Below are 56182 nucleotides of genomic sequence, written 5' to 3'. Positions count from 1 at the left end.
CGCTCCTGCGCACGGACGTGTCGCGCACCGTCGACGCCCATGGCGACGTGGATCGGCAGTACGAATTGGCCTCGGTCACTAAGCTTCTCGTCGCCTACGGCGTTCTGGTCGCGATCGAGGAGGGGGCGATCGAACTGCGGCAGCCGGCCGGTCCGGAGGGGAGTACCGTCGAGCATCTGTTGGCGCACGCGTCGGGCGTCGCCTTCGACTCGGCGGAGATCATTGCGCCGCCCGGTGCGCAGCGCATCTATAGTTCGTACGGATACGAAATTCTCGCGGATCTCGTCCAGAAGGAATCGGGAATCGCCTTTCCCGACTACCTCGTCGAGGGGATTTTCGACCCGCTCGGGATGCGGAACACCGCACTGACGGGGCCGGCCGGGCACGGCGCCCGGTCGACGGTGTCCGATCTGGCCCGGTTCGCCGCGGAGGTCTCCTCGCCGACGCTCCTCGACCCGCACACCGTCGACACTGCGCGCGCGGTCCACTTTCCGGGCCTCCCGGGCTTCGTGCCCGGCTACGGGAAGTTCGCGGACAACACCTGGGGGCTCGGCCTCGAGGTGAAGGGTGGCAAGCGGATGCACTGGACGGGCACGCGGAATTCGCCGCGTACCGTCGGGCACTTCGGACAGGCGGGGACGTTCCTGTGGATCGACCCCGATCTGCAGCTTGCGGCGGTCGTCCTCACCGACCGGCCGTTCGGTGCTTGGGCCAAGCCGTTGTGGTCCGATTTCAACGATCGGCTGATTTCTCAGGAACTTCAAGGCGAGTAACTGGCGCAACACGCGCATCATGGTGCACAATGGCTTCATAACTACATCGATGTGATAAAGCGCAGCTGGTAGCCGGCGCGTTTCGACAGGTGGCTTGGGGAAGACGTCCTCGTCGAAACGAAGAAGGTGGCAACCATGCAGCAGCTGAGTCAGTTTGCAGAGGTGACGACGGGAGTCGTCTGGATCCACGCCGCACCTGCTGCACTGTGCCCGCACGTGGAGTGGGCGCTGTCGAGGACCCTCGACGCCCGGGCCACTCTCAAGTGGTCCGCGCAGGAGGCTGTCCCCGGCATGCAGCGTGCCGTCGTCGACTGGGTTGGCCCGGTCGGCAGCGGTGCGCGGATGGCGAACACCCTGAGGGAGTGGAACTCCCTCAGGTTCGAGGTCACCGAGGACCCCTCCGAGGGGGTTGACGGTGAGCGGTTCTGCTATGCCCCGGGGCTGGGGCTGTGGCGCGGCACCATGAGCGCGTCCGGCGACACCTTGCTCGGCGAGGCGCAGCTGCGCTCGATGATGCTCGACCAGGGGCCCGAGGGCCTGCAGACGTCCCTCGACTCGCTCCTGGGCACCGCCTGGGACGACGCCCTCGAGCCCTTCCGCATGTGCGGCCAGGGCGTCGAGGTCACCTGGCTGTCCCAGGCCGTCGGCTGAGACCTGCCTGAAACCCGGCCCTGGCGGGCGAGCGCGGCGCTTCGGCGACGGCGCCCCGCCGGGACCGGGACACGGGCGAGGAATCTCGCGCGATTCCTCGAGCGCAGAAAGTTGTCGGCCCGATCTGCCACCATCGGGACATGGCACTCTCCACGTCCGAGAAGCAGGAATTCTTCGCCCAACCCCATGTCGCGGCGTTCTCCGTCGCCGAGCCCGGTCGCGGCCCACTCACCGTTCCCGTCTGGTACGCCTACGAGCCGGGCGGAAAGCCCTGGATCACCATCGGTCCCGGGTCCCGCAAGGCGACCGCGCTCGCGGCGGCCGGCCGGTTCTCGCTGATGGTCGACACCGTCGAGCCGCGCACGATGTATGTGAGCGTCGAGGGCACCGTCGCCGAATCGCGCCCTTCGACCGATGACGAGGTTCGCTCGATGGCGGCCCGCTACCTCTCCGGCGCCGCGCTCGACGGTTACCTCGAGTTCGCCTTCGGCCAGCTGGGGGAGCACCTCACCGTGGTTCTCGAGCCAGAGCACTGGCTGGGCGCCGACCTCACGATGTGATCGCCCGACGGTGCCGGAGCCGCCGGCACCGTCGGGGCGTTCAGTACTTGACCCGGCGAGCCGTCGTGGGTGCGTTGGTGCACGTGCCACGCACCCCGCACCACGTCCCGGTGGGTTGGGCGCCGGGCATGATCACCTCGCGAACCGCCTTGTCGGGCAGGGGGAACGGGATGTTGACGGTGTCGAACTGCCAGCCGGACGGCCCGCGAGTGGTATGTATGCCGGATCAGAATGGCTGCGCCCCAGGCCGGTTGACACGCGTAGCGGACGCCACGACGGATTGTGCTGACCTGCGCACCGGCACCGTCGGGACATGCGAAACCGGTCGCCGAAGAGATCCTCGACGACCGGCTTCTGGAGAAAAGCTCAGTACTTGCCGAACGCCAGCGCCACGTTGTGACCGCCGAATCCGAAGGAGTTGTTCAGCGCGTAGGAGATGTCGCCCGTGCGGGCGGCGCCGTGAACCACGTCCAGCTCGATCTCCGGATCCTGATTCTCCAGGTTCAGGGTGGGCGGGATGATCCCGTCGCGGATCGAGAGTACGGTCAGGGCGGCTTCCAGGGCGCCCACGGCGCCGATCGAGTGACCCAGCGCGCCCTTGGGCGCGTAGACCGCGGCCTCCGTGCCGACGACCGCGTTGATGGCTTTCGCCTCCGCGGTGTCGCCGATCGGCGTGGCCGTGGCGTGAGCGTTGATGAAGTCGATGTCGGAGCGGCTCAGGCCTGCGGTCTCCATCGCCCGCTTCATCGCGCGAGCGGCGCCGCCGCCCTCCACGTCCGGGGAGACCATGTGGTAGCCGTCGGAGGTGATGCCGGCGCCGAGCAGCCGGGCGATCGGCTTCGCGCCGCGCGCCAGGGCGTGCTCCTCGGTCTCGATGATCATGAGGGCCTGCGCCTCGCCGAAGACGAAGCCGTCGCGGTCCTTATCGAACGGACGTGAGGCGGCCTGCGGGTCGTCGTTGCGGGTCGACAGCGCGCGCATCATCGCGAAGGAGGCGATGGGCGGCGAGTCGATCCGGCCCTCCACGCCACCGCAGACCGCGATGTCGGCATCACCGAGCACGATCTGGCGCCAGGCATGGGCGATGGCCTCGTTGCCCGTCGAGCAGGCCGAGACCGGCGCGATGGCACCCGCACGGGCACCGATCTCCAACGCCGAGACGGCGCAGGCGCCGTTCGGCATGGACATCTGTACGGCGAACGGCGAGACCTTGCGGACGCCGTGATCGCGCAGCGCGTCCACGGCCTCCACCATCGTCTCGCCGCCGCCGAGGCCCGTGCCCACGACGGCCGCGAGGCGTGTCGGGTCGACATCGGGCCGACCGGCCTTGTCCCACAGCCGCTTGGTCATCACGTGGGAGACCTGCTCGACGTAGGACATGCGCCGCTTCGACACATGTTGTTTGCTGATGTCCCCGGCGTACTGGCGGTCGGGCCGCTCCGGTACGTCGTCCGACGGGTCCGACAGCAGCTGGCCGCCGAACCGGACCGGAAGGTCGGGGATCTGCACGCCGATGAAATCTCCCTCGAGCGGACGGATGCCACTCTTACCATCGAGCAAACCCCGCCAGGTGGCGTCGGTATCGACGCCGATCGACGTGGTCAGCTCGATGGCGGTGACGACGACACTCGGGAAGTCGCCACCGCGCGTCGAGAAATTCCTCAGCGAAGGCAAGGGCTTACTTGCCCTTCTCGGCCTCGTACTTGCCCTTGAGCTCGGCAGCGAGATCAGCGTTCTCGGCCTCGAGCTTCTGGATGTACGAGACGGCGTCGCCGACGGTCTTCAGGCCCGCGAGGTCCTCGTCCGGCACCTTGACGCCGTACTTGTCCTCGAGCTGCACGGCGATCTCGACCATCGACAGCGAGTCGATGTCCAGGTCGTCGATGAACGCCTTGTCCAGGGTGACCTCGGAGGGCTCGATGCCGGTGACCTCTTCGATGATCTCGGCGATGGCGGCGACGATTTCGTCCTGGCTGGTGGCCACAGTGGGTCCCTTTCCTTGTGTGACCCGACCCGCGATTTCGCGGAGACGGGAGTCTATCCGTGCGACGACGGGCGTCGCGGGGTCCGACGGTGCCGGGCGGCCCGTCGAGTGGTCTGAATCGCTACTGCGCGGGGGTGAACAGCTCGGTGAGGTCGGCCGGGGTCTTGACGGCGACCTGCGGCACACCCTTGAGCTCGCGCTTGGCGATGCCCACGAGGGCGCCGGCCGGGGGCAGCTCCACGACCATCGAGACCTCGGCCTCGCGCATCGTGGCGGTGCACAGGTCCCAGCGGACCGGGCGGGTGACCTGCGCGACGATCTGCGACAGTGCGGCCTCGCCGGAGGTGACCGGCTTGCCGTCGCGGTTCGACAGCAGCGTCAGCTGCGGGTCGCGCGGGGTGATGGCCTGCGCGGCGGCCGCGACGGCCTCCTGCGCGGGGGCCATGAACTCGGTGTGGAAGGCGCCGGCCACGGCGAGCGGGCGCAGGCGCGCCTTGTCGGGGGCGTTGTCGGCGAGCTTCTGCAGGTTCTCGACGGTGCCGGCGGCCACGATCTGCCCGGAGGCATTCATGTTGGCAGGGACCAGGTCGAAGGACTCGAGCGTGGCGAGCACGTCCGCCTCGTTGCCGCCGAGAACGGCGGTCATCGACGTGGGAACCAGGGCGCACGCGGCGGCCATGGCGCGACCACGGATGGCGGCCAGGCGCACGGCGTCGTCGGCGGAGATGACACCGGCGACGGCGGCGGCGGCCAGCTCCCCGACGGAGTGGCCGGCGACGACCGTGTCCGACGGCTGCGTGCCCATCTGCTCGAAAGCGAGCAGCGCGGCGGCCACTACGAGCGGCTGAGTCACGGCAGTGTCCGTGATCTCGTCGGCCTCGGCGATGGTGCCGAGGCGGACCAGGTCGAGATCGGCGATCTCGGACCAAGCGCGCAGGCGCTCCACGGCAGAAGGCTGATCGAGCCATGCGGTCAGCATGCCGGGCTTCTGGGAACCCTGTCCGGGTGCGAGCAGTGCAATCACGTGTACCAGGAAACACCCCGGGAACCTGAAAAGAAGGTGTTGGAGCCTGAGAACCTGACTCATTGAATTTGTGGGGTTTCCACAAAAGTGCTGCTCAGCGAGTCCTGCCTGTTACCAGAGTGTTATGTGTGACTGGATTAGCTCAGCGAGATGTCTGTGATCCGCGTCATAGCGGCGGGGGTGAACCGGTCAGGATTCGCCGCTGCAAGACGCCCGATCGTCGCTGCCACACGCAGCACGAAGGCGTCGCGCGGGTCCTGCGGGTCCCGCCCGGTGATCTCGGCGATCTTCTTCAGGCGGTACCGCACCGTGTTGGGGTGGACGAACAACTCGCGCGCGCACGACTCGACCGCGCCGCCTGAGTCCAGATAGGCGTCCAGCGTGTCCGACAGGGCGGAACCCGCTTCTTCGAGTGGCTTCACCAGGAGTTCGTAGAGAGTGCGGCCGGCGTGCGTGTCGCCGATCAGCGCGCGCTCCGGCAGAAGCTCCCAGCTGTGCACCGGGCGCGGTGCGCCGGGCCAGCCCGCGACGGCATTGACGCCCGCGATGGCCTCGACGGCCGAGGCGTGGGCGTCTTCCAGCGTCGGCGTCGTGTGCCCGATCACGACGGGTCCGTCGGCGAAGTGGCGCATGAGTGCGTCGGCGAAGGCGTCTCCGGTCGTCACAGCGCCGCTGACGATGACCACCAATTTGGTGCCTTGGACAACGGCGAGCGCCGACCGGCCATGCGACCGGGCGGTGTCGTGCACCGATCCGGCGACGGAGACGTTCTGGTCCGGTGGAGGATTGCCGACGATGACGGTGGCCGACGCCACCGGGTCCCAGTTCAGCGCCGCGGCCCGGGAGAGCAGGTTGGCGCCGGTGTCGCCGCGGACTACCGCGTCGACCACCAGCGCCTCCATCCGTGAGTCCCACGCGCCCCGAGCCTCGGCTGCCGAAGCGTAGATCGATGCGGCGCCGAAGCCGATCTCGCGGCCGTACCGCAGCACCGCCTCGGTGAGCGAGATGAGCTGGTCCTCGTTGCGGGCCAACAGCGGCAGCCAGCGTTCGAAGAACTCCATCGCCACGCGGACCATCTCCACGGTCTGCAGGAGAGAGACCCTGCGGGCCAGGTCCTGCGGCACCGTCTGGAACGAGGCGACCGTGTACTCGACGTTGCTCGGGTTCTCGATCCACTCGGCGAAGTTGACGACCGCCGTCTGCACGACCAGCTGGATCGACGCCCGCTGGCTGGCCTCCAGGTCCGCGAAGTACGGGAGCTGCTCCTCCATGGAGCGCACCGCCTCCGTCGCGACGCGGCCCGAGTACTGGCGGATCCTGGCGAGGATCGCCTCGGGCAGCACGTCGCGAGGCTCGGGGCGCTTCCGGTTGAAGCTCCCCTTCCCCGGCTTCCCGGGGAGGGGGAACGAGCCCGTATCAGCGGTCATGGAGTCCTAGGCTACGCCGGGGTCCGACGTCTGCTTCGGGGCGGCGAGCACGTCGTCGATCCGGTACCGCTTCGCGGCGTCCGCGGCGACCGAGAAATCGAGTGCGCCGTCGCGCGCGAGCCCCAGGAGAACGCCCACGACGATCGACTCGGCGTCCACGTTGAAGTACCGCCGGGCCGCCGGGCGGGTGTCCGAGAAGCCGAAGCCGTCGGTGCCCAGGGTGACGTAGGTGCCGGGCACCCACTGCCGGATGAGGTCCTGCGTGCCACGCATGAAGTCGGACGCCGCGATCGTCGGGCCCTCGGTGCCGCCGAGGACCTGGGTGACGTGCGGCGTGCGGAACTCGGCGCCCGGGTCGCGCAGCGCCGCCTTCTCCGACTCGATGCCGTCACGCGACAGCTCGACCCAGCTGGTCACCGAGAACACCGACGCGGAGACGCCCCACTCGTCGGCTAGCATCTGCTGCGCCTTGAGCGCGTCGGGCATCGTGACGCCCGACGCAAGGATGTTCGCCTTCTTCTCGTGCGCGGTGTCGGCCGGCTTGAACAAGTACAGGCCCTTGAGCAGGCCGTCGACATCCAGGTTCTCCGGCTCCGCCGGCTGGTGGATCGGCTCGTTGTAGACGGTGATGTAGTAGTAGATGTTCTCTGGGTTCTCCCCGTACATCCGTCGCAGGCCGTCGATCACGATGTGCGCGAGCTCGTACGCGAACGCGGGGTCGTACGCGACGACCGCCGGGTTGGTCGACGCGAGCACGTGGCTGTGGCCGTCGGCGTGCTGCAGGCCCTCGCCGGTCAGCGTGGTGCGGCCGGCGGTAGCGCCGAGCACGAAGCCGCGGGCCATCTGGTCCGCAGCGGCCCACAGGCCGTCGCCGGTGCGCTGGAAGCCGAACATCGAGTAGAAGATGTACAGCGGGATCATCGGCACGTCGTGCGTGGCATAGGAGGTACCCACCGCGGTGAACGACGCCGTCGAGCCGGCCTCGTTGATGCCCTCGTGCAGGATCACGCCCTGCGGGTTCTCCTTGTACGCGAGCATCAGCTGCGCGTCGACCGCGGTGTACGTCTGGCCGAGGCGGTTGTAGATCTTCAGCGTGGGGAACCAGCTGTCCATGCCGAAGGTGCGCGCCTCATCGGGAATGATCGGCACGATGCGGGGCCCGACCTCCGGGTCGCGCAGCAGCTCCTTGAAGATGCGCACCACGGCCTGCGTGGTCGCCACCTCCTGCTTGCCCGAGCCCTTGAGCATCACCTTCACCGCGTCGATGCCGGGGGTCTGGAGCACCTGGGCCTTCGTGCGCCGCGTCGGCAGGAAGCCGCCGAGCTGCTTGCGGCGATCCAGCATGTACTGGATCTCCTTCGACTCCGGTCCCGGGTTGTAGTACGGCGGGAGGTAGGGGTCCTTCTCGAGCTCGGCGTCCGAGATCGGGATCCGCAGGTGATCGCGGAAGCCCTTGAGGTCGTCGAGGGTGAGCTTCTTCATCTGGTGCGTGGCGTTGCGGCCCTCGAAGTTGTGGCCGAGGCCGAAGCCCTTGACGGTGTGCGCCAGGATCACCGTCGGTTGGCCCTTGTGCTCCATCGCCGACTTGTACGCCGCGTACAGCTTGCGGTAGTCGTGGCCCCCGCGGCGCAGCCCCCAGATCTGCTCGTCGGTCATGTCCTGGACCAGTTCCTTGGTCCGCGGGTCGCGGCCGAAGAAGTGCTCACGCACGAACGCGCCGTCGTTCGCCTTGAAGGTCTGGTAGTCGCCGTCGGGCGTGTTGTTCATGATGTTGACGAGCGCGCCGTCGCGGTCCTTGTGCAGCAGCTCGTCCCACTCGCGGCCCCAGATCACCTTGATCACGTTCCAGCCGGCGCCGCGGAAGAAGGACTCCAGCTCCTGGATGATCTTGCCGTTGCCGCGGACGGGACCGTCGAGGCGCTGCAGGTTGCAGTTCACGACGAAGGTGAGGTTGTCGAGGCCCTCGGTCGCGGCGATCTGGATCTGGCCGCGCGATTCGGGCTCGTCCATCTCGCCGTCGCCGAGGAAGGCCCAGACGTGCTGATCGGAGGTGTCCTTGATGCCGCGGTCGTGCAGGTAGTGATTGAACCGCGCCTGCTGGATGGCGTTCATCGGGCCGAGGCCCATCGACACCGTCGGGAACTCCCAGAAGTTCGACAGCAGCCGGGGGTGCGGGTAGGAGGGGAGGCCCTTGCCCTTGTCCTCGTGCGACTTCTCCTGGCGGAAGCCGTCCAGGCGCTCGGCGGGGATGCGGCCCTCGAGGAAGGCGCGGGCGTAGATGCCGGGGGAGGCGTGGCCCTGGATGAAGACCTGGTCGCCGCCGCCGGGGTGCTCCTTGCCGCGGAAGAAGTGGTTGAAGCCCACCTCGTACAGCGACGCCGCGCCGGCGTACGTCGAGATGTGGCCGCCGACGCCGACGCCGGGGCGCTGCGCGCGGTGCACCATGATCGCGGCGTTCCACCGGATGTAGGCGCGGTAGCGGCGCTCGATCTCCTCATCGCCCGGGAACCAGGGCTCGAGATCGGTGGGGATGGTGTTGACGTAGTCGGTCGACGTGAGCGACGGAATCGACACGCGCTGCTCGCTGGCGCGCTCGAGCAGGCGCAGCATCAGGTAGCGGGCACGGGCGGGGCCGTGGGTCGCGATCAGGTCGTCGAAGGACTCGATCCACTCGCCGGTCTCGTCCGGATCGATGTCCGGGAGGTACGACGCCACCCCCTCGCGAATCACGCGGACGCGGTCCGGGCGAACGTCGTTCGACGGTGCGGATCCTTGTCCTGGGGCGGGTGCCGGGGTGGTGGCGGTCGAGTCTGTCACTGGTGCTCCTCACGGGTCGCGAAGGCGGTGCGTAGGTCTGCGGTGTGTCGCAGATCCCATCCTGCCGCATTGGAAAGTTACTCGACAGTCGTATTCCGCGTGGTGGAATTAGCCAGGGTCTGCCGCGCGAGTTCGGCGTACCCCGCTTGCGCGCACGCGTAGGTGCCGTAAGTTGACACCGAACAGCTGTATGCGGGTGGCAACGGGCCGGCCGCGCTGATGCGAGGAGGCTCCCACCGGTGTCCACGAATGGGTCATTCGCCCAGAAGATGGGCCTGCAGCCCGGCAACATCGTGCAGGAGATCGGTTGGGACGACGACACCGACGATGACCTGCGCCTTGCCATCGAGGAGCTCACCGGCGCGGAGATGCTCGACGAGGACACCGATGAGGTGATCGACGTGGTCGTGCTGTGGTGGCGCGATGACGACGGGGACCTCGTCGACACCCTCATGGACGTGATCACCCCGCTCTCCGACGACGGCTACGTCTGGGTGCTCAGCCCGAAGACCGGCCAGCCGGGCCACGTGCAGCCCAGCGAGATCGCCGAGGCCGCGCCGACGGCCGGCCTCACGCAGACCTCGTCGACCAACCTCGGCTCCTGGATCGGCTCGCGGCTCGTGCAGCCGAAGTCCGGCCGCGTGGCGAAGCGTTGAGCTCAGCCGTTCCCGCCGGACCGCTGCTAGTGGGCGCCGACGCCCCCTCGTTCACCCTGCGCGACCAGAACAACCGCCCCGTCTCGCTCGAGACCTACCGCGGGCGTAAGAACGTGCTGCTCGTCTTCTTCCCGCTGGCCTTCACGGGCACCTGCGAGAGCGAGTTGGGCGGGATCCGCGACTCGCTGCCGTCGTTCGAGAACGACGATGCCGCCGTGCTCGCCGTGTCCGTGGGTCCGCCGCCCACACACAAGGTGTGGTCCGGCTCGCAGGGGTATCTCTTCCCGATCCTCTCGGATTTCTGGCCGCACGGCGAGGTCGCGAGCGCGTACGGCGTGCTCAACGGCAAGAACGGCTACCCGAACCGCGGTACCTTCGTCATCGACCGCGAGGGCGTGATCCGGTTCGCCGAGATGAACGAGCCCGGCGTCCCGCGTGATCAGTCGCTTTGGGAAGACGCCCTCTCTGCGCTATCTTCGACCGGCAAGCGCGTGTAGCTCAGTTGGTTAGAGTCCTGGTCTTACACACCAGTTGTCGGGGGTTCGAGTCCCTCCGCGCGCACCACGGCCTCACCGGTCCCGGTAGGCCTCCAGGAGGCGCAACCACACCTCGCTGATCGTGGGGTAGGCGGGCACCGCGTGCCACAGCCGCGCGATCGGCACCTCTCCCACCACGGCGATCGTCGCCGCGTGCAGGAGTTCCGCCACCGCGGGGCCCACGAGCGTCATCCCGATCACCACACCGCGGCCCTCGTCGACGACCATCCGTGCCCGGCCCGCGTAGCCGTCGGCGTACAGGCTCGCGCCGGCGACCCAGCCGAGGTCGTAGTCGACGACCGCGACGTCCGTGCCGGCCTTCCGAGCCTGCGCCTCCGTGACGCCGATGGCCGCGACCTCGGGCTCGGTGAAGATCACCTGCGGCACCGCGGTGTGGTCCGCCGTCGCGACGTGCGCGCCCCAGGGCGCGTCGTCGTCCGCCGCCCCGCGCGCCCGGGCGGCGATCGCGTCGCCGACCGCCCGCGCCTGGTACTTGCCCTGGTGCGTGAGCAGCGCCCGGTGGTTCACATCGCCCGCCGCGTACAGCCAGTCGAAGCCCTCGACCCGCAGTGTGTCGTCCACGGCGAGCCACGAACCCGGCTCCAGCCCGACGGTCTCCAGCCCCAGGTCGACGGTCCGCGGCGTACGCCCGGTGGCCGCGAGCACCTCGTCGGCGACGACGGTCCGCCCGGCCGAGGTCTCGATCGTCACCTCGCCGTCCGCGCGCGTGACCCGGGTCGGGGACTCGCCGGACACCACCTCCACGCCGAGCACGCGGAGGCCGTCGCCGACCGCCTCGCCCGCGAAGGGCTCCAGGCCGGTGAGCAGACCGCTCCGCGCGAGCAGCGTCACCTGCGAGCCGAGAGACGCATAGGCCGTGGCCATTTCGGCGGCGACCACGCCGCCGCCGATCACCGCGAGCCGCCGGGGCGCGGCCTTCGCGCTGGTGGCCTCACGGCTGGTCCACGGGCGCGCGGCCCGCAGGCCGGGGATGTCCGGGACGGCCGCGTCGGTGCCGGGCGCGAGCACGACGGCGTGCTTCGCGGACAGGGTGGTCTCGGCACCGTCGGGCCCGGTGACGGTGACCCGGCGCTGCCCGGCGAGTCGCCCCTGACCGCGGATCGTGGTGATGCCCGCGCCCTGCGCCCATCGCACCTGCCCGGCGTCGTCCCAGTGCCCGACCACGGCGTCCCGTCGGGCGAAGACCTCCGACGGGTCGAGCGCGGCCTCGCCGGCGAGCGCGCCGCGGACGTGCTGCGCCTCGCGCAGCGCCTGCCCGGGCCGGAGCAGCGCCTTGGACGGCATGCACGCCCAGTACGAGCATTCGCCGCCGAACTTCTCGCTCTCCACCAGCGCGGCGGTGAGCCCGCCCCGCACCGCGCGGTCGGCCACGTTCTCGCCCACCGGCCCGCCGCCGATCACAACCACGTCGAATTCGTCCATGGCGCACCTCCTTCGACCACCGTACGTCCGCCTGTGGTGGGCTCGCGAAAAAGAGGATGCGGACGGTCTGGGCCCGGGGATACGCTGTGCGCAACCGTGACAGGACCTGAGGAGGTGAGACCCGTGAACGTTTCACGCATGTGGGTGCTCCCTCCGTTCTCACGGTCGACCTAGGTGTCGCCACCAGGAGCGCCGCACGCAGGCATTCCGGAAGGCATCACCATGAACGATTCCCCTCTCACTCTCGTGCGCGCCGACGACGGCGACTGGCTCGCGATCGACGCCGAGGACCGCGTCATCGGCCGCGCCGGACCGTCACGTCGGGCTGGTTTCATCAGCGTCGACGCCTGGACCGCAGCGGCTTTCGACCTGCTCGCCGCAGCGCTCCTCGCGGAGCTGCCGCCGCCGATTTTCACCCTCGTGGCGGACGGCGACGATGACCTGCTGGCCGCGTGGCGCCGACACGGCTTCGCCCCGCACCGGCGGGAGACGCTGTACCGGATCCCGCTCGACCCGCCGCCCGCCGTCATCCCGCCCGGGGCGTGGCGGGTCCGATCCACGCCCGGTGTCGAGCCCTTCCTGGCGGTGCAGGCCGATCCCGCCGACGGTGCCGCCGTGGCCGTGATCGAGCAGGCCGGCGGCATCGCAGTCGAGACCACCGTCGAGCTGGTGCGGTCATGACGAAAACCTCGCGCGGCATCGAGGCCGCAGGCACCGTCATCGAAGGGCTTCGCGCGGCCACGTTCCGGGTGGAGCTCGACAACGGGCACGTCGTCCTGGCGCACATCAGCGGGAAGATCCGGAAGAACTACATCAAGATCGTCCCGCTCGACCGCGTGCTCGTGGAGATCAGTCCCTACGATCTCAGCCGAGGACGGATCGTCTTCCGCTACCGGAACTGACGGCGGGCCGGATCGGTCAGGAATCGACGCCACGCCCGGCGCGGTCAAGCTCGCGCTCTACGGCCGCAAGGCCGCCGCCAAGGACGCCGGTGTCGCGGCCGAGGGGAGCGGCTCGCATCGCCTCGGCATCGACGGCGCGCTCGGATCCCTCACCGACCCCGACGGCTTCGTCTGGCGGTAGCTTGCGCGGGCCGGCGGCCGGGTAGGCTCATCCTTGGCGGCGACTCGGCCGCCCGGCATCGACCGCGCCACGTCACGGCGCCGCGAATGACTCACTTCCAGAAGAACGGGGCGATCGCCCCTCAACCTTGAACCCGCACCGGCCGCGGAAGCCGCGGCCCGAGGTTCCCGCTGTCGCTCTGCTCAAGGAGTGGCGTGAGCACGTCGAGCGGACGGAACGCCGTGTCCGCGACGGTGACTACGGCTACCTCACGGGTTGCGAGTGCTGCGACGGCATCGTGCTGACCGATGCCCGAGATCGGCTCGAAAGCATCATGCGCAACGGCGGTCGCCGGGCGCACCGACTGCGGATCGCCGTCGAGGCACTAGACCACCGGTTCCTTCTCGTCACCACTGAGGACCCGTACTCGTGGCGGTCCCAGTCATGGTGGCGGCGGCGCGTTCCGCACGGCTGAGCCGGTACTGTCGACGTCCGTGAACCGCACCACCGAGCTCGCACTCGGCGTCCTCACCGATGAGGTCTTCGGCGACCCGCGCCGGTACCACCCGGTGGCGGGATTCGGCACCGTCGCGCAAGCGCTGGAGGCGCGGATGTACGCGCCGTCGAAGCTGCGGGGCGCCACCTACACCGCGATCCTCGTCGGGGGCGCCACCGCGCTCGGATACGCGCTGCGGAATGTCCCGGGCGCCACCGCTGTCGGCACCTGGGCGGTGGTCGGGGGCGCGGGCCTACGGAAAGTCGGCTCCACGCTGGGCGCCGACCTGGAGCGCGGCGACCTCGACGGCGCACGCACCCTGCTGCCCAGCCTGTGCGGCCGAGACCCGTCGGTCCTCGACACCGCGGGACTCGCCCGCGCGGCCACCGAATCCGTCGCCGAGAACACCTCCGACGCGGCGGTCGCGCCCCTGTTCTGGGGCGCCGTCGCCGGCCTGCCCGGCCTGCTCGCATACCGCGCCGCCAACACCCTCGACGCGATGGTCGGCTACCGCAACAACCGCTACGGCGACTTCGGCTGGGCCTCGGCGCGCCTCGACGATGCGCTCAATTACGTCCCCGCCCGGCTCGCGGGAGCGGTCACCGTCGCCCTCGCGCCGGCCGTGGGCGGGGCACCGTCGGACGCGGCGCGGGCGTGGCGCCGGGATGCGGCGAAGCATCCCAGCCCCAACGCCGGGGTCGCGGAGGCGACCGCAGCCGGCGCGCTGGGCCTGCAGCTGGGCGGGCGCACGCAGTACGCGCACGGCGTGGAACTGCGCCCCACGCTCGGTGACGGCCGGGCCCCCGAGCCGCGCGACCTTGCGCGGGCGGCCCGCCTGTCGCTGGCCGTCGAACTGGGCGCCCTGGCGGCTACTGGCCTTTGCGTCCGTACCGGTCGGCGAGCCGTGCGGCACGCGCGGCCTCGGGCGTGATCTCCGGCGACGTGTCGTCGTCCGCCGACTCCTCGGGATCCGCCGTCCCCGCGTCGAAGACCGCCTTGTCCTCGCGCCGGCGGCGCACCTCCGACCACACGAAATAGCCGATCGCGAGCGGCGCCATGATGCCGAAGGCGAGCCACTGCAGGCCGTACGAGAGGTACGGGCCCGCGTCCAGCATCGGCAGCGGGATCGGGTCGAGGCCACCGGGCTGGCCCTCGTCGAGGTTGAGGTACCCGGGCGCGAAGGCGATGCCCTGCGCCGGCCCGATCGCCCCCGGGTCGATGGCGAAGACCTGCAGGTAGCCGCCCTCCGTGCGCGGGCCGCGGGCAGGGTCGGTCTTCTCCGGGGCGCGGACGCGCGCCTGGACCGTCACCGTGCCCGACGGTGGCGGCGCGAACTCGGGCACCACACCGCCGGTCGGAGTCTGCACGAATCCGCGGTCGATGAGATAGGTCGCGCCGTCGTTCGCCGCGAAGGGCACCAGCACCTCGTACGCGGGCTTGCCGTCCTGGTTCCGCAACCGGGCGAGCGACTGCTTATCGGCGAGGTACTGCCCGGTGAGCACGACGCGCCGCCATTCGGCGTCCCTCGGGACCTCCGTTCGGCCGCCGAGCACCTGCGCCGCCGGCACGGGCGAGGCGTTGACGGAGTAGGCGATCTGCTGGTTGCGGTGGCTGGTGGAGGAGTTCTTGCCCAACTGCCACGGCGCGAGCACCGACCAGCACAGCGCGGTGAAGGCGATCGCCGCGACGGCGAGGGCGATCCACCGCGGCTGGAAGATCACCTTGATCCAGCTAGGCAAGATTCGCTCGCGTCCACTCGAGGAGGCCGGGCATCGCGCCCTCGACCTGCGCGAGCGTCACGCGGAAGTCGTCGTGGTCGCCGTAGTACGGGTCGGGCACGCTCTCGTGCGCGGCATCGGGGTCGAAGCTGCGGAGCAGTCGGATCCGCTCCGCGGGGACGCCGCGCCGCCGCAGCGGCCCGACGTGGGAGCGGTGCAGCGCCACCACGAGGTCCGCGGAGAGGTGGTCGTCCGTGAGCTCCGCGGCGGTGTGCTCGGTGGAGTAGCCGGCCTCGGCGAGCACGTCCCTCGCGCGCCGGTCCGCGGCGCCGCCCTCGTGCCAGCCGTCGGTGCCGGCACTGGTTACCCGCACCGCCTCGGCCAGGCCGGCGTCGGCGACGGACTGCTCGTAGACGATCTTGGCGATCGGCGAACGGCAGATGTTGCCGGTGCACACGAACGTGACATGCAGCGGAGTACTCACACCTCCATCTTGCCCGACGACGGGGAGACCTCGAGATCGCTGGTGGCCGGCCGCGGCGCGAGCTATGCTGTGTGCACGCCCGGGCACTAGCCCGTGGACAGCGGCCCCGCAGCCATCCGGACGGTTGGTGAGCGGGGTTTCGTGTATCACCGGACCTTGACGGCCGCGTCGATCAGGTCCGAGATTCGCCGAGCCCAATCGCCTCCGCGTGCGACTGACCATGCGATCGCGTCGGGGATCCACAGGAGGGGCTCGCTCGCCGGACGGGCGTGGACGTACTCGAGGTCGTAGGCTGCGGCGCGGGTCGCTCGGAACAGCACACGCCGGTCCGACTGCACGAGGCTGTCATCCTGCTCGAGGATCAGACGGCGCACCGAGTTCGCCGCTAGACGGTCCACTGCGCACGCGAGCGTGCGCTCCCTCGCGACCCGCGGATCACGGAAATCGCGGGCGTCGAAGACCACCGCGACGACCGGCATTGCGGACAGCGCGGCCGCGATCGCACGGCGACGGGACGGCGATGCCTTCGCGAAATGGATACGCCGCTGCCCCTTCATCCGGAGCGCGTTCAGATCCTTCCGCATTGTCGGAATCGCGGACGGATCGACGACGACGGCCACGACGATGAGCCCGGAGTCCTTCGTCTCGTCCACGAACGCGTGCATGTCGAGTTCATACCGGAGACCTCCGACGGTTCTACGCTGACAGCCATGAAGCTGGCAGAGGTCATCGACATGCTCGATCAGGCGTACCCGCCCCGGCTCGCGGAGGGGTGGGACAGCGTCGGGCTGGTGTGCGGCGACCCGGAATCCGACGTCACACATGTCCTGGTCTGCGTGGACGTCACCGCCGACGTGGTGGACGCCGCTCTCGCCCGCGGCGCGCAGCTCGTGATCGCCCACCACCCGTTGCTGCTGCGCGGTGTGGACACCGTCGCGGCGAGTACGCCGAAGGGCGCGCTGATCCACCGCCTGATCCGCGGCGGCTGCGCTCTGTTCACGGCGCACACCAACGCCGACCGCGCGCGGGGCGGTGTCAACGACGCCCTCGCAGCCGCGCTCGGCCTGGAGGTGACCGGCCCCGTCGAACACCTCGACGGGCCGTCGGCGCTCGACCGGTGGGGCGTCATGGTGCCGCCCGCCCATGCCGACGAGGTGCTCTCCGCGATGTTCGAGGCCGGGGCCGGCGAGGTCGGGGAGTACTCCGAGTGCGCCTGGCGGGTCGACGGTGTCGGCCAGTTCCGGCCCGGCGCGTCGGCGAACCCGGCGATCGGTGCGAACGGCGAGCTGACGACGGTCGTCGAGACGCGGGCCGAGCTGGTGGCCGCCCGCGGCCGTCGCGCCGACGTCCTCGCCGCGCTGCGCAGCGCCCACCCGTACGAGGAGCCCGCCCACGACATCATCGAGCTCGTCGGCGGCGAGCGGGAATGGGGCCTCGGCCGCGTCGGCGTGCTGCCCGAGCCGATGTCCCTGGAGGCGTTCACCGCCCACGTCGCTGCGGCGCTCGGCGCGCCGGCCAGGGCGGCGGGCGATCCCGCCGCCGTTATCCGCACCGTCGCCGTCTGCGGGGGAGCGGGGGACTCACTGCTCGGCACCGTCGCGCGCCTCGGCGTGGACGCCTATGTGACCGGCGACCTGCGGCACCACCCCGTCGACGAGCACCTGCGCGCCGGCGGTCCCGCACTCGTGGACGGCGGGCACTGGGGCACCGAGTTCCCCTGGTGCGCTACCGTCGCCGAGCTGCTGTGGCCCTACCTCGACGTCGCCGTGCACGACGCCCCGACGGATCCGTTCACGGTGCGGGCCGCGCCCGCACCGGATGCGTAGAGTGGCGCAGATGAACGCTGATCCGGCCGCCCAACGCATCCTGCTGGACCTCGCCGAGGTCGACGCGGAGATCTCCCGTCTGGCCCACCGCGCCACCCACCTGCCCGAGGACGCCGAGCTCGCCGAGCTCGAGAAGCGCGCGACCACCGAGCGCGACGAATCGGTGCGCGTCTCGATCCTGGTCGAGGATCTGGATCGCGACATCAGCAAGCTCGAGAAGGAGGTCGAGCAGACCCGCCTCCGGGAGCAGAAGGACCGCGAGCTGCTCGCCGCCGGCGCCGTCCCGGCGAAGCAGCTCACGGAGATCGAGCACGAGCTGCGCGGCCTCGAGCGTCGCCAGTCGGTGCTGGAGGACGAGGAGCTCGAGCTCATGGAGAAGCGCGAGGCGGTCGAGCTCGATCAGCAGCGCGCCGAGGCCGTGGTGACCGCGACGAGCGACGAGATCGCGGCCGTGCAGCGCCGCCGCGAGGAGACCGTCAAGGACATCGACGTCGCGCGCAACCGCACGACTGCGACCCGCGAGGACGTCGTCGGGAAGCTTCCGGAGGATCTGTACGCCGAGTACGAGCGGTGCCGCAAGAACTCCGGTGCCGGCGCCGGGCTCCTGCAGGCCCGACGGTGCGGCGCCTGCCGCTTGGAGCTCGACCGGGGATTCCTCGACGGCGTCAACCGCAAGCCCGCCGATCTCGTGGTGCACTGCGACGAGTGCGGCGCGATCCTGGTGCGGACCAACGAATCCGGGCTGCCCCAGCCCAAGCCCGAGGAGTGACGGGAGCGCAGCGCGGGGGCTGGACCGCCTCCGCGCACGAGCCCACTCGCGTGATCCTGTTGCGGCACGGCCAGACTCCAGCATCCGTGCGGCGGCTGTACTCCGGCCGCGGCAATCCGTCGCTCACCGACCTCGGCCGGGAGCAGGCCGCCGAGGCCGCGGAACTGCTGCGGCTCACGCCGATCGACGCCGTCCTCTCCTCGCCGCTCGACCGCGCGCGGCAGACCGCCGACGCCGTGGCCGCCGGCCGAGGGCTCACCATCGAGACCGAGGACGCGCTGATCGAGACGGACTTCGGTGCGTGGGAGGGCCTCTCGTTCGGCGAGGCACGGGACCGCGACCCGGAGCTGCACGCCCGATGGCTCGGCGACACCTCGGTGGCCGCGCCCGCCGGAGAGAGCTTCGACGAGGTGCACACCCGCGTCGCGGCGCTGCTGGAGCGCGTCACCGCCGATCACCCCGGCCGCACCGTGCTGCTGGTCTCGCACGTCACGCCGATCAAGACGGCGCTTCGGATCGCCCTCGACGTCGGCCCGCAGCTGCTCTACCGGCTGCACCTCGACCTGGCCTCGATCTCGATCGCCGACTTCTACCCCGACGGCGGCGCTTCGGTGCGCCAGGTCAACCGGACCGCGGGACTCTGAGGCTCGGGTACTCTGTACCGCGCGGACGAGCTGACCGGGCGGCCGCGGCGTCGGGAACGGCTGGGTGACCAGTACGCCCGTGCCGAGGAAAGTCCGGACTCCACAGGGCAGGGTGGTTGCTAACGGCAACCCGGGGTGACCCGCGGGACAGTGCCACAGAGAACAGACCGCCCGGGCTCCGGCCCGGGTAAGGGTGAAACGGTGCGGTAAGAGCGCACCAGCGCGGCGGGTGACCGTCGCGGCTCGGTAAACCCCACCCGGAGCAAGGTCGAAGGCGCCACCTCACGGTGGCGCTGCGCGCGTGATCGAGGGCTGCTCGCCCGAGCGCGCGGGTGGACCGCTCGAGGCACCCGGCGACGGTGTGTCCAGATGGATGGTCGCCACCCCGGCGCAGCGATGCGGCGGGGGACAGGATCCGGCTTACACGTCAGCTCGTCCGCCCCGACATTTCGTCGCACCCGGGCTAACCTGGTCCGATGGACCTCTCCGTGCTGTCCTGCGGTCTCCGCGGTCACGTCACCTTCGCCCCCGATGAGGAGGGCCTCCGCGCCCGGGTCCGGACCGACACGCCCGAGGGCGAGGCGTGGCGCTGCCTGCGCTGCGACGACTTCGTGGTCGGCCCGCCGCACGGTTCCGGACCGGCGGCGCACGCACCGTCGGTACCCCGGGGCCGGGCGCTGCGGGACGAGCTGATCATGCGCTTCCTCGCGGTCGAGCGGTTGCTCCGGGGAATCGTCTTCGCGGCTGCCGGCGTCGTCGTGTGGCAGTTCCGCGGCACCCACGAGCACCTGCGCGAGGTGTTCCAGTCCAAGCTGCCGGTGCTGAGTCAGCTCGGCTTCAACGTGGGTGACTCGAGGATCGTGCAGACCGTGGACACCGCGCTCGGTCTGTCGAGTACGACGCTCGCGTGGGTCGCGGCCGGCCTCGTCGCCTACGCCGTGATCGAGGTCGTCGAGGCGGTGGGACTCTGGCTCGGGAAGCGCTGGGGCGAGTACTTCGCGGTGGTCGCGACCTCCGCGTTCCTCCCGCTGGAAATCTACGAGATCACCGAGAAGGTAACCGCACTGCGCGCGGGTGCGCTGCTGATCAACATCGCCGCCGTCGCGTGGCTCGTGTGGAGCAAACGGCTGTTCGGGGTCAACGGCGGTGCGGCGGCCTACCGCGCCGAGCGGGAGTCGGAGAGCATCCTGACGGTCCGCCGCGCCGGCGAGTAGCGTGCAGAGGTGACCGATTCGAGCGCCCGCGACGCCGTCATCGCCCTCCTGCACAGCCTTCCCGATTCCACCGTCGACACTATCGCAGCCGGCGCGATCGCCGCCGACGGGAAGACCCCCGTCCCCGAGATCGCCTGGGGCGACACCTTCGTCTACTCCACGCCGAACGGCGAGCCGGGCGTCATGCCGTACCTCACGATCATCACCAAGAACTACCCCGACGACGAGCAGTCCGCCCTCGACCGACCCGGTGCCTTCCGACTCAACGCCAGTATCGGCAGGGAGGCGTTCGCCGAACTGATCGGTTACCCGCCTGCGGAGCATGCCGACCGCGTGAGCGAGTGGGACTACGCCGCCGACGGTGTCGTGATCCCGCACCCGCTGTACGCCAAGCTGGGCTGGGTGTCCGTGGTGAACCCCGGGACCGGGCCCGGCGTCGTCGATCTCCTGGAGCGCGCCCGCGCCCACGTGCAAAAGCGGTAGAAACGTGTCGGTGCCCCCCACTACCGTGTGAGTCATGACACAGGGCGAGAGTGGTGACTGGGCGATCGAAGCCATCGGTCTGGTGAAACGGTTCGGTGACTTCACGGCGGTGGACGGGGTCAGTTTCCAGGTGCCGCGCGGCTCGGTGCTCGGCCTGCTGGGGCCCAACGGCGCAGGCAAGACGACCACGGTGCGCATGATGACCACGCTCTCGCCGCCCACCGAGGGCACTGCCCGCATCGCGGGCTACGACGTGCGGGAACACCCCATCGAGGTGCGGCGGAACATGGGCCTCACCGGGCAGGCCGCCACGGTGGACGAGATCCTGACGGGGCGCGAGAACCTGGCGATGATCGGCGGCCTCTACGGCATCCCGCGGGCCGCGCTCAAGCGGCGCAGCGCGGAGCTGCTCGAGCAGTTCTCGCTCACTGCGGCGGCGGACAAGCAGGTCAAGGCGTACTCGGGCGGCATGCGTCGCCGGCTCGACTTGGCGGTCAGCCTGCTCACGGCGCCGCCCGTGCTCTTCCTCGACGAGCCCACCACCGGTCTCGACCCGCGCGCCCGCTCGGAGCTGTGGGATGTGCTGCGCACGCTGGTGGCGAACGGCACCACCCTGCTGCTCACCACGCAGTACCTCGAGGAGGCCGATCAGCTGGCCGACGAGATCATCGTGATCGACAAGGGCCGAATCATCGCGCAGGGCACCCCGCTGCAGCTCAAGGAGCGCGCGGGCGCCGCCAGCCTGGTGCTGACGGTGTCCGACGCGGCTGACCTGCCCCGCGCCCGCGACATCCTCGCGCAGCTCGGCAGCGAGGTCTTCGTCGACGAGGGTGCGCGCCAGGTGAGCAGCCCGGCGAACGGGCTGGACGACCTGAACCGGGCGGGCGCGTTGCTGGGGGAGAGCGGGATCAAGGTCGACGACCTCGGCCTCTCCCGCCCCAGTCTCGACGACGTCTTCCTCTCCCTCACCGGGCACCGCACCGAAGCCGACGAGAGCGCCGCCGAGGAGGCCTCCGCATGACCGCCACCACCGAGTCCGCCGGCGTGGGCGGCGTCGAGACGCATCAGACCAGCCTGTGGCAGCAGTCCTGGATCATGGTTCGCCGCAGCATGATCCACACCAAACGGATGCCCGAGATGCTTTCCGACGTCACGATCCAGCCCATCATGTTCACGGTGCTGTTCGCGTTCGTCTTCGGTTCCGCGATCCCCACCGACGGCGTCTCCTACCGCGAGTACCTGCTGCCCGGCATCCTGGGACAGACGATGGTCTTCACCTGTTTCGTGGTCGCCGGTGGCCTCACCACCGACCTCGAGAAGGGCGTGATCGACCGGTTCCGCTCGCTGCCGATCAGCCGCGCGTCAGTGCTCATCGGGCGCAGCATCGCGAGTCTGCTGCACTCGTCGATCGGCATCGTCGTCATGTGCCTGACGGGCCTCGCGATCGGCTGGCGCATCCGGACGAACCCGGTGGACGCGGTTCTCGGATTTCTCGTGCTCCTGGTCTTCGGCTTCGCCATGATCTGGTTCGGCATCCTCGTCGGCTGCATGATGCAGTCGATCGAGGCCGTGAACGGCTTCATGTTCGCGACGATGTTTCCGATCACTTTCCTCTCCAACGCCTTCGTCCCCACAGCGGGAATGGCGCCGTGGCTGCGGGCGATCGCGGAATGGAACCCGGTCTCGTCGCTGGTCCAGTCCATGCGGGAGCTGTGGGGCAATGATCTGCCCCTGCGCGAAGGTGCGCCGTGGTCCCTGCAGCACCCTGTGCTCGCGACCGTGATTTGGTCGATCGCGCTCACCGCGGTGTTCGCGCCGCTGGCCGTGCGTGCCTTCAACAAGCGCACCGTCGACTAGGCTCGGGCGGGTGATCGGAGAACCTCTGCCCCCGCGCATCACCGAGCCCGAACGCCGTCGCGAGCTGCTGGACAGCGGCGCCATCTACACGGCGCAGCGATCCGTACGGGGTGATGCTGTCAGCCCCGATCGCCGCCTCAAGTTCGACGGGGTGGCCCGCTACCTGCAGGACACGGGGCAGGACCACCTGCGTCATGTGGACTACGAGGACATCCACCCGTACTGGGTGGTGCGGCGCACCGTCATCGAGATCCTCGAGGGCGGCGAGCAGCCCGACATTCTCGCCGTCGAGCGCTGGGGCTCCAAGATGGGCTCGCGGTGGTGCAACGTGCGCATCGGTATCGACGGGCAGAAGGGCACCCGGGTCGAGACCGAGGCCTTCTGGATCAACTTCAACATCGATACCCTCACCCCGTCGGCGCTGAGCGAGACCTTCCTCAGCACTTTCGGCGCCGCCGCCGAGCCGGGTGTCCTGCGCTGGAAGCAGTGGCTCGATCCCACGCCCCACCCCGACGCGGTCGAGGTGCCCTTCTTGCTGCGCGCCGCCGATCTCGACATCATCCAGCACGTCAACAACGCCGTGTACTGGACGGCGCTGGAGGAGGTGCTCTCCACCTACCCGGACCTGCGCGAGCGCCTCCCGCTGCGCGGCATCGTCGAGCACAACTCGGCGCTGCAACTCGAGGACGCGCCGCGGCTGCTGGCGCACCGCGAGGGCGACGTCGTGTACGCCTGGCTCGTCGCGGGGGACCGCACCGCCGCGGCCATGAGCGTCGAGGCGCTGGCGGAGTAGGCGTGACCGGCATCCCGATGCGCGGCCCCGTTCCGTCCAGCGCGGTCGACTTCGGGGCCGTTCGCACCGAGTTCGAGCTCGTCGAGGACTTCCCGGCCGACGTGCTGGCCGAGGCGCAGGCGAGCGCGGACCGGTTCCCCGAGGGGCGCGAGGACCGCCGCGACATCGACTTCGTCACCATCGACCCACCCGGAGCGAAGGACCTCGACCAGGCGGTGCACCTCGCCGCCGAGGGCGACGGCTACCTCGTGCACTACGCGATCGCCGACGTCGGCGCGCTCGTCGCACCCGGCGGCAGGCTCGAGGCGGAGACCCGCCGCCGGGGCCAGACGATGTACCTCCCCGACGGTTCCGTACCACTGCATCCCCGGCCGCTGTCCGAGGGCGCCGGCTCCCTGCTACCGGGCCAGGACCGCGCGGCCGCGCTGTGGGAGATCCACCTGGACGCCGCGGGCGAGGTCACGTCGGCGACCGTCCGCCGCGCCGTGGTCCGCTCCCGCGCGCAGCTCGACTACGCGGGCGTCCAGGCCGACTTCGACGCCGGTCGGGTGCACCCGAGCATCGCGCTTCTGCCCGAGGTGGGGAAGCTCCGCGCCGCGTGGGGCCGCGCGCACGGCGCCATCGACCTGCGGCTGCCCGCGCAGGAGGCCGTGGAGGCTCCCGGCGGCTGGACCGTGCGGATCGAGCCGCGCACCGATTTCGACGCGCACAACGCGCAGATCTCGCTGCTCACCGGCGTCTGCGCCGCCGACATCATGCTCCGCGCGGGAGTGGGCGTGCTCCGCACACTCCCCGCCGCCCCCGTGGACGCGGTCGCCGACTTGCGCCGCACCGCCGCAGCGCTCGGGCAGGACTGGCCGCACGACGTCACCGTCGGGGACTTCCTCGCCGGTCTCGATGTCGCCACCCCGCAGGGCCTCGCAGTGATGACCGACGCTGCGCGACTCCTTCGCGGCTCGGGCTACGCCGCCTTCGGCACCGCCGCCGCGCCGGAACCGCCCGCCGACCGCGGGCACGCCGGCGTGGGCGCGCCCTACGCCCACGTCACCGCGCCGCTGCGCCGCCTGGCTGACCGCTACGCCACCGAGGTGTGCCTCGCCGCGTGCGCGGGCGCGCCGATCCCGGACTGGGCCCGGGGCGCGCTCGACGACGTCGCCGAGACGATGCGCCGCACCAACACCTTGGCCAACAAGATAGACCGGGCGTGCATCGATTTCACCGAGGCCGTGATCCTCGCGGGCCGGGTGGGCGAGCAGTTCACCGCCGTCACGATGCGGGCCGACCAGGTGCTCCTCGACGAACCCGCTGTCATCGCGCCCTGCACGGGCGGCCCGCCGGAGGGCAGCAGGATCACGGTGCGCCTCGAGGCGGCCGACGTTGCGTCCCGAAAGGTGTCCTTCGCGTACGAGAAGGCGCTAGCGTGAGGCTATGAGCCGTCGTCTCGTCCTCATCCCTGCGCTGGCCGCCTTGCTCGCGCCCCTGATTCCCGCCCTCGCGGCGCCCGCAGCGGCGGCTCCCGAGTGCGCCGACTACACCTTCATCGGCGCCGCGGGCTCTGGCGAGGGCCACTCCGCCGGCGGCCTGGGTGCCACCGTGAACTCCGCCGCCCAAGCCTTCGCTAGCCGGGCCCGCGCGGCGGGGAAGACGGTCGCGATCCGCCCGATCTACTACCCGGCCGCGGCCGTGCCCACCCGGGTGGACCAGTTCGGCGGCTTCCTCGCCAGTATGAACACCGGTGCCGCGAACACCCAGGGCGATGTCGACATCGTTCTCAAGGCGTGCCCGTCCACGAAGGTGGTACTCGCCGGATATTCGCAAGGCGCGTCCGCGGTGCACCGGGCGCTGCAGAGGCTCGGCGACCGGAAGCAGATCACGGCGGCGGCGCTCATCGCCGACCCGGACCGGATCCCGAACGACACCACCCGCTACCTCGGCTCGGCGCCGCGCACGCAGGGGATGGCGCAGGCCTCGGCGATGATCAGCGGCGCCAACCCCGCGCCGCTGCCCCCGCGCATCGGCGGCCGCACCCTGAGCATCTGCACCTCGGGCGACCCGGTGTGCCACTGGACCGGTGACCTTGCGACGACGGTCCCGAACTCGCACAGCTCCTATTCGGGAGCCGATATCGGGGGCCGGCTGGCCGGCATCGCCGGGCTCTGAAGGGAAGCCAGAGGCCGGGTCAGCGTAGCCCGCGCAGCATCCCCGGCAGGCTCGCGCGCGCCTGCGCGGCGCGGAACTCCTCGACGGCGTCGAGGCGGCCGAGGCGGAAGGCGATCCCGGGATCGGTGGTCTCCGCCGCCAGCTCGGCCACCGCGTCCCGCGCGATCGTCGCGTCCTGGAACTCGCCGAGCCGGTTCTGCACCTTCGCGAGTGCCTTGACTTCGGTACGCAGGTCACCGCGCACCACGGGATCGACGACGGCGGAGGCGTAGCGCAGCCGCTTCGCGTGCTTGCGGATCGCGTGCACATCGTGATCTGTGCACGCCGGGTCGGCGAGCAGCACCATCGACTGCCGGGCGAAGGAGCGGATCCGCTTGTCCAGCAGCGGCGCCAGGCTTTTCGTCGCGGGAAGGTCGGCCCGCTCCCGCAGCGGCGGGTCGACGAGGAAGGCGTCGATCGCGTCCAGCAGCACGAAGTACCGGTCCGAGTTCAGTGCGATGTTCACGCGGGTCCAGCCGCGGGCTTCCGCGGCGTGCTGCCGCTGTGCGAGCGCGGCGCCGGCGCCGCCGAACTCGCCGTCGGCGTCGAACTGCGCGAATCGCTGCGCCAGCACCTCGGCGTCGCGCACGGCGCCCAGGATCGACGCGAGGAGCTTGAGTTCGGAGCTCAGTGCGGCGTGGGCCGGCCCCTCGAAGAAGCCCGAGAACTCGGTGAGCACGCTGCGCAGCTGCCGGGTCGCGACCCGCATCTGGTGCACGGAGTCGTCGCCGCGGGAACGCACTCGCGGGTCTTCACGGAGCAGCTTGTCGCGGTACGCAGCGAGGGCCGCGGCCAGCAGCTGCGCGGCGGTGGCGCGCGCGATCTTCTTCGGTAGGTCGACGGGCCCGCGCGCCACCTCGGCGTCGATCGCGCGCGCCAGCTTCGACGCCGCGTCGGGCTCGGCGCCGCCCGCCGCGCGCAGCGCCTTGTCGACGGCCACCGCCGTCGTGCGGCCCGGCGACGTGTCCGGCACTTCGAACTCCCACTCGCGCCACTGCTTCTCGGGCCCGTCGGGCAGGAGCGACACCGAATGCACGTGGTCGTCGACGAACTCGCCGAGGAGCCCACCGTCGACCGCATGGCAGTAGGTGGTGTGGCGTTCATTCTCGACGATCGCGATGGGGGCGAGAGCGCGCCCGCGCACGACGGCGCGGACGCGCTCCACCAGCTTCTCGGGCACCTCGGAGGCGGCGCCCTCCGGCGCGTCCTCCTCGTCGCCCAGCGGCACCGTCACCTCGCGGCGGTCGGCACCGTCGGGCAGCTTGAGGTGCCACCCGTCGTCCTTGCCGCCGGTGCGGCGGCGCAGCGTGATCCGGTTCGCGGCGAGGTCCAGGGCATCGGTGTCGTAGTACACCGCCACCAGGTGGAAGACCTCGTCGGTCGAGACGTGGTCGACGCCGGGCACGGCGGCCAGCGAGGGCGCCGCCGTCTCGGGGCCGACCTCGTACTTCGTCTCGATCTCACGCTGCTCGGCCATGATCAGCTCTTCGCGAAGCGGTCGGTGGCCTCGATGAGCGCCGATCGGATCCCTGGCTCGAAGGCCGAATGGCCGGCGTCGGACACCATCACCAGGTCGGCGGCGGGCCAGGCCCGGTGCAGGTCCCAGGCGCTGCGGGCGGGGCACACCACGTCGTAGCGGCCCTGCACGATGACGCCGGGGATGCCGGCGAGGTGGCCGATGTCCCGCAGCAGCTGCCCCTCGTCGAGGAAGCCGCCGTTCACGAAGTAGTGGTTCTCGATCTGCGCGAACGGGATCGCGAACCGTGGGTCGTCCGCATCGGCTGAGCTCTCGGACGTGTTGATGAGGTGGCTCGTGCTGCGCTCCCACTTCGACCACGCCTTGGCGGCAGCCAGCGCGACGGCCTGGTCGTCCGCGTGCAGGAGCCGGTGGTAGGCCGCGATCTTGTCGGCCGACGGTGCCCGGTCCGCCTCGTCGAGCGGGGCCAGGTAGTCCTCCCAATTGTCGGGGTAGATGTGGGAGGCGCCCTCGTTGTAGTACCAGTCCAGCTCGCTGCGGCGCAGCAGGAAGATGCCGCGCAGCACCAGCTCCGTCACGCGCTCCGGGTGGGTCTGCGCGTAGGCCAGGCCGAGGGTGGAGCCCCAGGAGCCGCCGAAGACCTGCCAGCGGTCGATGCCGAGGTGCTCTCGGATCCGCTCGATATCGGCGATGAGGTGCGCGGTGGTGTTCACCGCCAGCCGGTCGGCGAGCGAATCACCCTCGCCCGATGGGGGATCGGCGATGTGCGGCTTGGACTGCCCGCAGCCGCGCTGGTCGAAGACGACGATGCGGTACGCCGCGGGGTCGAAGAACCGCCGGCAGTCGGGGGAGGTGCCGCCGCCGGGGCCGCCGTGGATGAAGACCGCGGGTTTGCCCTCGGGGTTGCCGCTCTGCTCGACGTACAGCAGCTGTCCGTCGCCGACGTCCAGCAGTTCGGTGCTGTAGGCCTCGATCTCGGGGTAGAACTCTCGCATCAGAATCCGTGCTCCGGTCCGGGGAACTCGCCGGAGGCGACCTCCGCCACGTACTCCTGGGCGCCGCGCAGCAGCTCGTCGCCGATGTTCGCGTATTTCTTGACGAATCGCGCGGTGCGGCCGCGGTTGAGGCCGGAGAAGTCCTGCCACACCAGCACCTGACCGTCGCACTGATTGCCGGCACCGATGCCGATAGTGGGGATCGCGATCTCCTTGGTGACCTGCGCGGCCACGTCGGAGGGCACCATCTCCAGCACCACGGAGAAGGCGCCGGCGGCGTCGACGGCCTTCGCGTCGAGGCGGATCTTGTGGGCCGCGTCGTCGCCGCGGCCCTGGACCCGGTTGCCGCCCAGCGAGTTCACCGACTGCGGAGTGAAGCCGATGTGCGCCATCACCGGAATGCCGCGGCGCTGCAGGAACTCGATGGTGGGCGCCATGTGCTCGCCACCCTCGAGCTTCACCGCCTCGGCGCCGGCCTTCATCAGCGTCGCGGCGCTGCGATAGGCCTGCTCGGGGGACTCCTCGTAGCTGGCGAAGGGCATGTCCGCCACCACCAGCGCGTACTTCGTGCCGCGGCGCACCGCCGCGACCATCGCCGCCATCACGTCCAGGTCCATCGGCAGCGTGGAGTCGAACCCGTAGACGGTGTTCGCTGCGCTGTCGCCGATCAGCAGGGCGGTGACGCCGGCCTCGTCGAAGATCGACGCGGTCATGAAGTCGTAGCTGGTGAGCATCGCCCACTTCTCGCCGCGCTCTTTGAGCTCGGCCAGGTGGTGGATGCGCACTTTCTTCCGCGGGGGCTTCGCAGCGGTCTCTCCGCCCTCGCCAGAGGATCCGGCTCCGTACAACGGGGTCTCGCTCATCTCGTCACTCCATCTCAACAGTCCCAGCCGGAATCTCCGGTCCGGGCAGTCTCTAGGCCGGATCGTGCCAGCGGTTCGTGATCGGCATCCTGCGGTCGCGGCCGAACGCTTTGGGCGTGATCTTCGGGCCGAGCGGGTACTGCCGCCGCTTGTACTCGGCGCGGTCGACGAGGCGTGCGACCTTGCGGATCAGGTCGGGGTCGTACCCCGCGCCGTTGTTCCCCTCCGCGGCGATCTCGGCGACGCCCTGGTCCTGCTCCACGTAGCGGCGCAGGATGTCGTCGAGGATCTCGTAGTCGGGTAGCGAATCGCTGTCCTTCTGGCCGGGGCGCAGCTCCGCGGAGGGTTCCTTGGTGATCGAGTTCTCCGGGATCGGCGGCGTCTCGCCGCGCTCGACGGCGACCTTGTTGCGCCACCGCGCGAGGTCCCACACGAGCGACTTCTCCACGTCGCGGATGGGTGCATAGGCGCCCACCGCGTCGCCGTAGATCGTCGAATAGCCCACGGCCAGTTCGCTCTTGTTACCGGTGGCGAGCACCAGGTGGCCGTCGAGATTCGACAGCGACATCAGCGTCATCCCGCGGCAGCGGGCCTGGATGTTCTCCTCCGCCAGGCCGGACAGGTGTAACTGGCCGACGAAGGCCTCCACCATGTGCTCGATCGGCTCGAACCGGAAGTCGATCCCCATGCGCTGCGCCTGATCCGCGGCGTCGTCCTTGGAGTGGTCCGAGCTGTACTTCGAGGGCATGCCCACGCCGTACACGTTGTCGGCGCCCACCGCGTCGGCGGCGATCACCGCAACCAGCGCCGAGTCGATGCCGCCCGACATACCCAGGCCGACGGTGCGCCCGCCCACCTTGTGGACGTAGTCCCGCGTACCGGTGACCAGGGCCGCCCAGATCTGTGCGAGGTCGTCGAGCTCGGCCCAACCCACCACCTCTTGCGGGTACTGCGCATTGGGTCGAGCGGGCAGGGTGACCGTCTCAACGGACCAACCGTCGACGGCCTCCGCGGCACGTCGTCCGAGGGGCTTGACGTCGACGAACTGGGTGTGCTCGATGAACTGTGGGCCGACACTCCGTTCGCCCGGCTTGCGGGCCAGAGTGTCCGGCCAGACGAACGAGTCGCCGTCGAAGACGAGCTCGTCCTGCCCGCCGACCAGGTTGACGTAGATCACCGGGGCGCCGCCCTCGGCGACGCGGGCCGCGACCACCTCGCGGCGCTGCGCGGGCTTGCCCGCCTCGAAGGGGCTGGCGTTGAGGCACAGCACCGCGTCGACGCCGAGCTCCGCCAGCCCGGCCACAGGACCGTCGGGCCACCAGACGTCTTCGCAGATAGCGAGGCCGAGCCGCACCCCGTCGACGTCGAGAACGACGAGTCGGTCGCCGGGCGTGAACCAGCGCTTCTCGTCGAAGACGCCGTAGTTCGGCAGGAAGTGCTTGTCGTACCGCGCGACGAGCTCGCTGCCGTGCAGCACGCCGGCGGCGTTGCGGGCACCGCCGGTGGGATTGGTACTGGTCTCCGGGGCGTCCGGGTCGCGGTCGAGAAAGCCGACCACCACGATGAGATCGCCGCAGCCCGCCGCGTCCAGGGAGCGGGCCAGTTCATGCACGGCTTCGCGGGAGTCGACGGCGAAGGACCGGCGCAGCAGCAGGTCCTCGACCGGGTAGCCCGTGAGGGCCATCTCGCCGAAGACGGCGACCTGCGCGCCGCGCTGCGCGGCGTCCCGGGCTGCGGCGGTGATCCGAGCGACATTCGCGTCCAGGCCACCCACGACGGGGTTGATCTGGCACGCCGCGACACGAAGTGGCGTCATGGCTCAACCCTAGCGTCCCGGGAACCGGGAGTGCCGCGTGGCAGGATCGGAAGGATGAAGGCAGGCAAGCCACTCCTGACCGCGACTGCGGTCCTCGCCGCGGCGGTGCTCGCGGGATGCTCGGTCCAGATCGCGGGGACCGCGGAACCGGCAGGTGGATCGTCCGCGCCGGGCATCGCCACACCCACCCGGACGTCGGGGGCCGGCGTGCCGGCGAGCCTCGGCAAGTACTACGGGCAGAAGGTCGAGTGGGGCTCCTGCGCCGCGATCGCCAAGGCCGACGACATCGCCGAGTACGACAAGACGAAACTCGAGTGCGGCCGGGTGACGGTGCCGATCGACTACGACGATCCGTCGGCGGGGGAGACGGAGCTCGCCGTCGCCCGCGTCAAGGCCACGGGGCAGCGGCGCGGGTCGCTGCTGATGAACCCCGGTGGTCCCGGCGGCTCCGGCGTGCAGCAGGTGGCGGGCAAGTCGATGGAGGCCGACAAGTTCGAGATCGCGCAGAGTTTCGACCTGGTCGGCTGGGACCCGCGCGGCGTGGGCGCAAGCTCGCCCGCCGTGAAGTGCTTCAGCGACCGGCAACGCGACGAGAACCGGCTCTCGACCCTCGCCTTCGACAACTCCCCGGCGGGCATCGCGAAGCAGGAGGCGTTCAACAAGTCCCAGGCGGACCTGTGCGCCGAGAAAATGGGGAAGGCCTTCCTGGCCAACGTCGGCACCGCACAGACCGTGCGCGACCTGGACGTGCTGCGCGCGGTCCTCGGTGACGAGAAGCTCACCTACCTCGGCTACAGCTACGGCACGTTCATCGGCGCCATCTACGCGGAGACCTTCCCCGAGCGGGTCCGGGCGATGGTGCTCGACGGTGCTGTCGACCCCGCCCTCGACCAGATCACCGCGAACGTGCAGCAGATGGCGGGGTTCCAGACGGTGTTCGACGACTGGGCGAAGGACTGCGCGAAGTACCCCACGTGCCCGGTCGGGACCGACCCGGCGCAGGCGACCGCGCGGTACCAGCAGTTGGTGCGCCCGCTCATCGACAAGACGGTGCGCGGCCAGGGCGGCCGGCAGCTCAGCTACACCGATGCCACGACCGCCACCATCCAGGCCATGTACGCGCAGCAGCTCTGGGAGCCGCTGCGACGGGGGCTCACCGGCCTGCAGCGCGGCGACGGCTCGCTGCTGCAGCGCATCGCAGACCTGTATCTCAACCGCGATGAGCTCGGCCGCTATTCGCCGATGATGGACGCCAACACCGCGATCAACTGCGTCGATGGCCCCGCCGTCACCGCACCTGCGGATCTGGCCCGGCTCGACACCGAGATCCGCAAGGCAGCGCCCTTCCTCGACGACGGTCGCGGTACCGGCCGCGGCGCGAAGGGCACCTGTGCGTTCTGGGCGGCGGCTCCCACGCTCAAGCCCCACGAGGTGAACGCCGTCGGCGCACCGAAGCTGGTCGTGGTCTCGACGACCCACGATCCAGCGACCCCGTACGAGAACGGGGTGAACCTGGCCAAGCAGCTCGGAGCCTCGCTGATCAGTTTCGAGGGCAGCCAACACACCGTCTCGCTGGAGGGCAATGCGTGCGTCGACGACGCCGTCACCGCCTACCTGCGCGACCTCAAGGCCCCGGCGGCGGATCTGCGCTGCACCGCCTGATCAGTTCGCGGCGAGCACCCGGATCGCGAAGATCAGTGTGTCGCCCGGGTCGACGCCGGCTTTCGGCTCGCCCTTGGGGTAGCCGTCGACCGCGGTGACCGCAGTGACCACCGTTGTGCCGGACCGCTGGCCGACGAGCGCCGCCCGGAACCCGGGGACGACGTCGGGGAGGGCGATCTCGGCCGACGTCGCACGGCCGAAGGCGTCGTCGAAGACCGCTCCCGTGCGGCCGTTCACGCCCTGGTAGCAGACGGTGACCACCGAGCGCTCTGTCAGCTCTACACCGGACCCGGGCTCCGCGACCACGATCTGCGTCCGGTCCACTCGGTACGGCGCGTCGACGGTGATTCGCGGCGCCGCGTGCTCGGTCGGCGGGACGACGACGGCCCGGCCGGTGGCTCCGCTCAGGGTGACGGCCTTCGCGTCTGCGGCCGGCGCCGCAGCGGGGCAGGTGTCGATCGTGCCGGTCGCCCGGGCCGGGGCGGGCCCCTCGGTCGCCGCGCCGCACCCGGCAAGGGGGAGGAGGGCGCACGCCGCCGCAGCGGCGACGGTGAGGCGTGCGAACGGTGCATCCACGCCCGGGACGCTACTCGGTATCCCCTCTCCAGGTGCGAATCGGCCGGAACCGAGGGGAGGCATCCGGTCGTCGACAACCTTCTCGCGTTGTAACACGCAGTTAACACCTCCTCGCTTAGGGTCGAGACATGGACCGGCAGCAGGAGTTCGTGCTTCGCACCATCGAGGAACGGGACATCCGCTTCGTGCGGCTGTGGTTCACCGACGTGCTCGGTTTCCTCAAGTCCGTTGCTATCGCGCCCGCGGAGCTGGAGGGCGCGTTCACGGAGGGGATCGGCTTCGACGGCAGCTCGATCGAGGGCTTCTCGCGGGTTTCGGAGGCGGATACCGTCGCCAAGCCCGACCCGTCGACCTTCCAGGTGCTGCCGTGGACCAGCGGCAACGGGGAGATGCACTCCGTTCGCATGTTCTGCGATATCGCGATGCCCGACGGGACGCCCTCCTGGGGCGACAGCCGGCACGTGCTGCGGCGCCAGCTCAACCGCGCCGCCGATCTCGGCTTCTCCTGCTATGTGCACCCGGAGATCGAGTTCTACCTCCTGAACAAGGAGTCCGGCCCGCACGGCATGCCGATCCCCGCCGACAACGGCGGCTACTTCGACCAGGCGGTGCACGAGTCGGCGCCGAACTTCCGGCGCAAGGCGATCGAGGCACTCGAGGCGATGGGTATCTCCGTCGAGTTCAGCCACCACGAGGCGGGACCCGGCCAGCAGGAGATCGATCTGCGGTACGCGGATGCGCTCTCGATGGCGGACAACGTGATGACCTTCCGCTACCTGGTTAAGGAAGTGGCGATGACCGAGGGCGTGAAGGCCTCGTTTATGCCCAAGCCCTTCTCGTCGCACCCCGGATCGGGGATGCATACGCACATGAGCCTCTTCGAGGGCGATTCCAACGCCTTCCACGACCCGGACGACGAGCTTCAGCTCTCGGCGACCGGCAAGGCTTTCATCGCGGGCATCCTGCACCACGCGCCCGAGATCTCCGCGGTCACCAACCAGTGGGTGAACTCGTACAAGCGTCTCGTGACCGGCGACGAGGCACCCACCGCCGCGACCTGGGGCGCCGCGAATCGCTCGGCGATGGTGCGCGTGCCGCTGTACACGCCGAACAAGGCGAGCAGCCGCCGCATCGAGGTGCGCTCGCCAGATTCGGCGTGCAACCCGTACCTGGCCTTCGCGGTCCTGTGCGCGGCCGGGCTCGAAGGCATCAAGGGCGGCTATGAGCTGCCCGAGGCCGCCGAGGACGACGTGCGGCAGATGACCGCCCGCGAGCGCCGCTCGATGGGCTTCAAGGACCTACCCGCCAGCCTGGACGACGCGCTCGTGCTCATGGAGAAGAGCGAGTTGGTCGCGGAGACACTGGGGGAGCACGTCTTCGAGTACTTCCTGCGCAACAAGTGGTCCGAGTGGAACGACTACCGCGCGGTGGTCACCCCGTTCGAGCTCGACCGCTTCCTCTCCCTGTAGGGCGGGGCCGACGGTGCCGCCCACGAACCGCGAGGTCCGCCGCCCGAGTGCGGGCCGGCTGGGCCTCCTGGACTCCAACGCTGAGCCGAACCTCGAATCCCTGGGGTGGGCGAACGTCGAGAGTGCCGACGTCCTGTGGGCGCTCTCCCGCGCAGCCGACCCGGACTGGACACTGCGCGCCCTGGTGCGGCTGCGGGAGTCCGCGGCCGCCGACTGGGCGGAGATCGACGGGCTGATCCGCGGCGACACCACCTTTCGCGGCCGGCTCTTCGGGCTGCTCGGAGCGTCCGACGCTCTGGGGGATCACCTCATCAGTCATCCCGCGTCCTGGCGCCTGCTGCGGGACACCGCGCCGCTGCGCTCGCGCGACGATCTGATCGCCGCAATGCTCGCCACCGTCGACGCGGTGAAGGTCCCGGGTCGCCGCGACGACGACCTGATCTATCGCGCGGCGGTCACCGGCGGCGCCGCGATCGCCGCGCTGCGCGACGGCTACCGCGACCTGGTGATGGTGCTCGCCGCGCGGGACCTCGCCGAGCTGGTGGAGAACGAGCCCACCCTGCCCTTCGCGATCGTGGGCGCGCATCTCGCGGACCTCGCGGACGCCGCGCTCACTGCCGCGTTGGCGGTCGCCGTCGCGACCGTCCATCCCGACGCCGACCCGCAGGGTCGCCTCGCCGTGGTCGCGATGGGCAAGTGCGGTGCCCGGGAACTGAACTACGTCTCCGACGTGGACGTGATCTTCGTCGCCGAGCCCGCCGATGGGGCCTCCGCGCGGCTCGCGGGGGAGATGATGCGGATAGGCTCCGCGGCGTTCTTCGATGTGGATGCTGCGCTCCGCCCGGAGGGCAAGGCCGGTAGCCTCACCCGCACGCTGGAATCCCATGTGGCGTACTACAAGCGATGGGCGAAGACCTGGGAGTTCCAGGCGCTTCTCAAGGCCCGCCCGCAGACCGGTGACATGGAGCTGGGGCATGACTACCTGGGCGCGCTCAGCCCCATGGTGTGGGAGGCGGCCGAGCGCGAGGACTTCGTGCAGGACGTGCAGGAGATGCGCCGCCGCGTCGAGGAGAACATCGCCCCAGACCTGCGCGAGCGCGAGCTGAAGCTGGGCCGCGGCGGCCTGCGTGACGTCGAGTTCGCCGTCCAGCTGCTGCAACTGGTGCACGGCCGCACCGACGAGACCCTGCGGGAGCGCAGCACCGTCGACGCCCTGGAGGCGCTCACCGTCGGAGGCTACGTGGGGCGCGACGACGGCGCGAACTTCACCGCCTCGTACGAGTTCTTGCGCACGTTGGAGCATCGGCTACAGCTGCGCCGCATGGAGCGCACCCATCTGCTGCCGCCGCCCGATCACGAGGAGGCGTGGCGCTGGCTGGCGCGCGCCGCGCACATCCGGCCCGACGGAGATCGCGACGCCGCTGGGGTGCTGCGGGCGGAGCTCAAGCGGCAGTCGGCGCGGGTGCGCCGACTGCACACCAAACTCTTCTACCGCCCGCTGTTGGACTCGATCGCGAACCTCGACGCGGACGCGGTGAGCTTGAGCGACGATGCGATCGTCGCGCGACTGGCCGCGCTCGGCTTCCTCCAGCCGCAGCACGCCCTCGCGCACCTCAAGGCGATGGCGGACTCCTCGCGACGGGGCCGGATCCAGACCATCCTGCTGCCCACCCTGCTCGAATGGCTCAGCGAGACCCCGAATCCCGATGCCGGCCTGCTGAACTACCGCAAGCTCTCCGAGGATCTGCGTGACGTCGAGTGGTATCTGCGCGTACTGCGCGACGAGTCGGTGGTCGCGCAGCGGCTCATGACCGTGCTTGGCTCGTCGACCTTCGTCGCGGAGCTCCTGGCCCGATCGCCCGACGTGATCCGCCTCTACGCCGACGGCGCCGCCGGTCCGAAGCTCACGGAGCCCTCGCCGAACTCGGTCTACGACGGCATGCTCGCCGCGGTCAGCCGTGCCCCGCACCGCGACCGGGCGATCGCGGTGGCGCGGGCCATGCGGCGTAGCGAGATCGCCCGCGTAGCCTCGGCAGACATTCTCGGCATGATGACCGTGCCGGAGGTGTGCGCCGCCCTCTCGTCGGTCTGGGGCGCCGCCCTCGACGCCGCGCTCGTCTCCGAGGTCGCGACGTCCGTGGTGGAGCGCGAGTCCAGTCGCAGTGCTTACCCACCGGGCGCGCCTGCGCGGATCGCGGTCATCGGCATGGGCCGGCTCGGCGGTCACGAGATCGGCTACGGCTCCGACGCCGATGTGCTGTTCGTCTGCGTGCCCAACGAGGGCTACGAGGAGTCCGACGCGGTGCGGTGGTCCAACCACGTCGCCGATGCGGTGCGGACCCGGCTCGGCGCACCGTCGGTGGACCCGGGTCTGGAGGTCGACACGGGCCTGCGCCCCGAGGGCCGCAACGGACCCGTGGTGCGGACCTTGGCTGCGTACCGGGCCTACTACCAGCAGTGGGCGCAGCCCTGGGAGGTACAGGCGCTCCTGCGCGCCACCCACGTGGCCGGCGACGAGGGCATCGCCCGCGAGTTCCTGCACATGGTGGACGAGACCCGGTACCCCGAAGGCGGCGTCTCGCCCGCGACGGTCAACGAGCTGCGGCGCATCAAGGCCCGCGTCGACTCCGAGCGGCTGCCCCGCGGGGCAGACCCCGCGACGCACACCAAGCTGGGTCGCGGCGGGCTCTCCGACGTCGAGTGGACGGTCCAGCTGGAGCAACTGCGGCACGCCAGTGCCGTTCCCGCGCTGCGCAACACCTCGACGCTCGAATCGCTCGACGCGATCGAGGCGAACGAGCTGCTCCCGGTGAGCGACGTCGAACTACTGCGGGAGGCGTGGCTTACCGCCACCCGCGCCCGCAACGCGCTGTTCCTGGTGCGCGGCAAGCCCGTCGACCAGCTGCCGGGGCCCGGCGCGGTGCTTTCCAATGTGGCGTACGTGGCCGGGTGGAGGGGAAGCTCGCTGGACTACCTCGACGACTACCTGCGCACCACCCGGCGCGGGCGCGCCGTGGTCGACCGGGTCTTCTGGGGCGAATAGCGCCGCAGCGGGCAGGATGGCGGCATGAGGATCTTCTTCCGGATGGCGGCAAGCATCGTCGGCACCGCTGCCCTGCTGGGCGCGCTCCTGGCGCTCGTGCTGCACTTCTGGCCCGGGACCGACAAGATCACGGTGGCCGCCGCTGCGGTCTCGCCGGTGCTCTGGGTGGCCTGCATCGCGATCGCGGTGGTGTGCCTGCTGTACGTCCGTGCGCTGCTGCGTCTCGTGCTGGCGGTGGCGGTGGTGGCCGCCGGGGTCTGGGTGCAGGCGCCGCTGTGGCGCGGCGAGCCGGCGCCCGCCGGACCGGAGCTCACCGTGCTCAGCGCGAACATCCAAGTGGGTGCAGGCGATGTGGATGCGCTCGCGAAGCTGGTCCGCGAGAACCGCGTGGATGTGCTCGCCGTCCTCGAGGTGACGGATGAGGCCGCCCGGCGGATCGCCGCGTCCAGCATCGCCACGGACCTGCCGCACTCGATCGTCCGGCCCGCAGCGCTGGCCGACGGGACCGCGCTCTACAGCCGCCACCCCCTCACGAGCACCGGCACCGTCCCCGGCTTCGTCATGAACGCGCTGACCGCCGTCGCGACCGTCCCCGGCCGGGGCGACGTGCAGCTCTTCGCGCTGCACCCGATGCCGCCCCTGGACCCGGAGACCTGGGACTCCGAGCTGCGCCGGATCGGTACCCTCCTGCAGGGCGTTCCCGAGGGGCGCCCCGTCGTCGCGCTGGGGGACTACAACGCCACCTTCGACCATGTGCGCTTCCGTAGCCTGCTCACGGGCGGATACCGCGACGCGGGGCAGCTCGCCGGCGCGGGCTGGCTGCCCACCTACCCGACGGACAAGACCTACCCGCCCGTGGTGGGCATCGACCACGTGCTGCTGCGCGGGCTCGGGGCGGCCGAGGTCACCGGCCACGAGGTGCCCGGCGCGGATCACCGGGCGCTGCTCGCCCGGGTGGGCTGAGGGAGTGCACGGCGCTCAGGCGACGTGGAGCTCCAGGCAGTTCTCGACGTTGAACAGCCGCAGGGTGCGCCGTGCGCCCGGCGGGATCTCGTCGATGACGTCGGTCGTCGCGACGACGCGGGGTTCCGTCGCGGTGTGCGTCGCACCGTGCCGCACGAGGTCCACGGTACCCGCGGCACGGACGTTGCGAACCCAGTCGGTGTCCGGCCCGTAGGGCAGCGCGATGACGAGCGTGCCGCGGTCGGTCGCGAACGCGTCGACCGGCGTCTCGTAGGCCGTGCCGCTGCGCCGCCCCACGTGCCGCACCACCGTGCGGGTCGAGTCGGGGGACTCGGCGGCGTGGACGGCGCGCGGGTTCGTGAAGTCCCGGTTGACCCGGCGCACGACGTTCAGGACGGGACGGATCCGGAACCGGATACCGGCGAGAATCACCGCCAGCGCGGCAAGGGGGAGGAGCACCACGGCTCCGACGACGGCGGACAGTACGCGCATGACGCCTCCAGGGATCGGTGTGCTCCCAGTCTCGCGGCGGCGTCCGCGCCGCGCATCAGGGCGATCCCTGAATCCGCGGGCCCGCGACGGCCTGAGAGCTACGACGCGGAGAGGATCTTGATCGCGAAGATCAACGTGTCGCCGGCCTGGATCCCGGCCGAGGGCTGGCCCGTCACGTAGCCGTCGGCGGGCGCGATCGCCACGCCCACGGAGGTGCCGACCTTGTTGCCCGCGATGGCCTTCTTGAAGCCGGGGATCACTCCGTCGAGTGAGAACGACGCAGGCTTGCCGCGGTCGTAGGTGCTGTCGAAGCGCTCGCCGGTGCGGCCGTTGACTCCCAGGTAGCAGACCGAGACCGTCGCGGTGTCGCCGACCACGGCACCGTCGCCGGGCGGGTTGAAGGCCTGGACGTGGGTCTGCTCGACGGAGAAGGGCTTCTCAACGGTGATCTGCGGGGATGCGGTGTCCGAGGGGCCCGTGACCACGATGGAGCCGGTTTGCCCCTGGTAGGTCCAGTCGGGGGAGTTGGCGGTGCTCGGGGCGCCCGTGGGGCAGGCCGCGGAGGCCTCCGGCGTACTGCACGCGGTGAGGGACGCCGCAGCGAGGACGACGGAGGCGAGGGCGAGGGTCGAACGGGAGGCACGCATGGTCTCGAACCTACCGTCTCGCCGAAGGCCTTCAGCAGCGTCCCAGGCGGACCGACCGGCTCCGCATGAACCGTCACTGGCCCCCAAGGTTCCCGGTGATCCAGGCCGTCACCGGCGTTAGGACGGATTCGGGCGGGCGGAGCCGCGGCCGAGGTCCTCGGCGTCGAACAGGTTCGCCTCCCGGTCACCACCGACGATACGGGTTCGGCCCCGCACCTGAACAGGTGCGGGGCCGAACCGGTTGGAGCTCAGTCGATCACACGTCGTAGTAGAGCTGGAACTCGTACGGGTGCGGGCGCAGGTTGACCGGCGCGATCTCGTTCTCACGCTTGTAGGAGATCCACTCCTCGATCAGGTCCTCGGTGAAGACGCCACCGGCGGTGAGGTACTCGTGGTCCTCCTCGAGACGGTCGATCACGTCCGCGAGCTGCGTCGGGGCCTGCGGGATGCCCTTGGCCTCCTCGGGCGGCAGCTCGTAGAGGTCCTTGTCGACCGGGGCGTGCGGCTCGATCTTGTTCTTGATGCCGTCCAGGCCGGCCATCATCATGGCGGCGAAGGCCAGGTACGGGTTGCCCGAGGAGTCGGGGCAACGGAACTCGATGCGCTTTGCCTTGGGGTTGTTGCCCGTGATCGGGATACGGACGCACGCCGAGCGGTTGCGCTGGCTGTACACCAGGTTGATCGGGGCCTCGTAGCCCGGCACCAGACGCTTGTACGAGTTGATCGTCGGGTTGGTGAACGCGAGCAGCGACGGGGCGTGGTGCAGGATGCCGCCGATGTACCAGCGCGCCAGATCCGACAGACCGCCGTAGCCGGCCTCGTCGTAGAACAGCGGCTTGCCGTCCTTCCACAGCGATTGGTGGGCGTGCATGCCCGAGCCGTTGTCGCCGAACAGCGGCTTCGGCATGAACGTGACGGTCTTGCCCTCCTGCCACGCGGTGTTCTTCACGATGTACTTGAAGAGCTGGACGTCGTCAGCCGCGTGCAGCAGCGTGTCGAACTTGTAGTTGATCTCGGCCTGGCCGCCGGTGCCCACCTCGTGGTGGCCGCGCTCGAGCGTGAAGCCGGCGTTCTGCAGGTTGGTCGAGATCTTGTCGCGCAGGTCCACGTAGTGGTCGTACGGCGCGACGGGGAAGTAGCCACCCTTGGTCTTGACCTTGTAGCCGAGGTTCGGGGAGCCGTCCTCCTCGACCGCGCGGCCGGTGTTCCAGGAGCCCGAGATCGAGTCGACCTCGTAGAACGAGCCGTTGATCGTCGAGTCGAACGAGACCGAGTCGAAGATGTAGAACTCGGCCTCGGCACCGAAGAAGCAGGTGTCGGCGATGCCGGTGCTCCGGAGGTACTCCTCCGCCTTGCGCGCGATGTTGCGCGGGTCGCGGCTGTAGGCCTCGCGGGTGAACGGGTCGTGCACGAAGAACGAGATGTTCAGGGTCTTCGCCGCACGGAAGGGGTCGATGCGCGCCGTGGTGACGTCGGGCAGCAGCATCATGTCCGACTCGTCGATCGACTGGAAGCCGCGGATCGACGAACCGTCGAAGGCCAGACCGTCCTCGAAGACGCTCTCGTCGAACGCCGAGGCGGGGATGCTGAAGTGCTGCATCGTGCCGGGCAGATCGCAGAAGCGGATGTCGACGTACTCGACGTCTTCCTTCTTCAGGTAGTCGAGAAGTTCCTCTTTGGTAGTGAACACCTGTTACTGGCTCCTTCGTCGTCCGGCGGTGACGGCCACGGTCGTACCGTTCGCACCACCACCGAGGTTACGAGAATGAACGGTATGGACGAGGTGTTGCCCGAGAACTAACGCAATGTTTCATCGGTGTTACACATCGAGGGCCGTCCGGAAGGCCGCCGAATCGGACCCCACGTACCCTGAGTGCATGCGTCGAGAAACGGGATCATGGCTCTCCGGTGCCTCCGCGGCCCTGCCGGAGGGCGCGCACGGCGAGTACCGAGGGCAGGCCCTGGGTCTGCCGCGCGACGGTGCCGGGTCGGCCGCCGGCTCGGGCCGCCGCGTGCTGGGCCTGTTCCTCGACTGGGTGCCGTCCGCGCTGATCGCGGTGGCGATCGTGGGACCGAGCCGCGTCTTCGCGGGGGAGCCCACCGCCTTCGATACGCTCGCGCTGGGTATCTGGTTCGCGGTCGGCGTACTGTCGGTGACCCTGTTCGGCTTCACGCCCGGCCAGTACTTCGCCGGGCTCCGCGTCGCGCGGATCGAGAACCCGCAGATGCGGGTGGGCTTCGTCCGCGCGCTGGCGCGCAACCTGCTCATCGTCTTCATCGTGCCGCCGCTCATCCAGGACGTCGACGGTCGCGGCATGCACGATCGCGCCACCGGAACGATCCTCGTCAAGGCGCGCTGACGACGCAGGCCCGCTGACGACTCAGGGCCCGCCGTAGCGGGCCCCGAGGGCGGTCAGTTCGAGCCGGTCTTGCGCCGGACGGTGCGCTGCACGCTGCGCATCTTCGCACCCTGCGGCAGCGGCCCGCGCGGCATCTGCGCGCCGCCTGTACGGGTGGAGAGCGCCGCGAGCCGGCCCTCCAGCTCGTCGATCTTCTTGCCGTTGATGTTCGACGGGAGCTTGTTCAGGGACCGCTGCAGTTTTCGGAGCGGGACCTGCCCCTCCTCGTTGCCCACGGTGAACTCGTAGATCGGGGTCTGCCCCACCACTCGGGCCGTCTTCTTCTTCTCTTGCGCGAGCAGGCCTTTGATCCGGCCCTCGTTGCCCTCGGCCACAAGGATCACGCCGGGCTTGCCGATCACGCGGTGCACCGCGTCGGCGTGGGTGGTGCGGGCGACGGCCTGCGTCACGCGCCACGAGCCGCGCATGTTGTCGAGCGCCCAGCCGGCGGCGCCGACCTGGCCCTCGTTCTTCGTGTACACGCTGCGCTCCAGGCGGCGGGTGAAGACGATGAACGCGCCGAGAGCGCCGAGCAGCACGCCGAGGATGAGGAACATCCACCACGTGCCGGCGAAGTAGCCGATCACCAGCGAGAGCGCCACCGCCGCGACGAAGACGCCGACCATGATCGGTACCAGCGCCTTGTCTTCCTTGCGCTGCATCTGGAACGCCTGCCACATCTGCTTGCGGCGGTCCTTCGAAGCGGCCCTGCGAACGCGCTTCGCCTCGGCCTTCTGCGCCTTGAGCTTGTCGGCGGCTGCCTTGTCCTGTGCCATGTCCCCCAGCTTAATGTGCGACTACTTCACGCCGAACCGCTACTTCGCGGCGGCGGCCATCCGGCTCAGCACCGAGGTGGCCTCCTGCGCCGCATCACCCTCGGCGGTCAGGTGCGCCATGTTCTCCGGGATGGGCCGGCCGTGGTGCGCCATCGCCTTCGCGTAGAGCTTGCCCGCGCGGTACGACGAGCGCACGAGCGGTCCGGCCATGACACCGGCGAAGCCCATCTCCTCGGCGGCGGCGGTGTGCTCGACGAACTCCTCGGGCTTGACCCACCGCTCCACGGGGTGGTGCCGCGGCGACGGGCGCAGGTACTGCGTGATGGTGATGATGTCGCAGCCCGCATCGTGCAGGTCGCGCATCGCCTCCGTGACCTCCTCGGGGGTCTCTCCCATGCCGAGGATGAGATTCGACTTGGTGACCAGGCCGAAGTCGCGAGCCTGGCGGATCACGTCGAGCGAGCGGTCGTACCGGAACGCCGGACGGATCCGCTTGAAGATGCGCGGCACTGTCTCCAGGTTGTGGGCCAGCACCTCGGGGCGCGACTCGAAGACCTCGGCCAACAGCTCCGGCTTGGCGTGGAAGTCGGGGATCAGGTTCTCGACGCCTGTGTTCGGGTTCAGCGCGTGGATCTGGCGCACCGTCTCGGCGTACAGCCACACGCCCTCGTCCGGCAGGTCGTCGCGAGCGACGCCCGTGATGGTGGAGTAGCGCAGGCCCATCGCCTGCACCGACTCGGCGACGCGGCGCGGCTCGTCCCGATCCAGCTCCGCGGGCTTGCCCGTGTCGATCTGGCAGAAGTCGCAGCGGCGGGTGCATTGCTCACCGCCGATGAGGAAGGTGGCCTCGCGGTCCTCCCAGCATTCGTAGATGTTGGGGCAGCCCGCCTCCTCGCACACCGTGTGGAGGCCCTCACGCTTGACGAGGCCCTTGAGCTCGGTGAATTCAGGGCCCATCTTCGCGCGCGTGCGGATCCAGTTCGGCTTGCGCTCGATCGGGGTCTGTGCGTTACGGACCTCGAGGCGGAGTAGCTTGCGGGGGTTCTCCGGGGTACTCACTCGATCCATGCTACGCCCGGCCGCGCGAGCCGACGGTGGCGCGGGTCACGCCTCGTCGACCTTGATTATTCGATCATCTAATCTGACTCGGGCAGGAGGTGCGGAGATGACGCTGGGGCGGACCCCGTGGGGCACGTTCGTTGTGCTCTACCTGGTGTTCTTCCTCATGGGCGCCGAGATGAACCTCGTCGCGCCGCTGCTGCCCGACATCGCGCGCGCCTTCGACGCGTCGACCGGCGCCGCGGGCAACGTCGTCACCGCCTACGTCCTCTGCTACGCCGTCACCGGGCCCCTCTTCGGCAGGCTCTCGGACCGGCTCGCGCGGCGGCACGCGATCGCCGCCGGGATGGCGGTCTTCGCGGTGGCGGACGTCCTCAGCTACCTCGCGCCGTCCCTGGAGCTGCTCGTCGCGGCCCGTGCGCTCTCCGGCCTCGGCGCGGCCCTCGGCGCACCGTCGATCTGGGCGTACCTCGCCGAGTACGCCGCGCCCGCGGAGCGCGGCCGGGCGGTCTCGCTGGGCGCGGCCGCGTACGCCGGCGGCCAGGTGCTGGGCGTACCGCTGGGCGCGCTCCTGGCGACGGGGCTCGGGTGGCGCGCGCCGTACCTGCTGATCGGCGTGCCGATGTTGGCGGTGGCCGCGATGACGGCTCTGCGCCTGCCGTCAGCAGGCCCGTCCGCTCCCGGCCCTGACCGGGGCGGCCTGTTCGCACCCTGGCGCGACCGGCGGATCGCGCTGGCCTTCTCGTCGTCGCTGCTACTCCAGGCGGGGCGGCTCGGCGCATACACCTACGTCGGCGTTCTCCTCTCCCAGCGGTTCGGCTACGGCCTCACCGCGCTGGGCCTGGTGGGCCTCGTGGTCGGGATCGGCTCGATGGCCGGGTCCGTCAGTACGGGCGTGCTCGTCGACCGGCTCGCCGGTCGCGGCGTGCACCCGGCGTGGGTGCCGGCCGGTGCCGCTCTGGTCGTCGCCGCGGGGGTCGCAGTCGCCACGACGGCGACCGTCCCCGCGGTGGTCATCGCGGCCGTGGCGGTGTGGTGCGCGGGCGGTGGGGCCTTCTTCTCCGCGCAGCAGACCTACCTTTCGTCTGCTGACCCCGACAACCGTGCCGCCGTGCTCGGCTGGAACAACGCGTGCACGAACGCCGGGGTCGCGACCGGCACGTCGGTGCTGGGCGCGCTGGTGGTGGGTGGCCCGTGGTTCGCCGCCACGGCGACCGCGTTCGCCGTGGCGGCCGCGCTCTTGTGCTTCGCCTCCGTGCGCCTCGGCGCCGCGCCGTCCCGGGCCTAGCTGACCCGGGACGGTCCCGTCAGGGTTTCGACGGCCACCACACGCGGTCGCCGAGCGCTGTGATCGCGGCGGGCACGAACACCGTGCGCACCACCACGATGTCGATCAGGAGGCCGATGCCGATGGTCGAGCCGATCTGGAGCAGGTTGATCACGCTGCCGCTCATCAGCGCGAACATGGTGATCGCGAAGACCAGCCCGGCGGTGGTGATCACGCTGCCCGTGGTGCCGAACGCGCGGAGCACGCCGCGCACCGTCGAATCCCCGGCGGCCTCCTCGCGGATGCGGTCCGCGAACAGCATGCTGTAGTCGGCGCCCACCGCGACCAGCGCCATGAAGGCGATCGGCAGCACCGACCAGTCGACGGGGATGCCGAGCCCGTGCTGCCAGAGGAGCACCGACGCGCCCGCCGCGGCGGCGAAGGACAGCACCACGGTGGCGACCATGAGCGCCGCCGCGATCACCGCGCGGAGCAACACCAGCAGCACCAGGAAGACGCCGATCACGGCGACCAGGCCGAAGAGCAGGAAGTCGCGCAGCACCTGCTCGCGCATCTGCGCCGAGATCGACGCGAGGCCGAAGCCGTCCATCGTGGCGGGTTCGAGCACCGTTCCCTTCGCCGCGGCGCGCGCGGCGTCGGGGATCGAGGCGGAGGTGTTCAGGGCCTCGTCCGAGTACGGGTTGATGCCCCACACCACGAGCATGCGGGCGGACCGGCCGTCCGGCGACATGAGCACTCGCGAGCCGTCGACGAAGCGGTCCGACTGCAGCCCCTGCGCGGGCAGGTAGAAGCCGCGGCCCGGGCCTTCGGTGGTGCCGGAGCTGAGCCCGGTGAGGTAGTCCGTCGCGGTGCCGAGGCCCTCTTGGAGGCGGCCCGTCATCTCCACCACCTGATCGGTACCCGTCTTTACCTGTCCCAGGCCCGTGCTGAGCTGAGAGAGGCCGGTGGAGAGCTGGGTGACGCCCGCATTGAGCTCGGCGAGCTGGCCCTTGACCTGTTCCGGGCTGAGCGCGCCGAGGCCCGTGAGGAGACCCTGCAGGCGAGCGAGGGCGTCGTCGGCCTGGGCGAGCGCGGTCGCTGCGCGATCCGTCGTACCTGCGGGCAGCACGACTGTGGCGGCGCGGACCGCCGACGAGGCCCGCCCGGACGTCGCGCGATCGAGTTCGGCGAAGGCCCGGCGCGCGGCTGTGCAGTTCACGTCGGCGGTGCAGGCGGGGGAGGCGGGGCCGACCAGCGGGCCGAAGACGTCGCCGATCCCGGCGTTCTGCCGTTGCGCGGTCCGCACGGCGTCGGCGGCGGTGGTCAGGGTGGCGACGGCGCTGCGCAGCAGGGCGGTCGCGGCGTTCACGTCGACGGTGCCGCCGCTCGCGGTCGCCAGCGCCTGCTGGGCGGAGGTCAGCGCGTCGAGCACGCCCGACGCGAGGCCGGTCACGCGCTGCGTACCCGCGACGAGCTCCGGGACCCGGCGCGACGCCTCGCTCGCGCCGGCGTTGAGCTGGTCGACGCCGGAGGCGAGCGCCTGGAGCTGCGGTGAGGCCTCCTTGAGCTGCCGGCTCGCGTCACCGAGGCCGTTCGCCACCTGCTGCGTCTGATAGCCGACCGCCGATTCGGGGATGGGCTTGCCGTCGGGCCTGGTGATCGACCGGACGTAGGCGACCTGCGGCAGGTTCGACACCCCGATCGCGATGGCCTCGAGCGCCGCCAGGTCGTGGGTGTTGCGCATGTCGTGATCGGCGCGGATGAGCAGGAACTCCGGCACCGCCTCGTTGACGCCCCAGTGCTCCTGCACCGTCTCGTAGCCGTTGCGGGAGTCCGTGGCCCGCAGCTGCATCCGGTTCTCGTCAAAGCCGATCACCATGCTGGGCAGCACCGCCGCGGCGGCGAGCAGCACCACGAGCGCGGCCGCCGACAGCGGCACCGCGCGGCGCATCACCTTCGCACCCGTGCGGCGCCAGCGCTTCTCGGTGCCGGGCCGCGGCTCGACCCAGCCGCGCGCGCCCAGGAAGCGCAGCAGCGCGGGCGGCAGGGTGAGCGCGATGAGGCAGGTGACGATGATCGAGATCGTCGTGGGCAGGCCGGCAGTGACGAAGATGCCGACTTTGCAGAAGATCATCGCGCCGCTCGCCACGGCGATGGTGAGGGCGGAGGCGACGATGATGCGTCCGACGCGCGTCGACGCGGCGACCGCGGCCTCCTCGGAGGGGGCTCCTGCGCGGCGCGCTTCGTGGTACCCGGCGACGGCGAAGATCGCGTAGTCGGTGGCGGCGCCGAGCACCATGGCCGTCATGATCGCGATGGAGAAGTTGGACACGGGGATCACTTCGTGCTCGCCGAGCAGCGAGACGATGGGCCGCGCGACGGCGAGCGACAGGCCGATGGTCAGCAGCGGCACCATCGCCGCGCCGATCGACCGGTAGGTGATGAGCAGCAGCGCCATGATGAGCACCACTGAGACCGCGGTGATCACCAGCAGCGAGGCGTCGATCGCGGTGAACAGGTCCGACAGGGTCGGCGCGGTGCCCGTGAACTCCACGGTCGTGCCCGCCGGGGCCGGGATCGAGCGGATCGTGGCGCGGATCGCCTCGGTGCTCGATTGCGCTCGGGTGGAGCCGATGTCGCCCACCTCGGCGACGAGCAGATTGATCGCCTTGCCGTCGGGGCTCAGGCCCACTTCGCGTGCAGCCGGCTTGCCGAACGTGTCGATGACGTAGGCGACGTGTTCCTTGTCGGCCTCGAGTGCCGTGGTGAGCGCCCGGTAGTACTGCTCCTGCTCCGGGCCGATCTTTCCCTCGGCGCTGATGATGACGTTGCCCTGCGCCGTGGACGACGGGGTGCCGAATTCCTCGGCCATCGCCCGCAGCCCGTCGACGCCGGGCAGGTCGCCCGGGATGAACGGCGCGGAGTGCTTGTGGACCGTGACCTCGAGCTGCGGCACCGCGACGTTGAGGACACCGGCGACGGAGATCCAGAACAGCAGGATCCAGGCGGCGTAGCGCACGCAGAGCCGGCCGAGCCGCGCGAAGAAGGGCTGTTTCGCTGCGGAATTACTATGGGCGTCGATCACGGTCACCTTCCGGTCCGCCGGAAGAGAGCCGGCCGCGGTCCAAAAATCGAACTAGACTGATAGGTGTGAACCGTAATCTCTATCGACGAGGCACGCCTAGAGCCTCTCGGTGTGGGTTCCGCCGCAGAGCGGCAGGGGGAGTGACATGGGTCACAACGACCGGGACGTCGACCGCCCGCTACCCGGGCGGCCCGTCCGAGGTTCGGACACCGGGCGGCCGATGATGGCCGCGCTCGACCTGTTCGGCCGGCGGTGGGCGCTGCGGATCGTGTGGGAGCTGCGGTTCGGGAAGTCGCGGTTCTCCGACCTGCGCAACGAGATCGAGGGCATCTCGTCGAGCACGCTTTCGCAGCGCCTTTCGGAACTCACTGCGGCGCACATCGTGGCGCAGACGTCCGACGGTGCCTACCGCCTCAGTTACCAGGGCAAGGCCCTGCTCATCGCCCTGGGCCCGCTGGAGCTGTGGGCCAAGACGTGGGCGAAGGGCGTCCGGGACGGTGTGGAGGAGGGCTCGGCCGATCAGGCGTGATCGGCGACGTGCAGGGTCTCGTCGGTGACGGGGAGGTCGCCGTCGAGCGCGCGCTGGACCGCGTCGACGACGGCATCGCGCACCTCGCCGACGGTGACGTCACGGCCCAGCTCGGAGCTCAGAGTGGTCACGCCCGCGTCGGGGATGCCGCAGGGGATGATCGCTTCGAAGCCGCCGAGCGTGTTGTCGCAGTTGAGTGCGAAGCCGTGCAGGGTGACGCCCCGCGCGACCCGGATACCGATGGCGCCCACCTTGCGCTCGGGGCGCGCACCGTCGGCGGGGAACCACACGCCCGAGCGGCCCTCGACCCGGCCGACCGCGAGCCCGAGGCCCCGGCAGACCTCGATGAGCGCCTGCTCGATCCGGCGGACGTAGTCGACGACGTCCATCGCGGAGCCCAGCTTGATGATCGGGTAGCCGACCAGCTGGCCCGGGCCGTGCCAGGTGATCTTTCCGCCGCGGTCCACGTCGATGACGGTGCTGCCGTCCGTCGGCAGGTCCTGCGGCTCGGTGCGCTTGCCCGCGGTGAACGTGGGCGGGTGCTCGAGGAGGAGCAGCCGGTCGCCGATGGCGCCGTCGGCGCGCTGGTTCGCGAGGTCGTGCTGGAGATCGAAGGCCTCCTGATAGCCGATGGTGCCGAGGTCCTCGACCACGATCGGAGCGGAATCGGCGCGGGCGGAGCGTGCGGGCATGCCCTCGACGCTACGCCTCGTCCGCCATGGCCGCGGCGAGTGCGGCGGGAAGTGTGGTGTGCGCGAACCGGAATCCGCTCTCGTGGAGCACGCGCGGGACGGCGCGCTGCGACGTGAGCAGGCCCTCGTCGGCGATCTCGCCGACTGCGGTGCGCAGGGCGATCCGGGGTACCACCCAGCGCGCGGGGCGGTGCACCTCGCGGCCGAGCGCCTCGCTGAAGGCCTGCTGCCGCACGGGCGCCGGCGCGACGACGTTGACGGGCCCGGAGATCGTGCCGGCAAGGGCACCGTCGAGCACGTGCAGGACGGCGCGGGCGGCGTCGTCGCGCGAGATCCACGACATCCACTGGTGGCCGCTGCCGAGGCGGCCGCCCAATCCGAGGCGGTAGACGCGACGCAGCACGGGCAGGAGGTCTCCGGCCGCGGAGAGGACGTGCCCGAAGCGCAGGTGCGCCACCGTGACGCCCCCGGCGCGCGCAGGACCAGCGGCGGCCTCCCACTCGACGCAGAGGCTCGCGAGGAAGCCCGAACCCGGCGGGGTACCGTTCGGTCCGTCGAAGCACTCGGTCTCGCTCGCGTCGCCGTAGACGCCGATCGCGCTCGCGCCCAAGAACACCGGCACGCCGTCGCGCGCGGTCGCTTCGGCCAGCGCCGCGGAGGATTCGATCCTCGAGTCGCGCAGGTCCTGCTTCACCGCGCCGGTCCACCGACGGCCCGCGATGGCCGAGCCGTTCAGGGCGATCACGGCGTCGAACCCGGCCAGGTCGGGGACCTCGCCGCGCGCCGGATCCCAGGGGAGCCCGCGCGCCGAATCACCCCGAACGAGCGGAACGACGGTGTCGCCCCGCCGCGTCAGGGCTCGCGACACCGCAGTGCCGATGAGCCCCGACGATCCGGCGAGGGCAACCCGTCGTTCCATGAGATCGGGTGGTTCCGGGGATTACAGGCCCAGATCCGCCTCGAACGCGCCCTCCTCGAGACGGTGCTTGACCGTCGTGAGGAAGCGGCCCGCGTCGGCACCGTCGATGAGGCGGTGATCGTAGGTCAGCGGCAGGAAGGCCATCGGGTGGATGCCGATGGACTCGGTGCCCGCGGCGTCCTTGACCACCACCGGGCGCTTGACGATCGCGCCGGTGCCCAGCATCGCCGCCTGCGGCGGGACCAGGATCGGGGTGTCGAAGAGCGCGCCCTCGCTACCGATGTTGGTGATGGTGAACGTGCCGCCGGACAGCTCGTCGGGCTTGAGGCCGCTGTTGCGGGTGCGCTCGGCCAGGTCGACGATCGCGCGGGCCAGCCCGGCCAGCGACAGGTCGTCGGCGTTCTTGATCACCGGCGAGAGCAGGCCCTGCGGGGTGTCGACGGCGATGCCCAGGTTCACCACACCGTGGTAGGTGATCTCCTTGAAATCGTCGCTGATCGACGCGTTGACGTTCGGGTGCACCTTGAGCGCCTCGATGACCGCCTTGGCGATGAAGGGCAAGTAGGTCAGGTTGACGCCCTCGTTCGCCTTGAACGCGGCCTTCGCCTGCGCACGCAGCGCCACGATCTTGGAGAAGTCGACCTCGAAGACCTGGGTCAGCTGCGCGGAACCCTGCAGCGACTCCCGGGTGACCTTCGCGGTGATCTGGCGGATGCGGTTGGTCTTCTGCGAGGTGCCGCGGAGCGCCGCCAGCTCGGGGCGGGCGCCCTTCGGGGCCGACGGTGCCGGAGCCGCGGCGGTCGTGGGGGCGGCGGCAGCAGCCGGAGCGGCGGGGGCCTTGGCGGCCTCGGCTGCGGCCAGCACGTCCTGCTTGCGGATGCGGCCACCGACGCCGGTGCCCTTGACCGCGTTCAGGTCCACGTTGTTCTCCGCGGCCAACTTGCGCACCAGCGGGGTGACGTACGGCGTCGAATCCGATGACGAAGCCGCCGGGGCGGCGGGCGCCGCGGGGGCGGCCGGAGCAGCCGGGGCCGCGGGAGCGGCCGCAGCAGGAGCGGGGGTCGGCGCGGGAGCCGGGGCGGCGGGGGCGGCCGGAGCGGCGGGAGCCGGGGTGGGCTCGGGAGCCGGTGCCGGGGCGGCGGGCGCGGCCGATGCCGCGGGGGCGCCGGAGCCGACGACGGCGAGCGCGCCACCCACGGCGATGACGTCGTCCTCGTTCGCCTTGATCTCGAGCAGCGTGCCGGCGACGGGCGACGGGATCTCCGTGTCGACCTTGTCGGTGGAGACCTCGAGCAGCGGCTCGTCCACGGCGATCTCGTCGCCGACGCTCTTGAGCCAGCGCGTGACGGTGCCCTCGGTGACGGACTCGCCCAGCTCGGGCATCGTCACCTCGGTGCCCGACGCGGGCGCGGCGGGAGCCGCAGGCGCCGCGGGGGCTGCCGGAGCCGCAGGAGCGGCGGGCTCGGCCGGAGCGGCGGCCGCGGGGGCCGGCTCGGGCTCGGCGGCGGGGGCAGGGGTGGACTCCGCGGGGGCGGACTCGCCCGCCTCGCCGATGGTGGCGAGATCGCCACCGACCTCGACGACGTCGTCCTCCTGCGCCAGGATCTTCAGCAGCACACCCGAAGCCGGAGCCGGGATCTCGGTGTCGACCTTGTCGGTCGAGACCTCGAGCAGGGGCTCGTCGACGGTGATCGTGTCGCCCTCCTGCTTGAGCCACCGGGTGACGGTGCCTTCGGTGACGCTCTCGCCGAGTGCCGGCATCTGGACGGAGAAGGCCATTTCCTCTGACTCCTCAGGTTCGGTTATCTGCTGTGATACGAGCTGAACGCGGGTTTCGGCTGGTGGCCTCCACCGACACCTGACCCTACCCTCAGGGGTCGGGTCCGCGCGGCGGTTGGGGGCTTACTCGCCGGTAACTCCCAGGGGGCGGGACGTCAGCCCCGCTGCGCGATGTCGCGGAGCACCGCGAGCATCGTGCGGACCGGGACGCCCGTACCACCCTTGGTGATGTAGCCGAAGGGCCCGCCGGTGTTGAACGCCGGACCCGCGACGTCGACGTGCGCCCACTGCACCCCGTCGGCCACGAACTCCTTGAGGTACACCCCTGCGGTGAGCATGCCGCCCCAACGGTGGGGGCTCACGTTCGCCAGATCCGCGACGCGCGAGTTGATGTCGGCGCGCAGCTCCTCCGGGAAGGGCATCGCCCAGCCGTTCTCGCCGACGGAGCGGGAGAGCTCAGCGACGCGATCGCGGAAGTCGTCGGTGCCCATGACGCCGGGCGTACGGGTGCCGAGCGCGACCATCTGCGCGCCCGTCAGCGTCGCGGTGTCGATGAGGTAGTCCGGCTCGTCCTCGCAGGCGCGGACGATGGCGTCGGCCAGGATCAGGCGGCCCTCGGCGTCGGTGTTGATCACCTCGACGGTGATCCCGCCCTTCTCGGCGCCGGGGTACTGGGTGAGCACGTCGCCCGGGCGCTGCGCGGTGTGCGATGGCATGTTCTCGGCCATCGGCACCGTCGCGGTCACGTCGACCTTCAGTCCGAGCTGCGCGGCCAGGATCACGGTGGCGATGACCGCCGCCGCGCCGCCCATGTCGGAGGTCATCTGCTCCATGCCCGCGGCCGGCTTGATCGAGATACCGCCGGTGTCGAAGGTGATGCCCTTGCCGACCAGCGCGACGTGCTTGGCACCGTCGACGCCCGAGACGTGGCGCAGGCGCACGAGGCGCGGCGGGCGCGAGCTGCCCTTGCCGACCCCGATGATGCCGCCGTAACCGTTCGCCTCCAGGTACTGCTCGTCGAAGACCTCCACGTCCAGCCCGGCCGCGGTGCCGAGCCGCTCGGCGCGGTCGGCGAACTCGCCGGGGGAGAGGACGTTCGGCGGGGTGTTGACGAAGTCGCGGGCCAGCGCCACCGCGCCGGCCGTCAGCCGGGCCTGTTCGGCGGTGCCGCGCACCTCGTCCGCGAGCGCCTCGGACGCGGGGGCCGAGAGCAGCGCGAGCGCGCCGAGCGTCTCCTTCTTCGGCGCCGAGGTGGTGCGGAACTCGGCGAACCGGTACGCACCCAGGATCGCGCCCTCGACGGTCGCGGCCAGGTCGATCGAGGAGAGGGTGGTCGCCGCCGCGGCCACGCCCTCGAGCGCGCGGGCCGCGACGCCCGCGGCGCGGCGCACGGCCTCCGGGGTCACTGACTTCTCGGCGCCCAGGCCCACGCCCAGCACCGTCGCCGCGCCCAGGCCGATCCCGGCCGGCGTCGCGATCCGGACGACCTCGCCGGCCTTGCCCTCGGCGCCGAGGAGCGCGAGCGCCTCCGCGACAGGCCCGCGCGCGGCCTCCGGGACCCCGGGGTCGAGCGTGATCGGCCCGTCGCCCTCCGCGGAGTACACGCCCACGACGAGCGCGTCGGTCGCCGCCGCGAGATCGTCGGTCAGCGTGATGGCGGTTCCGGTGAACGGCGTGCTCAAGGGGTTTCCTCTCGTCGGGGCGGCGGGTGTGCTTGCCTGTACGGATGTTACGCTTGGGACTGTGGGGCGCGCCGCCGCCCGGGGCCGCCGGCTACGCGGCCGCGATGCCCGCGCCCGTCGTCGCGCACCTGTTGGAGATGCTCGCGCGCGAGGGCCACCCCGCGGCGGAATGGGCCGCGCGCGCCGGGATCCCCCGGACCGATCCCGCAGGCGACCTCGTCCTCGCGTTCCCGCAGGTCGCGCGGTTCCTCACCGAGGTGGTCCGCGAGTTCCCGGACCGGCCCCTGGGGATGCAGGCGGGCGCGCGGCCGTTGCTGCAGTCCTTCGGGATGCTCGGAGTGGCGGTCCAGACCGCGGACGACGTGGAGGGCGCCGTCAACGTCGGCCTGCAGTACCACCAGGCTGCGGGCAGCCTCGTCGACTTCTCCGTGGACGCCGTCGGCGACGCCCTCCGCCTCGCCGTGGTGCCGCGCTCGATGGACCCGGAGCTGCTGCCCTTCCTCTGCGAGGAGACCCTGCTCAGCGTCACGACGCTGCTGCGATCCGCGCTCGGGGACGAGCGGTGGTCACCCGTGCTGGTCGAGCTGCCGTATCCGGCGCCGTCGTACGCCGCCGAGTACCCGCGGGGCTTCGGCTGCCCCGTGCGGTTCGACGCCCCGTCCGGGCGGATGACGGTGCCGCGGAGCCTGCTCGGCACGCCGCTGCCCCGACGCGAGCCCGCGGTGCACGCCGCCGCACTGGCGGCCTGCCGTGCGCTCACCGGGACGAGGGCCGAGGCGCGCGACCTCGACCACGTGTGGGCGGTCGAGCAGCTGCTCCGGGCAGACCTGCGCCGCCCGTTCACGATGGCCGGCGTCGCGCGACAGCTCAACACCACCGAGCGAACGCTGCGCCGGCACCTGGTGGAGGCGGGCGAGTCCTTCCGGTCGATCCACACCCGGGTCCGGCGCGAGCGCGCCGAGGACCTGCTGCGCACGACCGGACTACCGGTGCGGTCCGTGGCAGAGGCGGTCGGCTTCGCCGACGCCCGCGACTTCCGGCGGGCCTTCGCGCAGTGGACGGGCCGCACGCCCGCCGAGGTCCGGGCCCGCGGGGAGATCCGGACGGAGGAGGGGGGATCTACGGTCACGCCCAGCTGAGGTGGCGGCTGCGCCCGTACGATCGGTGCTCATGACGGGAAACGGCACGGGCGAGACCACGACCGGAGCGGGCGCACTGGACCTGGCGGCAGCACCGTCGTCCCTCGACCGGGACTGGGAGATCGACCCGACCGCGTACTGGGCGACCATCGACGCCGCCACCCACGGCCTCGACGCGCCGATCCTCGCCGCGGACCTCGATGCCCTGCGCTACAACGTGGCCGACATGCTGCGGCGCGCGGCCGGCAAGCCCATCCGCGTCGCCTCGAAGTCCATCCGCTCCCGCCCCGTGCTCGACGCGCTGCTGCGCGTGCCCGGCTACGCGGGCGTGCTCGCCTACGACGTGGCGGAGGCCCATTGGCTGGCGGCCGACGGGACGGACCACGACGGCGCCGACCGGCCGGGGTGCACCGACGTGCTGGTCGCCTACCCGAGCGCGGACCTCGCCGCCATCGCCGCGCTGGCCGCCGATCCGGCCGCCGCGATGCGGGTGACCCTGATGATCGACGACGCCGAGCAACTGGACCTCATCGACGCCGCGGTGCCGCCGAGCCGCCGCCCCGAACTGCGGGTCTGCATCGACGTCGACGCCTCCTACCACGCCCCCGCGCTGGGCGCGATCGGCGCGCGCCGCTCCCCGATCCGCACGCGTGGCGAGGCCTCGGTCCTCGCGGCGACAGTAGCGGGCCGCAAGGGATTCCGGCTCGTCGGCGTGATGACCTACGACGCCCAGATCGCCGGCGTCGGCGACCTCAGCATCCGTCGACCCGGCGCCGGGACGCTGCTGCGGACCATGCAACGCGCGTCCTGGGACGAGCTGGTGACGCGCCGCCGGGAGATCCTCACGGACCTGCGCCGGATCGCCGACCTCGAGTTCGTCAACGGCGGCGGAACAGGCTCCCTGGAACGCAACGCCGAGGACCCCAACGTCACCGACATCGCCGCCGGCAGCGGCCTGTACGGCCCGCACCTCTTCGACGGCTACTCCCACTTCCGCCCGGCGCCCGCCATGGGGTTCGGGCTCGCGGTGGTGCGTCGTCCGGACGCGCAGACCGTGACCTGCCACGGCGGCGGATGGATCGCCTCCGGCGCGGCGGGTTCCGACCGCCTACCGAAGCCGGTGTGGCCCGAGGGGCTGAAACTGACGGGTCGCGAGGGCGCGGGCGAGGTGCAGACGCCGCTGACCGGCGAGCGCGCCGCGCGGATCTCGCTCGGCGACCGGATCTGGTTCCGGCACACCAAGGCCGGGGAGCCGGCCGAGCACGCCGACGATCTCGTGATCGTCTCCGACGGTGCCGTGCACGCCGCGGTCCCGACCTACCGCGGCGAGGGGAAGTGCTTCCTGTGAACAAGTGGATCCCGAGCCTGGACCAGCTGACCGGCAACGTGGGCGAGTGGCGGAACTGGGGGCGCACCGCCTCCGCCTTCCCCTCGTAC

52 protein-coding genes, 1 tRNA gene, 1 other RNA gene and 2 pseudogenes (2 of these 56 cut by a window edge) are annotated in these 56182 nt (G+C 70.8%); 32 read left to right on the top strand and 24 right to left on the bottom strand.

Annotation, left to right across the window (positions count from 1 at the left end; genetic code table 11):
* The 3 genes from HNP44_RS20145 to HNP44_RS20135 form a co-directional block, all read left to right on the top strand.
* Positions 1-773 carry the 3' portion of a serine hydrolase domain-containing protein gene (locus HNP44_RS20145; protein ID WP_259144584.1) on the top strand. The gene continues 49 nt to the left of window position 1, outside the view, so the window shows 773 of its 822 coding nt (coding positions 50-822); its start codon lies off the left edge, out of view; its stop codon occupies positions 771-773.
* A 135-nt stretch (positions 774-908) separates the two neighbouring features.
* Complete coding sequence (locus tag HNP44_RS20140; protein ID WP_259144289.1) at positions 909-1424, top strand: DUF3145 domain-containing protein; 516 nt, start codon at positions 909-911, stop codon at positions 1422-1424.
* A 140-nt stretch (positions 1425-1564) separates the two neighbouring features.
* Entirely contained in the window at positions 1565-1984 is a 420-nt protein-coding gene (locus HNP44_RS20135; RefSeq protein ID WP_259144290.1) for a pyridoxamine 5'-phosphate oxidase family protein, read from the top strand.
* A 366-nt stretch (positions 1985-2350) separates the two neighbouring features.
* Here HNP44_RS20135 and HNP44_RS20130 read toward each other — a convergent pair whose 3' ends face one another.
* From HNP44_RS20130 to aceE, 5 genes are all read right to left on the bottom strand, one after another.
* Positions 2351-3658 carry a KasA/KasB family beta-ketoacyl-ACP synthase gene (locus tag HNP44_RS20130; RefSeq protein ID WP_374758814.1) on the bottom strand — a complete coding sequence of 436 codons (1308 nt, stop codon included), beginning with the start codon at positions 3656-3658 and terminating at the stop codon, positions 2351-2353.
* Between the two features lie 4 nt (positions 3659-3662).
* Positions 3663-3968 carry a meromycolate extension acyl carrier protein AcpM gene (gene acpM / locus HNP44_RS20125; protein WP_259144291.1) on the bottom strand — a complete coding sequence of 102 codons (306 nt, stop codon included), beginning with the start codon at positions 3966-3968 and terminating at the stop codon, positions 3663-3665.
* 121 nt (positions 3969-4089) lie between these two features.
* Complete coding sequence (locus HNP44_RS20120) at positions 4090-4992, bottom strand: ACP S-malonyltransferase (protein ID WP_259144292.1); 903 nt, start codon at positions 4990-4992, stop codon at positions 4090-4092.
* 137 nt (positions 4993-5129) lie between these two features.
* Positions 5130-6419, bottom strand: a complete 1290-nt coding sequence (locus tag HNP44_RS20115; RefSeq protein ID WP_259144293.1) for a PucR family transcriptional regulator — start codon at positions 6417-6419, stop codon at positions 5130-5132.
* A 6-nt stretch (positions 6420-6425) separates the two neighbouring features.
* The gene (gene aceE / locus HNP44_RS20110; RefSeq protein ID WP_374758816.1) at positions 6426-9149 is read right to left on the bottom strand and encodes a pyruvate dehydrogenase (acetyl-transferring), homodimeric type; all 2724 of its coding nucleotides are present in this window, start codon (positions 9147-9149) and stop codon (positions 6426-6428) included.
* Positions 9150-9505: 356 nt separating this feature from the next.
* Between aceE and HNP44_RS20105 the strand changes: the two genes are divergently transcribed.
* From HNP44_RS20105 to HNP44_RS20095, 3 genes are all read left to right on the top strand, one after another.
* Entirely contained in the window at positions 9506-9892 is a 387-nt protein-coding gene (locus HNP44_RS20105; protein ID WP_224647669.1) for a DUF3052 domain-containing protein, read from the top strand.
* Positions 9889-10389, top strand: a complete 501-nt coding sequence (locus HNP44_RS20100; RefSeq protein WP_259144295.1) for a peroxiredoxin — start codon at positions 9889-9891, stop codon at positions 10387-10389. The genes HNP44_RS20105 and HNP44_RS20100 overlap by 4 nt, the downstream gene beginning before the upstream one ends.
* Positions 10380-10456: transfer RNA gene (locus HNP44_RS20095), tRNA-Val, on the top strand. The genes HNP44_RS20100 and HNP44_RS20095 overlap by 10 nt, the downstream gene beginning before the upstream one ends.
* A 5-nt stretch (positions 10457-10461) precedes the next feature.
* On the opposite strand, the gene HNP44_RS20090 is transcribed toward HNP44_RS20095, so the two are convergent.
* Entirely contained in the window at positions 10462-11871 is a 1410-nt protein-coding gene (locus tag HNP44_RS20090; RefSeq protein WP_259144297.1) for a dihydrolipoyl dehydrogenase family protein, read from the bottom strand.
* A 222-nt stretch (positions 11872-12093) separates the two neighbouring features.
* Between HNP44_RS20090 and HNP44_RS20085 the strand changes: the two genes are divergently transcribed.
* From HNP44_RS20085 to HNP44_RS20065, 5 genes and pseudogenes are all read left to right on the top strand, one after another.
* Complete coding sequence (locus HNP44_RS20085) at positions 12094-12552, top strand: hypothetical protein (RefSeq protein WP_259144298.1); 459 nt, start codon at positions 12094-12096, stop codon at positions 12550-12552.
* Positions 12549-12773: a translation initiation factor IF-1 gene (gene infA / locus HNP44_RS20080; RefSeq protein WP_224647649.1), complete on the top strand. Its 225-nt coding sequence runs from the start codon at positions 12549-12551 to the stop codon at positions 12771-12773. Before HNP44_RS20085 ends, infA begins: the two co-directional genes overlap by 4 nt.
* Positions 12774-12807: 34 nt before the next feature.
* Positions 12808-12954 (top strand): annotated as a pseudogene (locus HNP44_RS20075) (glyoxalase); the annotation flags it as partial.
* Positions 12955-13081: 127 nt separating this feature from the next.
* Positions 13082-13408 (top strand): hypothetical protein, encoded by a 327-nt coding sequence (locus HNP44_RS20070; protein ID WP_259144300.1) that lies wholly within the window; start codon positions 13082-13084, stop codon positions 13406-13408.
* 19 nt (positions 13409-13427) lie between these two features.
* Positions 13428-14360, top strand: coding sequence for a cobalamin biosynthesis protein (locus HNP44_RS20065; RefSeq protein ID WP_259144301.1), 933 nt, complete (start codon positions 13428-13430; stop codon positions 14358-14360).
* Here the strand turns inward: HNP44_RS20065 and HNP44_RS20060 are convergent.
* The 3 genes from HNP44_RS20060 to HNP44_RS20050 all read right to left on the bottom strand — a co-directional run bounded on the left by HNP44_RS20060 (position 14299) and on the right by HNP44_RS20050 (position 16296).
* A complete protein-coding gene (locus tag HNP44_RS20060; RefSeq protein ID WP_259144302.1) occupies positions 14299-15168 on the bottom strand; it encodes an SURF1 family cytochrome oxidase biogenesis protein in 870 nt (289 codons plus the stop codon). The two genes, HNP44_RS20065 and HNP44_RS20060, sit on opposite strands and share 62 nt — an antisense overlap.
* The gene (locus HNP44_RS20055) at positions 15161-15631 is read right to left on the bottom strand and encodes a low molecular weight protein-tyrosine-phosphatase (protein ID WP_259144303.1); all 471 of its coding nucleotides are present in this window, start codon (positions 15629-15631) and stop codon (positions 15161-15163) included. The genes HNP44_RS20060 and HNP44_RS20055 overlap by 8 nt, the downstream gene beginning before the upstream one ends.
* Positions 15632-15777: 146 nt before the next feature.
* Positions 15778-16296: a hypothetical protein gene (locus HNP44_RS20050; protein ID WP_259144304.1), complete on the bottom strand. Its 519-nt coding sequence runs from the start codon at positions 16294-16296 to the stop codon at positions 15778-15780.
* Positions 16297-16341: 45 nt separating this feature from the next.
* Between HNP44_RS20050 and HNP44_RS20045 the strand changes: the two genes are divergently transcribed.
* From HNP44_RS20045 to HNP44_RS19995, 11 genes and pseudogenes are all read left to right on the top strand, one after another.
* On the top strand, positions 16342-17457 hold the full coding sequence (locus HNP44_RS20045; protein WP_259144305.1) for a Nif3-like dinuclear metal center hexameric protein: 1116 nt from the start codon (positions 16342-16344) through the stop codon (positions 17455-17457).
* A 10-nt stretch (positions 17458-17467) separates the two neighbouring features.
* Complete coding sequence (locus HNP44_RS20040) at positions 17468-18226, top strand: zinc ribbon domain-containing protein (RefSeq protein ID WP_224647643.1); 759 nt, start codon at positions 17468-17470, stop codon at positions 18224-18226.
* A 17-nt stretch (positions 18227-18243) separates the two neighbouring features.
* Positions 18244-18870, top strand: a pseudogene (locus tag HNP44_RS20035) (histidine phosphatase family protein); the annotation flags it as partial.
* Positions 18871-18896: 26 nt separating this feature from the next.
* An RNA gene (rnpB, locus tag HNP44_RS20030) (RNase P RNA component class A) lies at positions 18897-19309 on the top strand.
* A 37-nt stretch (positions 19310-19346) separates the two neighbouring features.
* A complete protein-coding gene (locus HNP44_RS20025) occupies positions 19347-20084 on the top strand; it encodes a DUF2127 domain-containing protein (RefSeq protein ID WP_259144306.1) in 738 nt (245 codons plus the stop codon).
* Positions 20085-20093: 9 nt separating this feature from the next.
* Positions 20094-20567 carry a DUF6194 family protein gene (locus HNP44_RS20020; protein WP_259144307.1) on the top strand — a complete coding sequence of 158 codons (474 nt, stop codon included), beginning with the start codon at positions 20094-20096 and terminating at the stop codon, positions 20565-20567.
* A gap of 34 nt (positions 20568-20601) precedes the next feature.
* Positions 20602-21588, top strand: a complete 987-nt coding sequence (locus HNP44_RS20015) for an ATP-binding cassette domain-containing protein (RefSeq protein WP_259144308.1) — start codon at positions 20602-20604, stop codon at positions 21586-21588.
* On the top strand, positions 21585-22424 hold the full coding sequence (locus HNP44_RS20010; RefSeq protein ID WP_259144309.1) for an ABC transporter permease: 840 nt from the start codon (positions 21585-21587) through the stop codon (positions 22422-22424). The genes HNP44_RS20015 and HNP44_RS20010 overlap by 4 nt, the downstream gene beginning before the upstream one ends.
* 10 nt (positions 22425-22434) lie before the next feature.
* Complete coding sequence (locus HNP44_RS20005) at positions 22435-23217, top strand: acyl-[acyl-carrier-protein] thioesterase (RefSeq protein ID WP_259144310.1); 783 nt, start codon at positions 22435-22437, stop codon at positions 23215-23217.
* A 17-nt stretch (positions 23218-23234) separates the two neighbouring features.
* Positions 23235-24641 carry an RNB domain-containing ribonuclease gene (locus HNP44_RS20000; protein ID WP_259144586.1) on the top strand — a complete coding sequence of 469 codons (1407 nt, stop codon included), beginning with the start codon at positions 23235-23237 and terminating at the stop codon, positions 24639-24641.
* A gap of 4 nt (positions 24642-24645) precedes the next feature.
* On the top strand, positions 24646-25377 hold the full coding sequence (locus HNP44_RS19995; RefSeq protein WP_259144311.1) for a cutinase family protein: 732 nt from the start codon (positions 24646-24648) through the stop codon (positions 25375-25377).
* A gap of 19 nt (positions 25378-25396) precedes the next feature.
* Here the strand turns inward: HNP44_RS19995 and HNP44_RS19990 are convergent, their stop codons facing one another.
* From HNP44_RS19990 to HNP44_RS19975, 4 genes are read right to left on the bottom strand one after another with little or no spacing between them, the layout of a single operon-like run.
* A complete protein-coding gene (locus HNP44_RS19990) occupies positions 25397-26893 on the bottom strand; it encodes a CYTH and CHAD domain-containing protein (RefSeq protein ID WP_259144312.1) in 1497 nt (498 codons plus the stop codon).
* Between the two features lie 2 nt (positions 26894-26895).
* Positions 26896-27888, bottom strand: coding sequence for a prolyl aminopeptidase (gene pip / locus HNP44_RS19985; RefSeq protein WP_259144313.1), 993 nt, complete (start codon positions 27886-27888; stop codon positions 26896-26898).
* Positions 27888-28751, bottom strand: coding sequence for a 3-methyl-2-oxobutanoate hydroxymethyltransferase (panB, locus tag HNP44_RS19980; RefSeq protein WP_259144314.1), 864 nt, complete (start codon positions 28749-28751; stop codon positions 27888-27890). The genes pip and panB overlap by 1 nt, the downstream gene beginning before the upstream one ends.
* 52 nt (positions 28752-28803) lie before the next feature.
* On the bottom strand, positions 28804-30567 hold the full coding sequence (locus HNP44_RS19975; protein WP_259172195.1) for an NAD+ synthase: 1764 nt from the start codon (positions 30565-30567) through the stop codon (positions 28804-28806).
* Positions 30568-30621: 54 nt separating this feature from the next.
* Here HNP44_RS19975 and HNP44_RS19970 point away from each other — a divergent pair, with 54 nt between their 5' ends.
* Entirely contained in the window at positions 30622-32229 is a 1608-nt protein-coding gene (locus HNP44_RS19970; protein WP_259144318.1) for an alpha/beta hydrolase, read from the top strand.
* On the opposite strand, the gene HNP44_RS19965 is transcribed toward HNP44_RS19970, so the two are convergent.
* The gene (locus HNP44_RS19965; protein ID WP_259144319.1) at positions 32230-32805 is read right to left on the bottom strand and encodes an FKBP-type peptidyl-prolyl cis-trans isomerase; all 576 of its coding nucleotides are present in this window, start codon (positions 32803-32805) and stop codon (positions 32230-32232) included. It lies immediately after the preceding gene.
* 128 nt (positions 32806-32933) lie between these two features.
* Between HNP44_RS19965 and glnA (HNP44_RS19960) the strand changes: the two genes are divergently transcribed.
* From glnA (HNP44_RS19960) to HNP44_RS19950, 3 genes are read left to right on the top strand one after another with little or no spacing between them, the layout of a single operon-like run.
* Positions 32934-34274: a type I glutamate--ammonia ligase gene (gene glnA, locus HNP44_RS19960; RefSeq protein ID WP_259144321.1), complete on the top strand. Its 1341-nt coding sequence runs from the start codon at positions 32934-32936 to the stop codon at positions 34272-34274.
* Between the two features lie 13 nt (positions 34275-34287).
* Positions 34288-37317, top strand: a complete 3030-nt coding sequence (locus HNP44_RS19955) for a bifunctional [glutamine synthetase] adenylyltransferase/[glutamine synthetase]-adenylyl-L-tyrosine phosphorylase (protein WP_259144323.1) — start codon at positions 34288-34290, stop codon at positions 37315-37317.
* Between the two features lie 24 nt (positions 37318-37341).
* Positions 37342-38280, top strand: a complete 939-nt coding sequence (locus HNP44_RS19950) for an endonuclease/exonuclease/phosphatase family protein (RefSeq protein WP_259144325.1) — start codon at positions 37342-37344, stop codon at positions 38278-38280.
* 15 nt (positions 38281-38295) lie between these two features.
* Here the strand turns inward: HNP44_RS19950 and HNP44_RS19945 are convergent, their stop codons facing one another.
* The 3 genes from HNP44_RS19945 to glnA (HNP44_RS19935) form a co-directional block, all read right to left on the bottom strand.
* The gene (locus HNP44_RS19945; RefSeq protein ID WP_259144327.1) at positions 38296-38772 is read right to left on the bottom strand and encodes a nitroreductase family deazaflavin-dependent oxidoreductase; all 477 of its coding nucleotides are present in this window, start codon (positions 38770-38772) and stop codon (positions 38296-38298) included.
* 98 nt (positions 38773-38870) lie between these two features.
* Positions 38871-39419, bottom strand: coding sequence for an FKBP-type peptidyl-prolyl cis-trans isomerase (locus HNP44_RS19940; protein WP_259144328.1), 549 nt, complete (start codon positions 39417-39419; stop codon positions 38871-38873).
* Between the two features lie 256 nt (positions 39420-39675).
* Positions 39676-41109, bottom strand: coding sequence for a type I glutamate--ammonia ligase (gene glnA / locus HNP44_RS19935; RefSeq protein ID WP_259144329.1), 1434 nt, complete (start codon positions 41107-41109; stop codon positions 39676-39678).
* 187 nt (positions 41110-41296) lie between these two features.
* On the opposite strand from glnA (HNP44_RS19935), the gene HNP44_RS19930 reads away from it, so the two are divergent.
* Positions 41297-41779, top strand: a complete 483-nt coding sequence (locus HNP44_RS19930; protein ID WP_259144330.1) for an RDD family protein — start codon at positions 41297-41299, stop codon at positions 41777-41779.
* 53 nt (positions 41780-41832) lie between these two features.
* Here the strand turns inward: HNP44_RS19930 and HNP44_RS19925 are convergent, their stop codons facing one another.
* Positions 41833-42594, bottom strand: a complete 762-nt coding sequence (locus tag HNP44_RS19925) for a DUF4191 domain-containing protein (RefSeq protein WP_259144331.1) — start codon at positions 42592-42594, stop codon at positions 41833-41835.
* A gap of 39 nt (positions 42595-42633) precedes the next feature.
* On the bottom strand, positions 42634-43662 hold the full coding sequence (gene lipA / locus HNP44_RS19920; protein ID WP_259144332.1) for a lipoyl synthase: 1029 nt from the start codon (positions 43660-43662) through the stop codon (positions 42634-42636).
* 97 nt (positions 43663-43759) lie between these two features.
* Here lipA and HNP44_RS19915 point away from each other — a divergent pair, with 97 nt between their 5' ends.
* Complete coding sequence (locus HNP44_RS19915) at positions 43760-44941, top strand: MFS transporter (RefSeq protein ID WP_259144333.1); 1182 nt, start codon at positions 43760-43762, stop codon at positions 44939-44941.
* A 19-nt stretch (positions 44942-44960) separates the two neighbouring features.
* On the opposite strand, the gene HNP44_RS19910 is transcribed toward HNP44_RS19915, so the two are convergent.
* Positions 44961-48011 (bottom strand): MMPL family transporter, encoded by a 3051-nt coding sequence (locus HNP44_RS19910; RefSeq protein ID WP_259144334.1) that lies wholly within the window; start codon positions 48009-48011, stop codon positions 44961-44963.
* Positions 48012-48150: 139 nt separating this feature from the next.
* Here HNP44_RS19910 and HNP44_RS19905 point away from each other — a divergent pair, with 139 nt between their 5' ends.
* Positions 48151-48534, top strand: a complete 384-nt coding sequence (locus HNP44_RS19905; RefSeq protein ID WP_259144335.1) for a winged helix-turn-helix transcriptional regulator — start codon at positions 48151-48153, stop codon at positions 48532-48534.
* Here the strand turns inward: HNP44_RS19905 and lipB are convergent.
* The 4 genes from lipB to HNP44_RS19885 all read right to left on the bottom strand — a co-directional run bounded on the left by lipB (position 48525) and on the right by HNP44_RS19885 (position 53606).
* Positions 48525-49226 (bottom strand): lipoyl(octanoyl) transferase LipB, encoded by a 702-nt coding sequence (gene lipB / locus HNP44_RS19900; RefSeq protein ID WP_259144336.1) that lies wholly within the window; start codon positions 49224-49226, stop codon positions 48525-48527. The two genes, HNP44_RS19905 and lipB, sit on opposite strands and share 10 nt — an antisense overlap.
* A gap of 10 nt (positions 49227-49236) precedes the next feature.
* Positions 49237-50145, bottom strand: coding sequence for a TIGR01777 family oxidoreductase (locus tag HNP44_RS19895; RefSeq protein ID WP_259144337.1), 909 nt, complete (start codon positions 50143-50145; stop codon positions 49237-49239).
* Between the two features lie 21 nt (positions 50146-50166).
* Positions 50167-51924, bottom strand: a complete 1758-nt coding sequence (gene sucB / locus HNP44_RS19890; protein ID WP_259144338.1) for a 2-oxoglutarate dehydrogenase, E2 component, dihydrolipoamide succinyltransferase — start codon at positions 51922-51924, stop codon at positions 50167-50169.
* Between the two features lie 155 nt (positions 51925-52079).
* The gene (locus HNP44_RS19885; RefSeq protein WP_259144339.1) at positions 52080-53606 is read right to left on the bottom strand and encodes a leucyl aminopeptidase; all 1527 of its coding nucleotides are present in this window, start codon (positions 53604-53606) and stop codon (positions 52080-52082) included.
* Between the two features lie 44 nt (positions 53607-53650).
* Here HNP44_RS19885 and HNP44_RS19880 point away from each other — a divergent pair, with 44 nt between their 5' ends.
* The 3 genes in view from HNP44_RS19880 to HNP44_RS19870 are tightly spaced (at most 31 nt apart) and all read left to right on the top strand, a layout consistent with a single transcriptional unit that may run on beyond the window.
* Positions 53651-54745 (top strand): AraC family transcriptional regulator, encoded by a 1095-nt coding sequence (locus tag HNP44_RS19880; RefSeq protein ID WP_259144341.1) that lies wholly within the window; start codon positions 53651-53653, stop codon positions 54743-54745.
* Between the two features lie 31 nt (positions 54746-54776).
* Positions 54777-56093 (top strand): alanine racemase, encoded by a 1317-nt coding sequence (locus HNP44_RS19875; RefSeq protein ID WP_259144343.1) that lies wholly within the window; start codon positions 54777-54779, stop codon positions 56091-56093.
* On the top strand, positions 56090-56182 hold the start of the coding sequence (locus tag HNP44_RS19870) for a D-arabinono-1,4-lactone oxidase (protein ID WP_259144345.1). The gene runs 1245 nt beyond the window's last position; 93 of the gene's 1338 nt are visible here — the first part of the coding sequence; it begins with the start codon at positions 56090-56092; its stop codon lies beyond the right edge, outside the window. Before HNP44_RS19875 ends, HNP44_RS19870 begins: the two co-directional genes overlap by 4 nt.

This window comes from Tsukamurella ocularis (genome assembly GCF_024807615.1).
Lineage (GTDB): Bacteria > Actinomycetota > Actinomycetes > Mycobacteriales > Mycobacteriaceae > Tsukamurella > Tsukamurella ocularis.
This window is presented reverse-complemented; position numbering and strand designations above follow the sequence as displayed.

Excerpts from the sequence above, each read along its gene's own strand:
- HNP44_RS20135 (WP_259144290.1), top strand. The coding sequence starts at position 1,565 with ATGGCACTCTCCACGTCCGAGAAGCAGGAATTCTTCGCCCAACCCCAT.
- HNP44_RS20040 (WP_224647643.1), top strand. The coding sequence starts at position 17,468 with ATGAACGCTGATCCGGCCGCCCAACGCATCCTGCTGGACCTCGCCGAG.
- HNP44_RS19925 (WP_259144331.1), bottom strand. The coding sequence starts at position 42,594 with ATGGCACAGGACAAGGCAGCCGCCGACAAGCTCAAGGCGCAGAAGGCC.
- pip (WP_259144313.1), bottom strand. The coding sequence starts at position 27,888 with ATGCGAGAGTTCTACCCCGAGATCGAGGCCTACAGCACCGAACTGCTG.
- infA (WP_224647649.1), top strand. The coding sequence starts at position 12,549 with ATGACGAAAACCTCGCGCGGCATCGAGGCCGCAGGCACCGTCATCGAA.
- HNP44_RS19930 (WP_259144330.1), top strand. The coding sequence starts at position 41,297 with ATGCGTCGAGAAACGGGATCATGGCTCTCCGGTGCCTCCGCGGCCCTG.
- HNP44_RS19970 (WP_259144318.1), top strand. The coding sequence starts at position 30,622 with ATGAAGGCAGGCAAGCCACTCCTGACCGCGACTGCGGTCCTCGCCGCG.
- HNP44_RS20015 (WP_259144308.1), top strand. The coding sequence starts at position 20,602 with ATGACACAGGGCGAGAGTGGTGACTGGGCGATCGAAGCCATCGGTCTG.
- HNP44_RS20010 (WP_259144309.1), top strand. The coding sequence starts at position 21,585 with ATGACCGCCACCACCGAGTCCGCCGGCGTGGGCGGCGTCGAGACGCAT.
- HNP44_RS19880 (WP_259144341.1), top strand. The coding sequence starts at position 53,651 with ATGTTACGCTTGGGACTGTGGGGCGCGCCGCCGCCCGGGGCCGCCGGC.
- panB (WP_259144314.1), bottom strand. The coding sequence starts at position 28,751 with ATGAGCGAGACCCCGTTGTACGGAGCCGGATCCTCTGGCGAGGGCGGA.
- HNP44_RS19950 (WP_259144325.1), top strand. The coding sequence starts at position 37,342 with ATGAGGATCTTCTTCCGGATGGCGGCAAGCATCGTCGGCACCGCTGCC.
- HNP44_RS19990 (WP_259144312.1), bottom strand. The coding sequence starts at position 26,893 with ATGGCCGAGCAGCGTGAGATCGAGACGAAGTACGAGGTCGGCCCCGAG.
- glnA (WP_259144321.1), top strand. The coding sequence starts at position 32,934 with ATGGACCGGCAGCAGGAGTTCGTGCTTCGCACCATCGAGGAACGGGAC.
- lipA (WP_259144332.1), bottom strand. The coding sequence starts at position 43,662 with ATGGATCGAGTGAGTACCCCGGAGAACCCCCGCAAGCTACTCCGCCTC.
- HNP44_RS20105 (WP_224647669.1), top strand. The coding sequence starts at position 9,506 with ATGGGCCTGCAGCCCGGCAACATCGTGCAGGAGATCGGTTGGGACGAC.
- HNP44_RS20000 (WP_259144586.1), top strand. The coding sequence starts at position 23,235 with ATGCGCGGCCCCGTTCCGTCCAGCGCGGTCGACTTCGGGGCCGTTCGC.
- HNP44_RS20045 (WP_259144305.1), top strand. The coding sequence starts at position 16,342 with ATGAAGCTGGCAGAGGTCATCGACATGCTCGATCAGGCGTACCCGCCC.
- HNP44_RS19875 (WP_259144343.1), top strand. The coding sequence starts at position 54,777 with ATGACGGGAAACGGCACGGGCGAGACCACGACCGGAGCGGGCGCACTG.
- HNP44_RS20085 (WP_259144298.1), top strand. The coding sequence starts at position 12,094 with ATGAACGATTCCCCTCTCACTCTCGTGCGCGCCGACGACGGCGACTGG.
- HNP44_RS20050 (WP_259144304.1), bottom strand. The coding sequence starts at position 16,296 with ATGCACGCGTTCGTGGACGAGACGAAGGACTCCGGGCTCATCGTCGTG.
- HNP44_RS19940 (WP_259144328.1), bottom strand. The coding sequence starts at position 39,419 with ATGCGTGCCTCCCGTTCGACCCTCGCCCTCGCCTCCGTCGTCCTCGCT.
- HNP44_RS19905 (WP_259144335.1), top strand. The coding sequence starts at position 48,151 with ATGGGTCACAACGACCGGGACGTCGACCGCCCGCTACCCGGGCGGCCC.
- HNP44_RS19975 (WP_259172195.1), bottom strand. The coding sequence starts at position 30,567 with ATGACGCCACTTCGTGTCGCGGCGTGCCAGATCAACCCCGTCGTGGGT.
- HNP44_RS19995 (WP_259144311.1), top strand. The coding sequence starts at position 24,646 with ATGAGCCGTCGTCTCGTCCTCATCCCTGCGCTGGCCGCCTTGCTCGCG.
- HNP44_RS20025 (WP_259144306.1), top strand. The coding sequence starts at position 19,347 with ATGGACCTCTCCGTGCTGTCCTGCGGTCTCCGCGGTCACGTCACCTTC.
- HNP44_RS20115 (WP_259144293.1), bottom strand. The coding sequence starts at position 6,419 with ATGACCGCTGATACGGGCTCGTTCCCCCTCCCCGGGAAGCCGGGGAAG.
- HNP44_RS19895 (WP_259144337.1), bottom strand. The coding sequence starts at position 50,145 with ATGGAACGACGGGTTGCCCTCGCCGGATCGTCGGGGCTCATCGGCACT.
- HNP44_RS20140 (WP_259144289.1), top strand. The coding sequence starts at position 909 with ATGCAGCAGCTGAGTCAGTTTGCAGAGGTGACGACGGGAGTCGTCTGG.
- lipB (WP_259144336.1), bottom strand. The coding sequence starts at position 49,226 with ATGCCCGCACGCTCCGCCCGCGCCGATTCCGCTCCGATCGTGGTCGAG.
- sucB (WP_259144338.1), bottom strand. The coding sequence starts at position 51,924 with ATGGCCTTCTCCGTCCAGATGCCGGCACTCGGCGAGAGCGTCACCGAA.
- HNP44_RS19945 (WP_259144327.1), bottom strand. The coding sequence starts at position 38,772 with ATGCGCGTACTGTCCGCCGTCGTCGGAGCCGTGGTGCTCCTCCCCCTT.
- HNP44_RS19915 (WP_259144333.1), top strand. The coding sequence starts at position 43,760 with ATGACGCTGGGGCGGACCCCGTGGGGCACGTTCGTTGTGCTCTACCTG.
- HNP44_RS20090 (WP_259144297.1), bottom strand. The coding sequence starts at position 11,871 with ATGGACGAATTCGACGTGGTTGTGATCGGCGGCGGGCCGGTGGGCGAG.